Consider the following 57,329-nt stretch of genomic DNA (forward strand, 5'->3'; position numbering starts at 1 on the left):
GTTTGGACAGGAATGCAGAACGGGTCTGTACCCATAAATGAACATTTACAATGGGACGGACAACTTTCGCCAGCCATCCAACGAATGATTCTCCATTGCGTCCGATTCTTTGGAGCACGGTCCGTGGAGGATCGGACGTGCTCCCCACAGGTAAATCCAATTGAAAGCGCCTGATAATAGAATTGAAACAACCCACAGCATAAGGCCCCCAATTCCGAAACCATTCACGCCAGCGCCCCAATGTCGATTCATCAGCCGGTACATCTATCAATTGATCATCCAGAACCTGTTCGATGCTTTCTGTCCCATAACGCTTGTAGGGGACTAGAAGATCTGGTAGTTCGTGATGAATTTTATGACAGCGTTCACAAAAAAGACGACGTATAATAAGTTTCGCTTTATCTCCGGAATGTCTATACCATACTCTTCGCCGACTACCTGCCACTATTAGAGGACCTTCACAACAAGGACAGTGATTGATTTCCGCACTCCTAACAAAAAACGCCAGGCTCATTCTTCTTCTCAACCAACGTATAATCTGATATACTTACCATATATTGTTTTTTTGGTGGGCGTCTCCAGTGAAATTGTTCCCGCAGTTTCACGTTAATGGGGGACGTCCTTTTCCTTTCTTCAGGTTTTTTCCTCGGTCACTCTATTAGTCTACTTCTGGTCGGACATAACCGTCAACTTCCGGTCTTTTTCGCCTAGCTAAAACATCATGGGTATAAAACAGTAATACCAGCTAATAGTTGTCAATATTTTAAGGTAAAAAAGTACAAAAAAAGATGTTACACTTAAATTGGACATACCAAATAACCTTACCGTATATTCAATAAGGTATCGGAATATTGTGAAATCAAAATGATTCTATGATTGATCTACAAAAACTTCCTGACGTTGGATCCAGTGAACGAGTTTATTAGCACTGGTAATCACTGCGACTTTGTGCGGTTTGCCCTCGTTTCTTTTACGATCATAAAAGGCTATAATTTTCTTGTTTCGGTTTTTGGTACGACCACATTGCACCGCTGTATAAAGGGCCTGACGCAATCTTGATGACCCTCTTTTGGTGATGCGGTTGATTGATGCTTTATATTTTCCAGACTCAAAAACACTTGGATCTAATCCTGCATAGGCAGCCAGTTGTTTAGGGCGTTCAAATTGGTCTGTTCCCCCTATTTCGGAGATGATTGTGGCAGCAATCTTTCTTCCGATTCCGGGAACCGATCGGACCAATTTATATTCGTTAAAAGTCTCAGCCAAGGCATCTATTATCCGTTGTAAAAAAGCTTGGACCTGGCTTTCCCCTTTCGCTACATCCAGGCCAATGACAGGGTCCATATGTAATCACTACTCCTTTGTTAGATTCGCCGGTACGCCCCTGTATCACTTGTAGTTTCATAGCTTCGCTTTTTATACGGGATCGCGTCCCAACCAGCCTCAAACATGTTTCTACAAGGAGGGGGTGGACAGTATTACGGACGGGATCAGTGTCCCACGGGCCAGATCGTCCTACCCCGGCTACCTTAAGCATAAAACCTATTAAAAATAGGTCAACCAGAAATGACTGGTTAACCATATAATACGATTGGGCATGGGGATCATTTCGGCTGCACTTGGGCTCAGCCTTATCGGGGGGAGGAACGTACGTGTATTTTAGCGATTCAGAAAAAACCAACAATACCATTCGCGGCAGGAACTATGGAATTAACGTTCAACCAACCTGCCGGAAATGATGAAAATGTTATTTTTAATCTGGATAACATAAAGCCGGGAGACACACAGGAACAGTCATTTAGTATTCAGAATACCGGGACACTTAATTTCTCAAAAGTAATGTTGGATACAGACTATAAAGTGAATGATGCCAAAGGTGATAATACGTTGAACTTTGGGAAGCACATTCGGGTAGAGTTATTCTATAATACAAGCAAAGGGAAGAAACTCATCACAAAAACGACTCTAAATCAACTAAAAAGGGATGGTCCCATTGATGTGATTGGTGGGGATGGTCTTCCCGCGGATCAAAATGGCCACTATGAAAATTTTTATGTTGATATCTCATTTGTGGATAATGGCGAGGATCAGAATCAATTCCAGGGTGACTCCCTGAAACTTAACTGGACGTTTACTGCGGAACAAGAAGATGGGGAAGAAATTTAACGACATTTGACTTTTATATGAACAATAGATGGGAAATTTATGTTGATTTGCATCTTTTTTCAAAAACCCACTTGATTTATCAGACTAATAGGAATATAATGTACTGCAACAATAAAATATCTTATCAAGAGAAGCTGAGGGATCTGGCCCTGTGAAGCTTCAGCAACCTCTGACACTGTCAGGATGGTGCTAAATCCAGCAAGATTAATTTCTTGGGAGATAAGAGCGGAATCGAATAACCGTCAGCAACCCTCTTTTCTTATCCAAGGAAAGGGGGTTTTTTAACAGAATTTGGCAAAACCATTAAAATGAATTTTATGAGGAAAGGATGATCATTATGGGTGAAATTGTTGTATTGTCGGGCAGTCCTTCTGCCGCTTCAAGATCGGATAGTGTACTAAGGTATATGGGTGATTTGCTAATCCAAAAACATTTTACGGTATCACATCTCTCTGTCAGAGATTTACCATATGAAGATCTTTTTACGGGAAACTGGGAAAGCCCGGCTATCCGGGATATCGCATTGATGATTCGGAATGCCAGTGGTGTTATCGTTGGATCGCCTGTGTACAAAGGAGCCTATTCAGGCGTGCTGAAGGCATTATTGGATGTTTTGCCGCGGGATGTGCTGCAGCATACACCTGTTCTTCCTGTAATGACCGGTGGGAGTGCTTCACATTTGCTGGCAATTGAATACACATTAAAACCCGTGCTTGCGACATTAAAAGGGCATAATCTGAAAGGTCTTTATTTATTAGATGATCAAATTGACAAACATAGGAACAATCCGATTATTGAAGATGCAATTTTGGAACGGACGGAGAAACAGTTATACTATTTTGCGGATTTAGTAAAAGGAACAGTTGTTTGGAATTAAGCTATCTAAAACAGAAAGGGGTAACTGTATGACGAAGAAACGAATTTTTTTAAATGCATTTGATATGAATTGTGCGGGGCATCAATCCCCGGGATTATGGACACATCCTGATGATGAGTCACATCGTTATAAGGACAGCAGTTATTGGATTGAACTTGCCAAGCTGTTAGAGAAGGGAAGGTTTGATGCGGTGTTTATCGCGGATGTTCTTGGCACATATGATGTTTATCGAGGTTCCAGGGATGCAGCTGTCCGGCAAGGGGCCCAGGCGCCGGTGAATGATCCGCTGCTGGTTGTTCCGTTAATGGCCGCCGTTACGAATCATCTTGGATTTGGGGTTACATCTTCGGTTACACATGAGCATCCTTATCTGTTTGCCCGCCGGATGACAACGTTAGACCATTTAACAAATGGACGTGTCGGCTGGAATATAGTTACATCTTATTTGAAAAGTGCAGCGGTCAACATGGGCAGGGCCGGTCAGATTAAACATGATGAACGGTACGATATTGCAGAAGAATATGTGGATGTTTGTTACAAACTGTGGGAGGCGAGCTGGGAAGCGGATGCGGTTCAGCTGGATAAAGGAAATGGCATCTATACGGATCCGGATAAGGTTCATGATATCAGGCATGAAGGAAAATATTATAAAGTCCCGGGTGCCCATTTATCTGAACCATCCAAACAGAGAACACCGGTGTTGTATCAGGCTGGTGCGTCACCAAAGGGAAGAGCATTTGCCTCAAAGCATGCTGAATTGGTGTTTATTGGTCCGCCAACTAAAAATGCTGCTAAAGAGACAGTTAGGCGTCTGCGGGAGGATATTGCAAAAACGAACCGATCGCAGGATGAGGTGAAAATTTTAACGATGCTGACACCAATTGTCGGAAAAACAGAAGCGGAAGCACAGCAAAAACTGGCTGACTATAAACAGTATGTCAGTCATGAAGGTGCGGCGGCTTTGTTCGGTGGATGGACGGGAATTGACCTTTCCGACTATGATGAGACACAGGTTATTGAATATATTGAAAATGATTCGATTCGTTCAGCTCTGGAAAGTTTTACAAGTATCGATCCGACGAAACAATGGACGGTTGGGGAGATAAAAGATTTTGTTGGGATTGGCGGGATGAGCGGATTTATCACCGGCTCACCAGAACAAATTGCTGATCAGCTTGAGGAATGGATAGATGAAACAGGAGTAGATGGATTTAATATTGCATACGCAATCACACCAGGGACCTTTAAAGATTTTGTTGAACTGGTGATTCCGATTTTACAGGATAGAGGATTGGTAAAACGTGATTACAACGGAACCTCACTCCGGGATAATTTGTTTGGAGCAGGTGATTCACTTCCCGAACACCATCCTGGCAAACAAACTACGAGCGTGTTGGTAAAATAGATACGTGTAAAAGCGATTAGATTCTACAGGGATTTAGTCGCTTTTTGTTGTTTCATAAAATGTTGGAAATGTGTAAACTTGAAAGGAAAGGGGGGTACCACATGAATTTACTCTTTATTCTGGCTGTCATCGTGACCATAATGGAATTGTTTGTAGCTTTTTTCTTAATAAAAAGGCAAAAGATGGCGATATGGCAATCATTGTATGTATCACTTCCGGTTATCGTTATTGTATGGGTGGTAGCAATTATGTATTCTTAGTAAACAAACACCCTCTTGCTATTTGGGTGTTTGTTTACCGTGGGTGAAGAAATGATATATTTTATATTGAATGAAAAATACAATTAGAGCCAACAGGCAAAGGGTGAAGTAGTAGATAAAACCGCTGCCCAATAAATCCAATGGCGTACTGGCTGTCGGTGTGTGTGACAGGTAAAGATAATTGGAGTCCAGTAATGGATTTACGATATAGCCGATTAAACAGGCATAAAGCAATATATATCCGTAGCTTTCCAGCATTGATTTGAATGTTATTTCCGTATAATTGGCAACGACTAAAAATAAGCCGATCCAGGAAATAAAAATATGATGGATGAAGAATTTCCAATAACGAAAGTGCGGGAAATCAAAAGGTAATTCAGGTGTAACAATTGCAAGGAAAGCGGGTATCAGTCCGAAGAAAAATGTGATACGAATTAACTTCTTATTATGATTCCAAAGGGCAATGGCCCCTGTAATCCCTGTTATTCCGCACAGATGCAGCGGCAGATGTTCCCTGGGATTCCACAAGCCATTAACCGCTGCCCAAATTTGATAGGTAATTTCGGAAAAGATAAGTATTCCAAACAGCGTCCAACGCAGAATATTATAGATGGTACGACTTTCCCGGATTTTAGTAAATGAGATGAAAAAAAGAATAAGTCCCAAAAAATAGATGATCAGCATCACAAGATGACTTGGTCCAAATGCAACAAATGGTTTTCCGTCCACCCCCACAAACCAATCAATCATTAAATCCCCCCCTACCACTTTATTATATGATGAAAGTTGCCGTGGAGAAACAGAAATTAAAAAAGAACCCAATTCCGGCAAAATATCGCAGAAAGGGTCTAAATAGATGTCATTTCAACCAGGCAATAATAAAAAAATAAAAAACCCCTTTACAAATATCATTTATCTGTATATAATGTAATTCGTCAGTTTCTGACACAATTTGAACTTATATGCTATACATGATTGCTAGGCCCGTTGGTCAAGTGGTTAAGACACCGCCCTTTCACGGCGGTAACACGGGTTCGAATCCCGTACGGGTCACCATTATTTTTTGCATTAAGGATTCCGGAGGATTAGCTCAGCTGGGAGAGCACCTGCCTTACAAGCAGGGGGTCGCAGGTTCGAGCCCTGCATCCTCCACCATTTTCCTGTAAGATACATGGATACATTGGTTATATGTCTCACTCCATAAAATGCCGGTCTAGCTCAATTGGCAGAGCAACTGACTTGTAATCAGTAGGTTGGGGGTTCGATTCCTCTGGCCGGCACCATTTTTTTGCATAATTACCGTTGTTGCAGGTTAGAATACATTGGGAGGGGTAGCGAAGTGGCTAAACGCGGCGGACTGTAAATCCGCTCCCTCAGGGTTCGGGAGTTCGAATCTCTCCCCCTCCACCATATTTATAGTAATTGATGGGCTGTAGCCAAGCGGTAAGGCATCGGGTTTTGATCCCGTGTATCCTAGGTTCGAATCCTAGCAGCCCAGCCTTTTTAATGTTTGTATAAAAAACTTTTTATTTAAAGTCGTCGTAACCCACTTAAAAATGCGGATATAACGAATTAATTTAATGAGTGAGCCGCTAGCTGACTGCAAACATCCTTGAAAAGCTGACATTCATAACATGAGCCATTAGCTCAGCCGGCAGAGCATCTGACTTTTAATCAGAGGGTCGGAGGTTCGAATCCTCCATGGCTCACTATTCAAACCGGGCTTTTACATGCTGAATAATTTGGCGGAAATACATAACACATATGATATAGTAGATAAACAAGGTCGTTATGATTACCAACAACCTTGTTTATTTGCATTTTTAGCTGTTTTTTTACATAATAGATACAGTAAATTATTACTATACAATAACTGCATGAACATATATAAATTTAAGATAATCTAAAGGATGAGATGGTATGAAGACTTCCCGGATTCCTGGCTTTTACAATAAGACAGTTGAGGAACGCAGGGAATTGCTTACTGCAATGGAAGGTTTCTCGGAAAAAGAGCAGGATATTTTATTTTCCAAAGAGCCGCTGCCAACTGAAACTGCGGATAAAATGATAGAAAATGTGATTGGAACCTTTCCGCTTCCGTTAGGGTTAGGACTGAATTTTCTAATTAATGATAAGGAATATACAATCCCGATGGCGGTAGAGGAACCATCTATCCTCGCTTCAGCAAGTCATATTGCCAAGATTGTCAGAGAAGCGGGCGGATTCATCGCTGAATCAACCGAACGGGTTATGATTGGTCAGATTCAGGTGGTTGGCTGCCCTGATTTTTCTGCTGCCAAAGAAGCGGTTTTGAGTGAAAAAGATGCTTTGATCGATGCGGCAAACGCTTCATACCCCAGTCTCATGGCCAGAGGCGGTGGAGCGGAAGATTTGGAAGTCAGGATATTAAACGAGGAATCCGATTCAGCGTACGGAAAAATGCTTGTCCTGCATATTTATGTAAACACATGTGATGCTATGGGTGCGAATATTATTAATACGATGGTGGAGTCACTGGCTCCAACTATTGAAAAAATAACCGATGGCAAAGTTTATTTGCGGATTCTGTCCAACTATCCGGACAGGTGTCTGGCAAAAGCACGTTGCGTTATTCCGCCTGAATTACTTGCAACAGGTGATTTTTCCGGTGAGGCAGTGCGGGACGGTGTAATCCATGCGTACGAATTTGCTGCATCTGATCCATTTAGAGCGGTAACACATAATAAAGGGATCATGAATGGTATTGATCCGGTTGTAATCGCGACAGGCAATGATTGGCGTGCCGTTGAAGCAGGGGCACATGCCCATGCTGCCAGATATGGAAAATATGGATCAATGACGGTTTGGTCCAAAGATGAAATGGGCAACCTTGTTGGTGAACTGGAATTGCCGATGTCAGTTGGTACAGTTGGAGGTTCCATAAGGGTGCATCCCATGGCCAAAATAGCATTGAAAATTTTAGGTGTGGAATCTGCCCGGGAACTTGCACAGGTTATTGTCACTGTTGGACTTGCTCAGAATCTTGGAGCGCTTAAGGCCTTGGCGACAGATGGGATTCAAAAAGGCCATATGGCTTTACATTCTCGTTCTGTTGCAATCGCGGCAGGAGCTACAGGGGAGATGATTGATATCATTGCTGAACGATTGGTTAATGAAAAGGAAATCCGTGTCGGAAAAGCTAAAGAATTGGTGGACGAGTATACAAAATGAGTGCAGAAAAGGCAACAACTTCAGAACAAACAGCTATTGGTATAGCTCATAGTAAATTGATCTTAATCGGTGAACATGCAGTTGTACACGGGCAACCCGCAATTGCCATCCCATTCCCATTGGTCGGTGTGGAATCAATTGTTGATTATGTTCCGGGTTCAGTTCAATTGAACAGTTCTTTTTATACTGGTCCAATTGAATCTGCCCCCGAAATGCTGGAAGGGCTTGTGACGTGTATTAAAGAAACGTTGAAACATCTGCATTTGCCGTGCCAGGATTTTATGATCCGGATTAAATCATCGATTCCACCTGGTAAAGGACTGGGTTCAAGTGCTTCAGTCGCAATTGCAGTTGTTAAATCGCTATTTCACTTCTTCGGTGAGCGGTATTCAGAGGAAGATTTGCTTAATCTGTCAAACATATCGGAAACATATGCCCATGGTGTTCCAAGTGGAATTGATACGTTAACTATAACTTCCGGGTCACCGGTTTGGTATGAAAAAGATGAGCCGATTAATTTTATTGATCCAAAAGGTGATTTTCACTTTATCGTAGCGGATTCCGGACGAGTTGGCGATACGCGTTCAGCTGTTGAATCCGTGGCAAGTCTGTTAAGGTCTGCACCGAAGCGTATTCAGAACAAGTTGGATCGTATCGGGGAAATTACACACCGGGCCAGAAATGCACTGGAGACTGCCAGCAAACATCTGCTCGGACAGATGCTAAACGAAGCACAACGGGAACTGGAAGCACTTGGTGTTAGTGACGCCGGTCTTAACCGTTTAATATATTTTGCACGACAGGAAGGTGCATTGGGCGCAAAATTAACCGGTGGCGGAAATGGCGGCTGCATTATTGCGTTAGCACGTAATGAAGTGCATTCCAGACAATTGGCTGAAAAACTGAAAAAGTTTGGTGCCCATGCTGTATGGCCATTTGTTTTACGAAATAATTAAAAGAAGTCAGGTGTGAGGGGATACGCATGAAAGCAACAGCTAAGGCACATACAAATATTGCTTTGATCAAGTATTGGGGAAAACGGGACGAATCATTGATTCTCCCTATGAATAGCAGCCTTTCCTTAACGCTGGATGGATTTTATACAACTACCTCCGTTGAATTCAGGACAGAATTGACGAAAGATCAATTCTATTTGAATGGTGAGGCGGTTGTTGATGGACAATTTGATCGTGTAACGGGCTTTCTGAATCTTATTCGAAGCTTCGCCGGAAAAGATAATTTTTTTGCAACAGTGAATTCGACCAACCATGTACCAACTGCCGCCGGATTTGCATCATCTGCATCCGGATTTGCTGCACTTGCAGCAGCTGCTGTGAAGGCATTGGGATTACCGGTTGACGAAACAGTGCTTTCCCGTCTAACAAGACAAGGTTCCGGTTCAGCATGCCGCTCTATTTATGGTGGTTTTGTTGAATGGGAAAAGGGTTCCAAAGCTGATGGTACCGATTCATACGCTGTCCCGATTGCTCCGGCTGACCATTGGGACATTCGTGTAGCGGCGGTAGTTCTGTCTTCAAAAGCGAAAAAAGTACTTAGCCGTGAAGGAATGAAGCGCACGGTCGACACATCAGCGTTTTATTCAAGCTGGATTGACGGTATTCCACATGATATGGATCAGATCAAAGATGGTATCCGAACGAAGGATTTTGAAAAAGTTGGTAAAATTGCTGAAGCAAACTGTTTGAAGATGCATGCAACTACTTTGGGAGCAAATCCTCCTTTTTCTTATTGGCATGATACGACAATGGCTGTTATGCATGCAGTGCGGGAACTAAGAGAAAATGGAATTCCCGCATATTTCACAATTGATGCGGGTCCGAATGTGAAAGTCCTTTATTTGCCGGAGAATGAGCAGATATTAAAGCAATCTCTCCGTGACATCCCTGGTGTTCATGATGTGATTTCCAGTAAAGCGGGCCAGGGAATATCCTATCTTTAGGGGTTGAAACATCTTGTCTAAATCAATAACTATCAAAACACCCGGGAAATTAATGATTGCAGGAGAATTTGCCGTTCTTGAAAAATATCAGAAGCTCGTGGTCATGGCGGTTGACCGTTTTGTTTATGCCACCTTGGAACAAAGCGGAGATAACCGTCTTTCTTTACATAATTTTGATCTGACAGATATTGAATGGGCCTGGACAGATAAACATGTTGTGATACGCACGGATGATGATCGGGTACGCTTTGTCGAAAATGCAATGACAGTAGTTTATTCTTATTTAGCTGAAAATAATATTCTGGTGGAGCCGTTCCATCTGAAAGTCCGGAGTGAATTGGATGATACCGGCGGCCAAAAATATGGCTTGGGATCAAGTGCAGCAGTGGTAACTGCCGTCATTGCAGCTGTTTTGAAAAAGTTTTTGCCGCAAAAGGCATCCCAACAACTTATCTTTAAGCTTGCATCGATTTCCCATGTCATTACGCAGGGAAATGGTTCCGGCGCTGATGTTGCTGCATCATCTCACGGGGGGATGCTGCAATATTCTTCTTTTCAAGCAGATTGGCTTCTGGATGCGTATGATAAAGCCGGCACGATAACGGAACTTGCAGGTTCTGATTGGCCATATTTCTCGTTGAGTCCCACCCGTTTGCCGGAAAACCTGCATATATGCATAGGCTGGACTGGTTCTCCTGCATCGACCTCATCACTTATCCAAAAGATCAGAAGACTGAAAGATACGAATGAATTATTGTACGAACAATTCCTTTCCGACAGTGGGAAGGCAGTCGGAAGTTTTCTGGATGGTGTTCAACATGATTACGCGACAAAGGTCATTGAAGGGGTCAGGCTGAATCGCCAAGCACTTTCAGTAGTTGGCAAAAACGCCGGAGTGGACATTGAAACATCGGCATTGACTGTGTTGTGTGATTTGGCGGAGAAGCATGGTGGTGCTGGAAAACCATCCGGAGCAGGTGGCGGTGATTGCGGTATTGCTTTTATGCCCTCCGAAGAGCAGGCTAACGAATTGATGAAAGCATGGAAAAAAGCAGGAATAAAACCGCTCGATCTTACACTTTGTTCCGACGGCGCGGTAATGATTTAATAAAGGACGTCCTGAGTTGGACGTTTTTTTTAGTTGTATCGGGAAAGGCAATCAGCCCAGGAATGAATATATATACATATTTTTGTTGAGTTGAGTCATGTTGCAATTGTTCGATAAAATGTAAAGCAGAGGAGGCGTTTACATTGAAAAAAGACTTATCGATAATTGGAGTACCGATGGATCTGGGCCAAAGCCGCCGCGGGGTTGATATGGGTCCCAGTGCTATTCGCTATGCCGGTGTTGTGGAAACACTGGAAAACCTGAAATATAATATTAACGATCTTGGTGACGTGCCAATTTCACGTCCTGACAGTAAATACGAAAAACAGGAAGGTAATCTGCGCAATCTAAAGCAGGTTGCTGAAGGAAATCAAAAACTGGCGGAGATGGTTGATCAGGAAATTGACAATAGCCGTTTCCCGCTTGTACTTGGTGGAGACCACAGCATCGCTATCGGAAGTTTGGCGGGAATATCCAAGCATTATGAGAATCTTGGTGTGATTTGGTATGACGCACATGGGGATTTGAATTCTGGCGAGACATCACCATCAGGCAATATTCATGGAATGCCACTCGCCGTGAGTCTGGGTATCGGCCACGAAAAGCTGACAGACATTCTGGACTATCAGCCTAAAATAAAGCCGGAAAATATTGTGATTATTGGAGCACGCTCGCTTGATCCGGGAGAAAAGGAACTAATACAAGAACGGGGCATAATTGTTTATTCGATGCACGAAATTGATCGTATGGGTATGACGAAAGTGATGACAGAGACGATTGACTACTTGGGAGAACGGACGGATGGTGTTCATCTAAGCCTTGACCTTGATGGACTGGATCCGGAAGAAGCGCCTGGTGTGGGCACACCTGTAATTGGCGGGTTATCCTATAGGGAAAGCCATCTTGCAATGGAAATGCTGGAAGAATCCAATCTGATTACGTCAGCAGAATTTGTGGAAGTGAACCCGATTCTTGATGATAAAAATAAAACCGCAACAATGGCGGTCGGATTGATTGGTTCATTATTTGGTGAGAAATTGAAATAAAACTCCACCATACAAAATAAGCCCGTACCGTAATTAAATGGGTACGGGTTTGTTTTACGGTTTAAAATTCCATGAAAAAAGACATTCCCTATAAATGAAATGTCCAATGCATGAGGTATATTTTTTATTCAGTATTGATACGTATTTAGAAGGTCATCCAGTTTTTTGCTGGATTCTATGACAATTTCAGAGGTTAACCCATGGTCGTTGCTTAAAATAATCATTTCATCACGATACTGTTCAATCTTTTCCAATATTAATGAGTTATTATCCACAAAACCACCCCTCAATCTAGTATAATTATAGTAACAAGCTACCCAAATTCTTGCATATTTAAACAACTTCAAAGCAGAAAAAAGTTTTTGAAACCTTTAGCAGGGTTTATTCGTATGCGTATTACCGCATATCTGGCGGAGGTACAGATAAATGGAATCATTAATTAAAGAGAAAATTAAAAAGGTTAAAAAGGGAGATCAGGCTGCTTTTGAAGGTATAGTCTCGTTTTATCAGCACAAAATATTTCAGCATTGCTACCGTATGCTGGGGAATCGTCACGAGGCTGAAGATATAGCACAGGAAGCATTTATCAGAGCATTTGTAAACATTCATTCGTTTGACGTGAATCGGAAGTTTTCAACCTGGCTGTATCGAATTGCTACCAATTTGACGATTGACCGGATACGAAAACGAAAACCTGACTATTATCTGGATGCGGAGATAACCGGAACAGAAGGGCTGAATATGTATTCACAGCTTGCCGCGGACAATCGTTTGCCCGATGAAGAAGCTGAAAGTATGGAATTGCAACAATATATTCACCGTGAGATAGCATCTCTTCCGACTAAATATCGCGGCATCATCATTTTGCGTTACCTGGAAGATTTCTCACTGAAAGAGATCAGTGAGATTATGGACATTCCTCTTGGTACCGTAAAAACCCGAATTCATCGGGGGCGCGAGGCATTACGCAAAAAGCTTCGCCATGTGTAAAGGAGTGTGATCAACTTGAATTGCAGCAATGAAGCAATAGAGCTAATGCATAAATACTTGGATAATGATATATTACAAGAGGAAGAAGACAAGTTACGGCACCATCTGGAGAATTGTGAACAGTGCCAAAAGCATTTTCATGAATTGAAGCGCGCGATTACACTTGTCCAAAGCACAGAACGGATTACAGCACCTTCTGATTTCACAGAAGGGGTCATGGAAAATTTGCCTGTTGAACGAAAGCGTGTACGCTATAAGCGCTGGTTTAAGACTCATCCAATTCTGACATCGGCAGCGATCTTTTTCATTTTTATGTTTAGTGGTATTTTTTCTGCCTGGAATCAGGATAGTGCACTGGTTGTATCCAAACAGGAAAATCTGGTCGTTCAGGGTGATACGGTAATTGTACCTGAAGGGGTTACGGTTTCGGGTGACTTGCTTGTTAAAAACGGCGATCTCCGGATTGAGGGGACGGTTGATGGTAATGTCACAATCATCAATGGAGAACTGATTGATAAGCAAATAGAGGGGACCGGTCTGATGGCATCTGTTGGCGAGGTAAATGGTGAACTAAAGCAGGTGGATCAGATTTTTGAATGGATATGGTATCACACGAAGGATATGGTTGAAAGTGTATTTTCAATGGATGAGTAAATCATTTTGAATAGACGATAAAAGTCTGGCAAATGCCGGGCTTTTTTTCATTTCAATACTGGTTAAGTAATATGATATAATAAAGAGTGGTTATTAAAAATCGATGGGAAGAAGACTAATGTACAAAAGGAAGTGTGAACATGCTTGATGGGGGATTTACTTTTTTAAACCTGTTGCGAATCGGCGTAGATATAGCTCTCGTCTGGTATGTTTTATATAAATTAATCATGTTGATCAGGGGCACTAAAGCGATACAGCTTTTAAAAGGTATTATTGTGGTACTTGTTGTATGGGTGCTTAGCAGGGTGTTTGAACTGCAAACGGTGCAATACATAACCAATCAGGCAATAACGTGGGGATTTGTATTCATTGTGATCCTGTTTCAGCCTGAATTGCGACGTGCACTGGAACAGCTGGGCAGGGGAAACATTTTCTCAAGAGGCTCCAGATCTGAGGAAGAAATATTAGAACAAAAAATTGAGGCGATTATCCAGTCGTGTACATATATGGCAAAGCGTAGGATTGGTGCGCTGATTTCATTGGAACGTGAGACGGGCATTGGTGATTATGCTGAGACAGGCATTCCAATCAACGGGAAACTTACGCATCAGCTTCTCACTAATATTTTCACACCAAACACCCCGCTTCATGACGGGGCGGTCATTATTAAAGATGAGGAGATTATGGCAGCTGCCTGTTATTTGCCTTTATCGGAGAGTCCTTTTATTTCCAAAGAACTGGGTACAAGGCATAGGGCTGCCATGGGAATCAGTGAAGTAACAGATGCCCTGACAATCGTCGTGTCGGAGGAAACCGGCAATATCTCTTGTACCAAAAACGGTGAATTGATGCGGGAATTGGACCAGGAAGCATTACGTGAATTTCTGCGCGGAAATCTGTCACCTTCACTTAAAACCCCTGAATCCAAGTCACGAAATCGGAGGGGGAAGAAGAATGGATAATTGGTTTAAAAGCCGTTGGTTCGTTCGTGGTGTGTCACTCGTTTTTGCTGTTTTGTTATATGTCTTCGTTCAAGTGGAGATTGATAAATACGATAGCAATGAATCGCGCATTTTTCCAAGTGGCAATGAGGAAGTGGCAACGATTGAAAATATGCCTGTTAATATCCGGATCGATCAGGAGAAATATGTTGTCGGCGGTGTGCCTCAAACAGTATCTGTAACGCTGGAAGGTTCAGAAAGTACGCTGAAGGCAACGGCCAGACAGAAAAACTTCGATATCTATGTCAATCTGGAAGGACTGGATGAAGGTACACATACAGTTGAATTAAAACATGCAAATGTGCCGAGGGAATTAAAAGTCTATATTGAACCGAAAACGGTTGAGGTTACGATTGAAGAGCGTGCATCCAAACAGTTTACGGTTACAACTGACTTTATCAATACCGATAAGCTGCCGCAAGGGTATGAACTTGGTCAAAGCACTGTTGAACCAAGCACAGTGACCATTACCAGCTCCAAGGAAATCATCGATCAAATTGCTATTGTGAAAGTATTTGTCGATGTTGCGGGATTGAAGGAGCCAATTGACAACAGGGAGGTCCCCGTTAATGTCTATGATGCACGGGGCAATGAACTAAATGTCCAAATGGAGCCGGAGAGTGTGGCGGTTTCAGTAGATGTACACAACCCGAGTAAGTCTGTGCCGGTCTCGGTGTCAACAACCGGTGAGCTTCCGGAAGGCTATACAATGTCCTCTGTATCTGCTAATGTGGACAAGGTAAAATTATATGGGACAAGTGATGTATTAAAAGGAATTGAAGAGGTCCCAACGGAAGATATTGATCTATCTGATTTAAATGAATCCGGGACAGTGGAAGTTGGATTGGCTCTTCCGGACGGGGTGCATGTAAAAAACAGCAAAAAAGTTGAAGTGAAGGTTGAATTGGAACAGAAGAAGACATTGGAGGACGTTCCGATTGAAGTGGAGAACCTTCAGGATGGACAGGAAGTATCATTTGTACAGCCGGAATCCCAGTCAATGGAAGTTACCGTTAGCGGAAAACAAAAAGATGTTAGTGCAACTTCTGCAGAGGATATAGCCGCCACTGTTGATGCAAGCGGACTGGAAGAAGGTGAGCATGTGCTTCCGGTGTCGTTGGAAGGGCCGGAAAACGTAGATTTGACCGGAGAATATAAACAGGTAACAATTGAAATTACCTGATACGTGAACAGGAAGGTATCATAAGCGCGAGAGATGCGTTTTACCCACATGAAGAGGGTAAATGGAAAAAGGAGAGAAACAGCATGGGAAATTATTTTGGAACAGACGGTGTCAGAGGAGTTGCCAATACTGAATTGACACCTGAATTAGCATATAAGTTAGGTCGTTTTGGCGGTTATTCATTGACAAAAGGTGTTTCAAAGCCAAAAATCTTAATCGGACGTGACACCCGGGTTTCCGGTCATATGCTGGAAGGTGCATTGGTAGCGGGGCTGCTTTCTATTGGTGCTGAAGTGATGCGTCTTGGTGTCATTTCAACACCTGGCGTAGCTTATTTAACGAAAGCGACCAGTGCAGAAGCTGGAATCATGATTTCTGCCTCCCACAACCCTGTTGAAGATAATGGGATTAAATTTTTTGGACCGGATGGCTTTAAACTGACAGATGCGCAGGAAGACGAAATTGAACAGCTGATGGATGGCGAAGATGACCTGCCACGTCCAACAGGTGCAGATATTGGGGTTATCAATGATTATTTTGAAGGTGGTCAAAAGTATCTCTCATTCCTGAAAGAAACGGTTGATAATGATTTTGAAGATATGGTAATTGCCTTGGATTGCGCACACGGTGCAACATCGAGTCTTGCCACACACCTGTTTGCTGATTTGGAAGCCGATATCCACTCTATCGGGTCATCGCCGGATGGTCTGAATATTAATGACGGATATGGTTCAACACATCCTGAGTCACTGCAGGCTTTCGTTGTTGAAAAAGGTGCTGAGGTTGGACTTGCTTTTGATGGAGATGGCGACCGTCTGATTGCTGTTGATGAAAAAGGAAACCTTGTCGATGGTGATAAGATCATGTACATCTGCGGCAAGTTTATGAATGAAAAAGGTGTGCTTCGCCATGATACAGTCGTTTCAACGGTCATGAGCAATATCGGATTTTACAAAGCGCTTGAAGAACACGGGATGCGAAGTGACAAGACAAAAGTCGGTGACCGCTACGTCCTGGAGGAAATGCTGAACGGCGGCTATAACCTTGGCGGCGAACAGTCCGGGCATATAATTTTTCTTGATCATACAACAACCGGCGACGGTATGCTGACAGCAATTCAGCTTGTGAATGTTATGAAGGAAACCGGAAAGACACTTTCTGAACTGGCCAATGAGATGGAGATCTATCCGCAGGTTCTGAAAAACGTAAAAGTAACCGATAAGAAAAATGCCATGTCGAACCCTAAGATTCAGGAAGAAATTGATGCAGTTGAAGCGGAGATGAACGGTGAAGGCCGTGTCCTTGTACGGCCATCCGGCACGGAGCCGCTTGTGCGGGTAATGGTGGAAGCACCAACGAAAGAGGCCTGTGAAAAATACACGAATCAAGTTGCAGCGGTTATTGAAAACCTGCTAGGCATGAAAGAATAACGGCCTTTAAAATTGCTCTCGGTTTCGAGAGCGATTTTTTGAATAATAAGGCCGAAATCCTGAGGGTTTGTTCAGTCAATCGTGCGAAGTGCCGTTCAAACGTGCGAACCAATGCCCACCTACAAGCTGCGTTTATCAGCCGGTTAGAATCTGTGCACTTTCATTCCTGTACAGGCTTTTATGTGCATTTAACAAGGTACCCGTGTAAAAGGAGGAATTGAGGCTATGTTTTCGATCTTAATTGCAGATGATGATCCGCATATCCGGGAACTGCTTCGCTTTTATTTGCAAAAGGAAGGGTATGAAGCACTTGAGGCAATAGATGGACAGGAGGCACTGGATGTACTGGAAACAAAAAATGTACACCTGGCAATTGTTGATATTATGATGCCGAATGTCGATGGCTATGAATTGTGTGCAGAAATCCGCAGTACATATGATATTCCGGTCATTATGCTGACCGCAAAAGGGGAACTTACAGATAAGGAAAAAGGATACACGGCCGGAACGGATGATTACGTCGTAAAACCGTTTGAACCAAAAGAAGTGCTGTTTCGGATTAAAGCACTGCTTAGACGCTTTCAAATGGCGAATGAGGCGGAAATCAGGCTCGGGAATACTGTCATCAATCGGAACAATTATGAAGTCAATTCGAATGGCAGGCTGATTATACTACCCTTAAAAGAGTTTGAATTGTTGGCACAGCTGGCAAGTTATCCAAGGCGTATCTTTACGAGGGAACAGCTTATTGAACATGTTTGGGGAAATGATTTTATTGGTATTGACCGCACTGTTGATGTTCATGTGAAGCGGCTCAGGGAGCGGTTTGCAGACAGCAAGGAAGACTTTACCATTGAAACGGTCCGCGGAAAAGGATATAAATTGGAAATACCCGGAAACAATGGGGGAAACAGCTGATGCGGACATTATATGTGCGAATTATTGTCATTACTATGGTAATCATGATTGCCAGTGCGATCATTGCATTTGCTGTTACCAATCTGTATTATCAACAGTTTCTGAAACCTAAAAATGATGAAAAGATAACCCGGATTGCACATGACATCGTCTCCATATACAGCCATAACAATGGGCAGCCGTTAGATCGTTTTCTGACAGACATAACGGACCTCGGTTATAAATTTTATTTGGTGCATAAAGATGGCCAAACAGAGACTTTTGGAGATTCATTTGATTCGACTGAATTGCCGGAATCAGTCATTCAGCAAGTGTTTGATGGTCACATCTATCACGGAATTGCCAATTATCCGTGGAAACCTTTTGTGACCGGTTTTTTTGACAATAAGCTGAAAAATACCATTGGCATACCGATTAATGCGAATGGATCCGAGTATGCGTTATTTGTAAGACCTTATACAACGCAACAGTTCGGGGAAATGCGAATGTTTCTTGCGGTGCTGCTTGTGCTTGTTCTTTTGTTTAGTTTCTTGCTTATTTTAATCAGCACAAGGTTTATTGTTAAACCGGTGGAACGGTTGACAGATGCCACAAGGAAAATCGCAGCAGGGAACTACCATGTGAAATTGAATGTAAATCGTCGCGATGAAATTGGCAGGCTGGCCAGCGATTTTACGAAAATGAGTGATAACCTGCAGCAGACGGAAGAAAAAAGGCAGGAATTTGTATCAAATGTTTCCCATGAAATTCAGTCGCCCCTTTCGTCCATTCAAGGTTTTTCCCAGTTGTTAAGAGAAGAGGAGATGACGGAGGAAGAGCGTAAACATTATTTAACAATCATTGAAAATGAAAGCAGACGATTGTCGCAGCTTGGTAAGCAGCTGTTGACCCTATCGTTTCTGGACAATGAAATGGATGAACGGGAAACGACATCCATCCAGCTGGGGGAACAATTGAAAGAAGTGGTATCCGCTGCCCAATGGCTTTGGGTTGAAAGAGGAATCACCGTTGAATTGGAAGACGCCCCATATTGGATACATGGCAATTCAAAATTGCTGCATCAGGTGTGGATGAATTTACTGACCAATGCAATCCGATATACAGCATCCGGTGGAACAGTAAGGATATACGCTGAAGAGCGCCAGGAGGCAATTGATGTAATGGTGGATGACAATGGGATTGGCATTGCTAAAAAAGACATCCCCCATCTTTTTGATCGTTTTTATAAGGTTGATAAAGCGAGAACAAGGACCGAAAATAGTACAGGACTTGGCCTATCCATTGTGAAAAAAATAATCGAACTGCATAACGGCACTATTATGGTTGAAAGTGAACCTGACCATGGTACCACTTTTGTTGTAACACTTCCGAAAGCGTAATGAATCGTTCATTCTCTGTTCATATTCAACATCTATACTAAAGATGTTGTTATGAAAGGAGTGGACGATTTTTATGTTTTTAGCAATACGGGAATTAATGCATGCTAAATTTCGTTATATACTGATTGGGGTGATAATGATTTTGGTTGCTGGGCTGATTTTTATTATATCCGGTCTTGCCAAAGGACTTTCATATGATAATGCCTCTGCAATTATTACGATGGATACGGATTATCTGGTTATCGAAGAAGGCGTAGAGAACCAGCTGACACAATCATCACTTTCAAAATCAATTACAGATGACATTTCATCGGCTGAAGGTGTCCAAAAGACAGAATCACTGGCCATAAAAATGGGAGCCATAACAGAAAAAGGCAGCGATAAAACCACTGATGCAACTTTGTTTATGACCAATCTGGATGGCGGTATTGTTCCAACTGTAACAGAGGGACAAATGCCGAGTGATTCGAATGAAGTGCTGGCAGATGATCAGCTGAAAAATGAAGGGATTTCCATTGGAGATCAAATCACCTTTAATGGAATGAAACATGAATATACTGTTTCCGGGTTTGTGTCAAATCAGCGGTACAGTCACACATCGGTTATTTACATGGAAAATAAGTCGGATCATATTAATGCAGTCGCGATACAAGGAAACGCAAATGCGGATCAGCAATTGGAACAGAAATATGATGTTCTGACAAAGGATGAAGTATTAGCAGGCTTGCCAAGTTATTCGCAGGAGCAGGCGTCCTTGAACATGATGATCATCTTCCTGTATGTTATTGCAGCATTTGTTCTGGCAGTGTTTTTCTATGTGATTACATTGCAGAAAAAGGCCCAGTTTGGTGTATTGAAAGCATTGGGGGCAAAAACGTCTTATTTAATGCGAAGTCTGCTGGGGCAGGTGGTCATTCTTTCTGTTGTGTGTATCGGGGCAGCAGCTGCTATGACGGTTGGTGTTGGAGCATTATTGCCTGAAGACATGCCATTTGTACTGAGTTCAGACCGAATCCTGCAGTCGGCTGTTTTGCTGCTGGCGGTTTCTGTAATAGGTTCACTGATTTCACTGTCACAGGTGGTTAAAATAGATCCAAAAGAAGCGATTGAGGGGGGAGCACAATGACATTGAAGATGACAAATGTTTCAAAGGTATATCGTGATGGCCCAAATGAATTCAGTGCATTGGATAGTGTCTCACTTGAAGTAAAAGAAGGGGAATTTGTCGCAGTCATCGGCCCGTCCGGATCAGGGAAAAGCACGTTTTTATCTACAGCAGGCGCGCTGTTAACGCCAACAAGCGGCACTGTTCTGATTGACGGGGAAACAATCGAAAATCTGTCAGCAAAAAAGAAAACAAGGATCCGGCTTGAGAAAATTGGATTCGTATTTCAGTCGGCAAACCTGATTCCGTATTTAAATGTTACCGATCAACTCCGGGTCGTTAATATACTCGCTAAAAATAAAAAGCGTTACGAGAAAGAAGAAGATTTACTGGCCCACTTCGGATTGGGGCATCGTGTGCGGAACTTTCCGAATGAATTATCCGGCGGGGAGCGGCAGCGTGTCGCGATTGCCCGATCGTTGATCAATGATCCGAAACTGATATTAGCGGACGAACCAACTGCAAGTCTTGATTCGCAGCGTGGCCGGGAAGTAGTGGAAATGCTCGCGGAAGAAGTTCATGAGCGTGGTAAAGCCGGAATCATGGTTACACACGATGAACGTGTACTTGATTTATGTGACCGCGTATTATTAATCAAAGACGGAAAACTGCTTGAGCAGGAGCACAGCCTGGTGTAGATGCTGGGGCACACTTAGAATATAGGAAGGAAAGCTCGCTTCTGAAATAAGAAGTGGGCTTTTTTTGCAAGCAGTGATAAAAAACTTACCGGGTTAGGCATGGTCATTGAAGGTTTTGATGCCGGCATTTCGCCAAAAACTCCCAGTCCTCCGTAAATTTTGCCCATAGGTTGGGACGTCTTCTGACGGCAAGCGGATGATAGGCCACTGTTGTTGGATATCCCCGCACATGGTGTAATTGCTGACGCAACGTTTTTACTTCAGCATCAGTGTCCTGGAAAAAAGAATGTACGGCAACATTTCCCAAACAAAGAACATGACCAGGTTGTGTTATACCAAATTGTTCATCCAAATGACGCATGCAAATTTTACGCACGTTTTCTTTATCATATGCACGTGTCGGCTTTCGTTTTAAAATATAAGTCACATAAATGTCCTCACTTCCAAGCCCTACATGGTGTGCAGCCTGCTGCAATGCCTGCCTTGTTCCGCACACAAATGGATTCCCTTCCTTGTCTTCACGCAGTCCGGGATTATCGAGAATAACCATAATCCGGGCATCAGGATTTCCCTCCCCCCAAACCATTCGCGAACCATGCTCATATAGTCCGCATTCCTGACAATCAATTTGTTTACATGGGGTTGGAATTTCCGGCCATCTGACCGGACAGAAATCATTTGTCATGGTAATACCTCCGATAAAATGAGTGTACTGTTATTATCTGCAATTGATCCTAAAACTTTCAGTATTTTTCATAAGCACGACCTGCCAGAAGGCTTCATACACATAATAGTGACCCTTCCTAAAAAAAGATTGACCTTAATAACTTTGTCGGTTAAAATGTGGTGTACGCTTTTTTGCATGAGCGTACAATTATTCAAACAGAGAAAGGTGGGACTTTTCGTTACAGAACAAAAGCGCCTGAACTATTCCTGACCGGAAAAATGGAATAGTTGACGAGGAGGAGGACATTCGAGTTATTCGGCGGGTACCTCCCGATTGCACATCCCAATCGAAATGCTTACATTTCTAAAACAGCGAGGCGACTTGTTGTACAACGGAATGGAGCAGGATCAAACACAGATAATACAATCACGGGAAAGGGGCAGCAATACGCCCCATACAAACAGAATGGAAGGTCGATTGTTGCCCCTTTGACAAGGAGGAACAACGATATGTGTGGAATTGTAGGATATATCGGACAAAATGATACTAGAGAAATACTTTTGAATGGACTTGAAAAATTGGAATACCGCGGTTATGACTCTGCCGGAATTGCAATGCTAAATGACAACGGAATGAATTTATTTAAAGTAAATGGCCGAATTGCAGCGTTGCGGGATAAAGTGGATCAGAATGTCTCGTCCACAATGGGGATCGGGCATACACGTTGGGCGACCCACGGAGCACCCAGTGCTGAAAATGCGCACCCGCACCAAAGCACATCAGGCAGGTTTACGCTTGTCCATAATGGTGTTATTGAAAACTATCAGGATTTGAAGAAAGAATTTTTGGGAGAAACCGTTTTTGCCAGCGAAACCGATACAGAAGTCATTGTACAGCTGGTGGAAAAAAATTATGAGAAATACCAGGATACAGCTGAAGCATTCCGTAAAACGGTCAGCCTTTTAAAAGGATCTTATGCGATTGGTCTTATCGACAGTGAATACTGTGAAACCATTTATGTTGCAAAGAATAAAAGTCCGCTGCTGATTGGCCTTGGCAAAGGATTTAATGTTATTGCAAGTGATGCAATGGCAACATTAAGGGAAACAGATCAGTACTTGGAGATTTTTGACCAGGAGGTTGTTCTGGTAAATCGTAATTTTGTTGAGGTTCAGAAGCTTGATGGTGTAGTCGTTGAACGTAAGCCATTTACTGCACAAATCGATGTAAGTGATACAGAAAAAGGTACGTATCCACACTTTATGCTGAAGGAAATAGATGAGCAGCCGTTTGTAATGCGTAGAATCATTCAGGAATATCAGGATGAGTACAATAATCTTAAGCTTGATGAACATGTACGCAAAGCGATGAAGGCGTGTGACCGCATCTATATCATTGCTGCAGGTACCAGCTACCATGCAGGATTAGTCGGAAAACAGTTCATTGAAAAAATGGCTGAAATTCCGGTTGAAGTCCATGTCGCAAGCGAATTTTCATATAATATGCCGCTGCTGTCTGAGAAACCATTGTTTATTTTCATTTCACAAAGTGGAGAAACCGCAGACAGCCGTGCCGTCTTAGTAAAAATAAAGGAATTGGGACATCCGGCACTGACGATTACCAATGTGCCGGGTTCCACCCTTTCTCGTGAAGCAAATTACACCTTAAACTTGTATGCAGGGCCGGAAATCGCCGTTGCATCAACAAAGGCATATACAGCGCAAATTGCTGTTTTAGCAATTTTGGCAGTGGATTCAGCAAGAGCGAAAGGAATCGAACTTGATTTTGATCCATTGCAGGAACTTGCAATTGTTGCAAATGCTATGGAAGTACTAACCGATCAGAAAGAAACAATTGAGGAGCTGGCACGTAATTACTTGTCTGTTTCCCGCAATGCATTCTTTATCGGCAGAAGTGCAGATTACTTTGTTTGCCTGGAAGGTGCTTTGAAACTGAAGGAAATCTCTTATATTCAAGCTGAAGGTTTTGCCGGCGGTGAATTAAAACACGGTACCATTGCATTAATTGAGGACGGTACACCGGTTATTGCGCTGGCAACCCAGTCAAATGTGAATTATGGAATCCGCAGCAATGTGCAGGAAGTGGAAGCACGCGGCGCGAATGCGATGGTCATCAGCATGCGCGGCATCGAACTGGATACTGATGCATTCGTCGTGCCACACGTACATGATCTGCTGACGCCGCTTGTAAGTGTTGTACCAATGCAGCTGCTTGCATATTATGCAGCCTTACACCGTGACTGCGACGTTGATAAGCCAAGAAATCTGGCAAAAAGTGTTACCGTTGAATAAAGAGGTTATTTCTGCGGATTTTAATGTGGATTTTAAATAAAGCTCTAACCGTTTTGAAAAAGTTCGATCGTTTATAAAAAAGTTTTACCCCTTTGGATGTAATTTGTCCAAAGGGGTTTCTTATGTTAAGTGTAATATAGAATATACCGCAATAGGGACAATTTGTTGAGGAACTAAGCTTCTTTAAAAGGAGGAAAAAGGATGACTGTCAGATTGGAAAAAATGAACACAGTTGAATTCCAGCAATATTTAAGTTATGCAATTAAAAATTTTGCAGAAGAACAAATTAAGGCTGGTAATTGGAAGCAACAAGGGGCAATTAATAAAGCAACAGAGGAATATAATAAGTTATTACCTGATGGAGAAAAAACTGAAAACAACCATTTATTTATAATTCGTGACGGGGAACAAGAGGTTGGTATGATTTGGCTTGCACACAAAACAAGTGAAAAAGGGTTTATTTATGATCTTAACATTTGGGAAGGCAACCAAAGTAAAGGTTATGGAACACTTGCGATGAAGGAAGTTGAATTTATAGCAGAAAATTTAGGATTAAAAAAGATAGGGCTTCACGTATTTGGCCACAATAAAGTGGCAAAAGGGCTATATGAGAAATTAGGGTATATGGAAACAAATATAAAAATGGAAAAAACATTATAAGTTATATTCTTATTCCAGAAAGACTTTTTTCTTAATAAGGCTTAGTGGTTGCGGTAAATAGTGTTGATGGAGTATGGGTTAAGCCAAGATTGGAAACAGACTCACACCTAAAAAGAAATCACCTTTACAAGGGTAAAGGTGATCAAAATTAAAGGGGGTCAATTAGTTACACGGGAACATACATTCCCTGTGAAGTTGTTTTTATTATAACTATTTTTTTGAGTAGAGTCAATAAAAAATAGAACATTTGTTTCTTTTTCGGCGAACAATGATCTCTAAGTTATATCTATCTGTCTTAGCTTCCGAAGTAAAAGAAAATCTTCCGCAATCGGTTCATTTTGGTGCATAATCGTCTTAACAAATATCCTATATTGGATTTTGTAAAGGGTGATATTTGCGGGGATTTTAATGAATTTGGGCTTGTGGGAAGCGTAAACTTAATTGATGAATGTACATAATAATGATATAAATTAAGGCATAATAATGAAATGAGGGGATGATATTATGCCTGAAATCCGCCCAATAAAAGATTTGAAGAATACCACGGAAATCTCCGAACTGTGTCACCAATTAAAGGAACCATTATTCATCACGAAAAATGGATGGGGATATGGTTGTCATGAGCATGGAAGCCTACGAGAATTTTATAGCTAAGCTGGAGCTGTATGAAAAATTAGCTCAAGCGGAGGCCCAAATTAAAAGCGGGGATGAACTTTTAGATGGAGAAAAGGTCTTTAAGGATCTAAAGAAAAAATATGACAGAGGATAAATACAATTAAGATTGCACCAAAAGCATTTGAAGATTTGGATGAGGTTTATAGCTACATCACTGATGAAATTTATAATGAAGGTGCAGCAGATAACCTTCTGAATAAGATAGAAAAGCGTGTCATGAGAATAAAAGAATTCCCTTTTTCCTGTAGTTTTGTAACGGATGAAATTTTAAAGGGTAAAGGTTACCGAAAGCTCGTCATTGAGAATTATATCGCGTTTTATTTAGTTGGAGAAGAAGAAAAGCGAGTTGTTGTCATGCGTGTCCTGTTTGGAGAACAAAAATTTCAAGATCTTATTTAGTTAAGTGATTGCTAGCTCATCTACTCTATGAACCATTATTTTTACACATAGTGTATCTATGATGTAGTACAGTAATCGACCGAATTAATAAATCCTTGCACAATAAGTATCATATTTGGGGGGCATAATCACTTAGTTGATGATGCAAACTAAGACTTCACTGTTTTTTAGAAGGAGTCTTTTTTCATGAAGCGCTACGCATCTTTTTTTGCTGCTTTGATCCTTATCCAATTTGCCTTACCTGGAGTGATAGAAGCTAAAGTTGCTGATTATCCTTTGCAGACCAAGTATCCCAACATTATGCTATATCAGGGTGAAGTTCCGAAAAAGGTCATCGCCCTAACCTTTGACGATGGTCCGGATGCGCGATATACACCAAAGGTACTGGATGTTTTAAAAAAATATCATGTTAAAGCAACCTTTTTCTTGTTGGGATCCCGTGTAAAGAAATACCCTGATGTCGCGAAACGTATTGTAGAAGAAGGCCATGCGATTGGAAATCACACATATTGGCATCCGCAATTGACAAAGACCGGTATAGATAATATGAAATGGGAAATTAAAAGAACGACGAAAGAAATCGAACGCGCGACTGGACATCACACATCTTTATTTAGGGCACCCTATGGCGCTTTAAATGACAAACTCGTCAAAAAAATTGGAGATATGGGTTATAAAGGTATTGGGTGGTCAATTGATACAAATGATTGGAAAGAGCTTCCTACTAAAAAAATTATCAATAATGTCATGAACTATGCCCATCCAGGGGCGATTACGCTTATGCACAGTGCGGGTAATTGGACGCTGGACTTATCCGGCACAGTGCAGGCGTTGGAGAAAATTATTCCGCGGTTGAGAAAAGAAGGGTATGAATTCGTAACGATTCCCGAAATGTGGAAAATAAGCCACCCGTAACCTTATAAATAAATTATAGATATCTCGTTCTTTATTTAAAGCAACACAAATTAAAGCACAATCGTTCACCCTCTTTGGATTTTTTGTCTAAAGGGGGTTTTCATGGTGAACTCGTTAAAAACGGATTCGTCAAATCCTTTAAAATCAGATAAAATAAATCCATGTATCTATTTAAAAGGAGCTATTAAAATATGAAAGGTATCTTAACAAGAACATTTCAGAATTACTGGAACCCATATGTTGCGCTTATACTGGCAGGTGCCTTGAGCGCATTGTATTTCGGCCTTACAGGAGCGGTATGGGCTGTAACAGGCGAGTTTACGCGACTGGGGGGTGAGTTTCTGCAGCTTTTTGGAGTGGATATTTCCGGGTGGACTTATTTTGAAATGATTCATATGGACGGAAATACATTAACACGTCCAGGCGGATGGATGATTTGGGGCATGTTCATCGGTGCATTGATTATGATCCTGTTGAGCAACAATTTTAAATTTCGTATTCCGCGTCAAAAACGCCGTTACATACAGGGACTTGCCGGTGGTGTTTTAGCTGGCTTTGGGGCACGCCTGGCTCTAGGCTGTAATCTTGCTGCTTTTTTTACCGGGGTACCACAGTTTTCGTTACATTCATGGATTTTTGTCATCGCTACCGGTGTTGGCACTTTTGTCGGATCCAAGATTGTGCAAACCCGCTGGTGGAAAGGCAAACCAGCCCTGATTAAAGGCGGCGGTAAACCAAGTGTGCAGAAAACGAAACAAAAGCAGGCCTATGTTGGTGGTATTATTGCTGTCCTGTATGCGGCTGTTATTGTGCTATTATTTGCGAAGGGGCAGACGTTACTTGGGTTTGGCGCCTTGTTTGGAGCATTCTTTGGTATCTTAATTGAACGGGGGCAAATTTGTTTCACCTCTGCATTTCGTGATTTATGGATTATGGCAAGGGGTGTCATGGCTAAAGCAATTATCATCGGAATGGCGCTCAGTTCTGTGATGACAATTATAGTGATTGCCATCTACGGTATGCCGCCTATTACACAAATTGCTGCGCCGAGCACATTTGTAGGTGGTGTACTCTTCGGACTGGGAATTGTATTGGCTTCCAGCTGTGAAACAGGCATGATGTATCGTTTAATGGAGGGGCAAGTTTTATATGTAACAGTCTTTGCAGGTAATATCATCGGTGCAACGTTTCTTGCGTTTGCGTGGGACCATCTTGGCATTTATAAAGTGCTTGTTGCCAGCGGTTCGGAAATTAATCTTATATCTGCCATCGGTCCTGTCGGTGCTATTACAGCAACCTTGATCATGCTTGCAGTCGCTTATATGATTGTGGTTCTGCGGGAAAACAATTATCATAAGAAATACGAATATAAAATTGGAGGGGAAGCGCATGTCAATAGAGGTACAGGCGGATTACACACTGGATCTAAGGGGTGAATCCTGTCCCTATCCGGTTATCTATACACTGGATACGCTGAAAGAAATGAAAAAAGGACAGCTATTGCAAATTATTACAGATTGTCCGTCATCCTTCCGAAACATTCCTGAAGAAGCAGTTAAGCACGGATATCAGTTTGCTAAAGAGCCATTTAAAAACGGACAGGAATTTTTGTTTCACATTTATGCTTGATTATCCAAGGATAACCGTTCTGAGGGAAAATAATTTTTCCCATGAGTACATTAAAACACAAGGTATTCATGGGAATTTTTTTTCAGCGATAGAAACCGGCTGAATATGAGATATATAAATAAATCCGATAGTCGAATCCAAGCGGACCTTGTGTACGAACAGAAGGATTATTCGGTTATCATTAGGTTTTCCAAATAATCCTTCTGTTTATCTAGTTAAGGCTTCCAGGATTTCTCCAAAAGACATCCCTTTCATTTCTTCAACCATTTGGTCAGCCCGGGTTTTCCTTCGCAAGGATCCAGTCAGTTCAACGAAGACAGTCTGTTCTTTGTCAACTGTTACGGAGTTTGTTTGCAGAACATCTGTCATCAGGGCAGCAATGATAGCGATTTTCTGTGGACTTAGATTAAGATCGTCTAAATTTAATGAAGTATTATTGTTGCTGTTGCTGCTGTTGTTGAGCTTCTTCTTCCCCACTTTGTCCGCCCCCTTGATTCTGTGTTTGTGCCGTACCAATACCTAAAGCCAATACAATGAAAAGGATGGTAGCTACTATTAAAAGTAAATCGTGAGAAACACTATCATTCATTAATTCTCACCCCAAAACATCAAGCTTTGTTCATTACCTTATTTTATGCCGAAATAACAATTATGTATGGACAATTGCCCACTTCCTTGAAAAAAGGCAATCCTTTGCACTTTATACCTGTTATGGTTAAATAAGATTAATGGTTACAGAAGGGGGATCCTAATGCTATAACTTTATGAAGTTATGTAACATAAGGGAGTGATTGCCGAATGGATAAACATTTATTTTTATTCGGAAGCGGACCGCCTTTTACACCGGCAATGGCAAAAAGGTTTACGGAAGTTTCCCCGGATGGTCCGATTTCGATTTTATTCATCGAACGGGAAGGGATGGACTGGAAAGACTATATGCCAGTGTTTACACAGGCTCTGATGGATGCTGGGGCAGACGAATTTAAATATTTGCCGCTCTTTTCCACATCATCTGCGGAAATTTGTAAATCTGTAGAACGAAGCGCAGGGATTGTCATAGGCGGCGGTGATACCAATTTATATGCTGATTATATTGTGGATACGAGAATTGCCTGGGCAATTAGAAACTGTTATGAAAAAAGTGTTCCGGTTGCAGGTTTTTCTGCGGGTGCTTTGATTAGCTCAAATCCGTGCATTATTTCACCGAATGATAATCCGGATGGAAAACTCCAACATAGACCGGGACTCGGCTTGATTTCGGATGTTATTTTGTCGGTTCATTTCAGTCAATGGAAGGATGGGTCTCATTTAAAGGAGGCTGTGCGCTACTTTCCAAGTCGGATAAATTTGGGGATTGATGAGAGGACAGGTGTGTATTTCCGGAATAATGAGTATGTTGATGCAGAAGGTGATGGTGTTTACACCATAATAAACAATAACTTGAATCGAATTTATTAGGATGTGGGGATATGTTTGAAATTAGTATATTTGATGGAAACGATCAGATGGAAGAAATGGTAAAGCTTAACTGTTCCGTGTTTATAGGTCCGGACTATACCACTGATGATTATAATCAGGTCATGGAAACTATCCAAAAACACGTGACTTATCCGGGGTTTTACGGTGTTAAAGCATTGGATAAAGCGGGGAAATTGGTTGGTTTTTCCTATGGATATGAAAGTACGCCGGGTCAATTTTACCGGAGGAAACTCGAAGGGCAGCTAAGTAAAGAACAAACAGAGGAATGGCTGGCAGATTGCTTCGAGTTTGTTGAACTGGCTGTGGCTCCAGCAGCAAGAAGAAACGGTATCGGTGGCAAGCTTCATGATAAATTGATGGAAGATTTGCCGAATAGCACTACAGTTCTAACAACCGGCATGAAGAATGCACCTGCCATCAGCCTTTATGAGAAGAAAGGCTGGAAAGTTATAAAACGGGATGCACCTGTACTCTTCGAAACTAATTTACAGCTGATTATGGGCAAAAAAATAAAATAATCTGTTTAGAAGGGGTATACCCTGCCTCCACATTGGAAAAGAATGGTATGGAGGAGGGTAAAGTATGGGCTACGAAGGCTATAAACGATCCAAACAACCTGTTTTTGATGATTTTCAGGATAACATTGATTACATGAAAAAAGAGCTCGGTATTGGTGAAAGTTTTGATGCGATTCACCTTGATTTGCACTATGCCGGCAAAGATATGGGTATGTTTTTGATTGATGGATTTGCCAAAGATAAAATCCTCCATTTTCTTATGAAGCTGCTGGCGGATTTGGAGCCGGAACAGTTGGAACCGGAACCGCTGATAAAATTAATGAAAACATATCTTCCATACATAGAGATTTCCAAGGAAGATGATTTGGATAAAACAGTTTTTTGGGTGTTAAGCGGGGCTACAGCACTTGTTGTTGATGGACTCGATGAGGTTATCATTATTGATGCGCGTACATATCCCGTCAGGAGCCCATCCGAACCTGATTTGGAGCGGGTAACACGGGGACCGCGCGATGGATTTGTGGAAACGATTGTCTTTAATACCGCATTAACGAGAAGACGTGTCCGTGATCCATCGCTAAGAATGGAGTATATGTCTATTGGACGGCGTTCCCAAACCGATATTTGTATTTCTTACATTAAGGATATTGCTGATCCGGAAACAGTAAAACAAATAAAAACTTCTCTTGAGGACATCGATACAGACGGGCTCCCGATGGCAGATAAAACATTGGAGGAATTCCTTGTTGGAAGAGGCTGGAACCCGTACCCGACAGTAAGATTTACTGAGCGACCGGATACGGCAGCTGTTCATCTGTATGAAGGGCATGTGCTTGTCATGGTCGATGGATCGCCAAGCGTGATGATTACACCTGCAACTTTTTGGCATCATCTTCAGCATGCTGAGGAATATCGACAGCGGCCGGTTGTAGGGGCCTATTTCAGGTTTGTCCGGTTTTTTGCTGTATTAATGTCCATCTTTTTAACGCCACTTTGGTTTTTCTTTGCACAGCATCAGGAATTTTTGCCGGCTGCGCTGTCGTTTATTGGACCAAAGGAATCAATTGTGGTTCCACTCATTCTGCAGCTCATTCTCGTTGAACTCGGGATGGATATGCTGCGAATGGCCACCATTCATACACCGACTGCGATGGCAACGGCAATTGGTCTGGTATCAGCAGTCATTATTGGACAGATTGCGGTTGCCGTCGGGATATTTACGAATGAGGTTATTTTATATATTTCTCTGGTGGCAATTGGAACATTTGCGACACCATCGTATGAATTTGCGCTGGCAAATCGATTGTACCGGCTGTTTTTGCTCATTGTAACAGCAATTTTCGGTATGTACGGATTTGTAATTGGCATTGTGCTTTGGGTTGTGGCACTGAGTCGTCTGAATTCACTTAATGTCCCATATTTGTGGCCGTTTATTCCATTTTCATTCCGCTCCATGCGTGATGTTGTGCTGCGGTCACCGATGCCGTTAAAGAACAGGCGGCCGACTGCATTGCATCCGGAAGACCCGGACCGCAAGTAACAAAAACACGTTCGAGGCTCTCAACAGCTTCGGGCGTGTTTTTTCATGTTTTAATTCAACCAAATATTCAAATACAGATTTATTGACATCATAGAAATTTAGCGGTATTATTTATTTTGAATTCAAGATAAAAATAAGGAAACACTTTAATAAATGGAGGGAACAATATGAACGGGATAAAAGGAATGCATCATGTAACTGCCATCACCAGCAGTGCAGAGAAAAATTATGAGTTTTTCACGTACGTACTGGGGATGCGGCTCGTTAAGAAAACCGTGAACCAGGATGATATTAAAACGTACCACCTGTTTTTTGCAGACGATAAGGGAAATGCGGGAACGGATATGACGTTCTTTGATTTTCCGGGTATACCAAAAGGCAGTCACGGAACCAATGAGATTTTCAAAACATCATTCCGCGTGCCATCTGATGAAGCACTTGAGTACTGGGTAAAGCGGTTTGACCGTTTGGAAGTAAAGCATAAGGGAATCAAAGAACAATTCGGCAAAAAGACACTTTCCTTTACAGATTTTGATGACCAGAATTATCAGCTTATTTCTGATGAAAATAATGAAGGAGTTGCTGCAGGCACACCTTGGCAAGAAGGGCCGATTCCACTGGAATACGCCATTACCGGTCTTGGCCCAATATATGTCCGGGTTGCCAATTTCGATTATTTTAAAGAAATGATGGAAAAAGTGCTGCTGTTTAAAGAAATTAATCAGGAAGGATCCTTCCATTTATTTGAAGTTGGGGAAGGCGGTAATGGTGCACAGGTTGTAGTTGAATACAACCCAGTTCTTCCTATGGCACGACAAGGTTATGGAACTGTACACCACTCAGCATTCCGTGTGGAAGATCGGGATGTACTGGAAGAGTGGATTGAGCGGATGGACAGCTTCGGCTTCAGAACATCCGGATATGTCAATCGTCATTTCTTTGAGTCATTGTATGTCAATGTGGCACCGCAGATTCTGTTCGAATTTGCAACAGACGGCCCGGGCTTTATGGGGGATGAACCCTATGAAACACTTGGCGAAAAACTATCATTGCCGCCAATGCTTGAACCGAAACGTGAGCAAATTGAACAAATGGTTCGTCCGATTAACACAGTAAGAAGCACAATTGAATTCAAAAAAGAATACAATTAATTACTTTTAGTAAGTAAATTATATAAAATCAATTTACTTACTTGTTATAAGTAAAGGGTTGTGCTATGATTATCTATGTTGAATTCAAACTAAATTTTTTAACAGAACTTAATTATGGGAGGAACCAACATGTTAAATATAGGGATTATTCTTGGAAGTGTACGTCAGGGACGCAACGGGGAGGCAGTTGCCCATTGGATGAACGATTTTGCCGCTGCCCGCAATGATGATGGGGTAACATACGAACTTGTGGATTTGGCTGACTACAATCTGCCAATGCTTGGTGCAGAGGTACCGGAATCACAGCAGCAGGAAGCAGAGTCTACTATTCAGGCATGGTCTGAAAAAATGGCGTCATTCGACGGCTACATTTTCGTTGTGCCGGAATATAATCATGCAGTAGGTGGTGCTTTAAAAAATGCACTTGATTATTTGAAACCTGAAGTAGCCAATAAAGCTGCCGGCTTGGTTGGATATGGCAGCCTTGGCGGAACACGTGCACATGAAAACCTTCGTCTTATTTTCGGTGAATTGCAGGTTGCAGACGTACAGACTGCAGTCACTTTCTCGCTTATGACGGATTTTGAAAACTTCAGTTTGTTTAAACCGGCTGCGTATCATGAAAACAATGCCAATGGAATGCTCGATCAGGTAATTGCTTGGAGTGGCGCTTTAAAAACTGTAAGAGAAAAAACAGCTGTAAATGCGTAACCTTTTTATTAAACGGATGTCTATCACATAGATGTCCGTTTTTTAGATTGGTTAAAATTACCTGAATCAACTACAATGAAAATATACGAATTCATTAAAGGAGGCTGAAATTATGACTGCATTAAAAGAGCTTCAGGCGACAGACGAACTGGAACAGATATGGCAGGAGTCTATGGAAAACCCTGTATTATTATTCAAACATAGTACAACTTGTCCAATCAGTGCGGGTGCATTCAAGGAATATCAATCGTTTCTGGAATCCGCCTCAGGTGATTTGTATGGCTATATGGTGAAAGTAATTGAAAGCCGGAATGTCTCTAATAAAATTGCTGATGAAACAAACATCAAACATGAATCCCCGCAAATTTTTCTGATTAAAAATAAAAAGGTGCTGTGGAATACCTCACATTCGAAGATAACAGCAGGCTCTATAAGGGAAGCGTTAGAACAGGTATAAACATAAACGGAAGAGATTTGCACAATTACTCGGATCATTCCCTTGTAACGGCAACCCTTATGTTATAAAATCCCCCGCAGTATTTCGCCGCGGGGGATTAACAGATTATTCTTTTTTCCAATTGTTAAGAAGCTCATTTGCACTGCTGTTCAGTGCATCTTTTGCCTCGGCAGTAATAAATTTAGCCATTGCTTTATTGTTTAAGTGTTTCAGGAACCCTTCCACTTTTTTCACAGCCTGCTTTTGATGTCCCTTATCCAGCTGATGTGCCGCTTGTTTTAGCTTATTTTGGAGCTGAACTGCTAACGGATGTTCAACGGAACCGTCCGCAACGAATGCTGCAACATCTTCCTGAAGTCCTGATAGGGTTACAGGTTCCTCTGTTTCTTCAGCGGAAAGATCAATAGCAAATTTGGCAAATCCATTTGTGCCTTCACCAACATAGGAAACATTTCCATCCTGTTGAATGAATTGTTGTGCATCAGGGGATGACTGGAAGGTCAGTTCCGGATCGCCTTCCATTGCTGCAAATGACCAGTTTCCATCCGCTGATGGGTCAATAGTGCCATTATCCTGAATGTATTCAATGATTGCCTGTCTGTTCTGAATTTGTGGTGACAGAACAATTTGGCTGCCATCCAGATTTGGGAAGTTTCCACCGCCGCTGGCACGATAATTGTTTGTTGCTACAAGAAATTCCTGACTGTCCTCAACCGGCTCACCATTATATTGCAGGTTCACAATACGCTGTGCATCCGGATTTACCAGTTCGCCATCGTTACTATAGCGGGATGGTTCAGTCACATCGATTTCATACGTGAGACCGTCAATTACATCAAAGTTGTATGTTGAAAAGTCTGTATCCACCAAAGCCTGGGCCTCAGAAGCATTTGGATCAATGTGATTGAACTGTCCAGCAGACATTTCCAGCCATTGACGGACTTGTTTTCCATTCAATTTAACTACCTTTAATGTATTTGGATACACGTAAAGATCCGCTACATTTTTAATGGCAATTGGGCCTTCGGGAATATACGTGTAATAACCCGGACCACTTCGACCGCCTGCCTTGAACGGTGCTGCTGCCGACAATATCGGCAAGTCTTCATATGACGTTCCGGCTACAGCTTTTTTGGTGTACCATTTTTGTGCATTGGAAACGATTTGCACAGATGGATCATCTTTTACAAGTGCAAAATAGCTGTAAATTGGTGCAGTTGTTTCACCGACTTTGGAACGGATATATTCCAATGTTGCCTGATGATCTTCAGAAATCGCATCAAGGATTTCCTGATCCGGTTCAACCAGCGCTTCTCCAGTTTCTTCATTATAGATCGAGCGCACCTCAGCACCGGAATCTACTATATTCCAGTCTTCACCATTCTTTTCAAGCTTCAGGTCAATTATGCCTAAATGGTTGCCCCAGTATCCCGCTTCAACTGCAGGGACCCCATTGATTGTACCGTTTTCCAAATTCACACCTGGAATACCAGCAAATGAATCACCTGGAAATACCTCATGGGCATGTCCAAACATAATCGCATCGATACCTTCCACTTCTGTTAGATTATAGGTCGCGTTTTCTTCGCGTTCCTGTAATTCCACCGATCCCAATCCGGAGTGAGGAATCGCTACAATAATGTCGGCTCCTGCTTCTTTCATCATTGGAACGTACTTTTGTGCAGATTCATAAATACCTTTTGTAATTACTTTTCCTTCCAGATTGGCGCGATCCCACTGCATGATTTGCGGCGGAACAAAACCAATCACCCCTACATCAACAGTTTGCGTGTTGCCATTTGTATCGGTGACCTCTTTATGTAAGATTCTGTAGGGTTCAAAAAATGGCTTGTCATTTGTTGGGTCATTGTCCCCGTCATCATAATAAACGTTCGCATTGACATATGGGAAATTAGCATCATCAATTGCTTCTTTCAAATAATCAATACCATAGTTGAATTCATGGTTTCCGATGTTTGCCATGTCATAATTTAATAGATTCATAGCCTTGTAGACAGGATGTACTTCCCCTTCTTCCAGTCCGTTTCGCGCTACATAATCACCAAGCGGATTTCCTTGGATCAGGTCGCCATTATCAAACAGCATACTGTTTTCAACTTCGCCGCGGGCCTCTTTGATGCGCGTTGCTGTCATGGCCAGACCGAATTCATTTGTCGATTCGTCCTGATAATAGTTATAGTTTGCCAAGTGCACATGGATATCTGTTGTCTCCATCAGCCGCAAATTGACAATACTGCTGTCTGCTGTTGACGCTGCGTTGGAAGTATATCCACCCAGCGGGGTAAAAAGCAGTAATATTGCCATGAATGTGAAGATAACTTTCCACATTTTAGGTCGATTCATAGTGTAACCCCTTTCAAAAAATTGTCACATTTAGATTAAAGGAAAACTAGGAAAAAATAAATAGGTTAATAGACCTGGGTATATGGAACTAACATAAAAATGATATGTTATGATAGGGAAAGTTACCGAAAAAGGAGTTCGATTTTACATGTCCATACCAATTTTATATGAAGATAACCATTTGCTCGTTGTGGAAAAGCCGGTTAATGTTCCAGTTCAGGGGGATCAAAGTGGTGATGAAGATATGCACACGTTATTAAAAAAGGACCTGAAAATACGCTATCAGAAGCCGGGAAACGTTTATCTTGGACTTGTTCATCGGCTGGACCGTCCAGTCGGTGGTGTAATGGTTTTTGCCAAGACATCAAAAGCGGCATCCCGTTTGTCAGATGCCGTTCGGCGAAACGCATTCACTAAAACGTATATGGCAGTGGTGCGCGGTATTCTATCTGAGAAAAATAAACGTCTGGAGCATTTTCTTTATAAAGATCGCCGGGAAAACAAAGTATATGCCGTCAGTTCCAATCATAAACAGGCGAAAAAAGCATTGCTGGAGTATGAAGTAATCGGGGAAAAAGATTCGTTGTGCCAGCTTAGGATTAACCTGATAACAGGTCGCCCGCATCAGATTCGTGTGCAGCTTGCCGAATCAGGGCATCCATTATATGGTGACCAGAAATACGGGCAGCATGTTAACAAAAAAGGCCAGCAGATTGCATTATGGTCACATAAGCTGGCATTTGAACATCCAACAAAAAAAGAAATGATGGAATTCACATCGAATCCGCCTGAAGCTTCTCCCTGGGATATGTTCCAATAAAAAATCCCCGGCGGTCTTAACTTCCCGGGGATGTTGTCAGTTTATTTTTTGAATTGATTGTATGCTCCATGCATAACCGGACCGACATATTCATTCATCTTCCAGCCGTGTGCAATTGCTGCAGTGACAAATTCTTTTGCCTTTTCGACCGATTCTTTGACTGCCAGTCCGTTCGCAAGATTGGCTGTCGTTGCGGCAGCGAATGTGCAACCGGCACCATGGTTGTATGTTGTGTCAATTTTCTCCGTTTCCAGCACCGTAAAGTCTTTTCCATCATAGAAAAGATCAATTGCTTTTTCATGATCAAACGCTTTTCCGCCTTTAATGACGACGTTTTTAGCACCAAGCTCATGAATTTTTACAGCTGCTTCTTTCATGCCGTCCGTTGTTTTAATTGGACCATTTTGTGCAAGCTGTCCAGCTTCGAACAGGTTTGGTGTAGTCAGTGTTGCCCGCGGCAGAAGTACTTCACGCATGGCATCGGTGTTCTCCGGCTGCAGTACTTCGTCTTCCCCTTTACAAACCATAACAGGATCCAGCACAAACTTGTCCAGTTTATATTCATCAATTTTCCGGGCGCCAAGTTCAATAATCTCAACAGATCCGAGCATACCTGTTTTCATGGCATCAACACCAACTGACAGGATTGTGTCCAGTTGTTTTCCTACGATATTTACATCAATTGGATATACACCATGGCTCCAATTGTCAGCAGGATCCATGGTTACGATTGATGTCAGAGCGGTCATGCCATAAACTCCATGCTCCTGAAATGTTTTCAGATCTGCCTGTATACCTGCACCGCCGCTTGAATCAGACCCGGCAAGTGTTAATGTTTTCTTCATAGACATATGCATACCTCCGAAACTTCAATTTGGAATTTTATATCTAATAATAGATTATAACAGATGTGGCGGGAAAAAAAGTATGAAGGGTTTTGAGGGAAAAACGTTCACAGGTGCATGTAGCAAATAATGGCTGCAATACAGATGCAAATTTTTCGTATCAACCGCATTTGGCACCTCCATGTTGATGATTCTATCACCATAAATGATACAATAGGATGATGAATTCATTGTTTCATTACAGTAAAAATTTCGTAAAGTTCGGTGGGGAATGTATGCAGGATTTCGATTGGATGTATAGAAGCTTATATGAATATTACGGTCCACAACACTGGTGGCCAGCGGAAACGGTCTTTGAAATGCTGATTGGGGCCATACTTGTCCAAAACACAAGCTGGCGCAATGTGGAAAAGGCAATTATTAAAGTGAAGCCATATATGGAACCGGAATTGATGTATCATTTGCAGGAATGGAAGCTTGCAGAATTGATCCAGTCAAGTGGTTTTTTCAATATAAAAGCAAAACGGATTAAAGCATTTCTGGAATGGTTTAAGCGGTATGATTTCGATGTCAGGCAAATCAGGGAATTGGACGGGATTCGTATACGGGAAGAATTACTCGATATTAAAGGGATCGGACGTGAAACGGCAGATGTAATGCTGGTATATGCATTTGAAAAACCGGTATTTGTAGCAGATGGGTATGCAAGACGAATATTTGATCGTTACGGATTTGATATGCCGGCAGCATATGACGATTTTCGAAGGCAAGTTGAAGCACGAATGACGTATGAATTGCATGTGTTCAAGGAATTTCATGCGCTGCTTGTAGAACATGCAAAGTCATACTGTAAAAAACGTCCCATCTGCGGGACATGTCCATTGCAACACAATTGTATGCAGCGGATAACGTGAGTTACGGAGGAGTGCTCCGTCTGAAGTCGCATTTGACCTGCATTATCAGCACGATAATTATTATGTAAAATTTCAACCAAAAAGCCGACAACAGAAAGCGTTTGGCGCAGTAACATATAAAGTGTGTTCATTGAGATCCGGAAAAGGAGGATGAAAGATGATGTACTTTAACCCTGCTGTTTACAGGTATGTTGCTGAAGCCCGCATAAAAAGATTACAAAAAAATACATGGCGGAACCTTTTTAAAAAGAACAGAAATAAACACAAAGGCTTCTAAATAGAAGTCTTTTTTATTGTCTTTATGACATTGACCGGGGTGGTCTAAGATGTTATATTATAATCGACCGTATTGGTCTAGTGACTGGCACCACCCGGATTTTGTCGAATAATATTAGATGTAAAGGGGTGAAATGTCATTTCAGATAAATTCGAATCAGTTGATGAAGCAAAACAACAGCGGATCATTAATGCTGCGCTGGAGGAATTTGCGGAGAATGGATATGAGCGTGCATCAACAAATCAAATAATTAAAAATGCCGGGATTGGAAAAGGAATGCTTTTCTATTATTTCGGCAGTAAAAAAGAATTGTATCATTATCTGGTATCGTATGCGCTGGATGTGACGGAACATGAGTATTTATCATTAATCGATATGAATGAAACAGATTTTATCAAGCGCCTTAAGCATGCCACACATATTAAGATGAAATGCTTTGTGGAGAATCCCAGTGTATTTAATTTTCTTGGAACATTTTTACTTCATCATGATACCGATTTACCGGAAAACTTGGAAAAACGATATGAACAATTAATGGAACAGGGACAGGATATTATGTATGCAAACATCGACAAATCACTATTCAGGGAAGATGTTGATGTGAAGAAAGCATTCAAATTGATCCAGTGGGCATTGGATGGCTATCAGAATGAAATTATTGCACGATTGAAGGGGGAGAAAATGACGGACGTCGATTTCACTCCATACTGGGAAGAGTTTTACGGGTATCTTGATGTATTAAAGAAATGCTTTTACCAATAAGAGGAGGGTTCTGATTGACGGTATTGCGGACAGCTGGTTTAACAAAGAAGTTTGGTAAATTTGTTGCTTTGGATGGGGTTAACATGGAAGTGAATAAGGGAGAAGTGTACGGGTTTATTGGACCGAACGGGGCTGGAAAGTCCACTACAATCCGTATACTGCTGGGAATATTAAAGGCAACTTCAGGGGAAGCACAGATATTCGGTAAGGATGTTTGGAAGGAAGCAGTTGATATTCACAAGCGGATTGCTTATGTCCCAGGTGATGTAAATCTGTGGCCGAACTTGACCGGCGGGGAAGTAATTGACCTTTTCGTTAAACTGCGCGGGTCCAATCATAAAAGCAGGCGCGAAGAACTGATAAAGCAGTTTGATCTTGATCCAACGAAAAAGTGCCGGACATATTCGAAAGGCAACAGACAAAAAGTCGCATTGATTGCTGCTTTTTCGTCGGATGCTGATTTATATATATTGGATGAACCGACCTCAGGACTTGATCCGTTGATGGAACGAGTTTTTCAGGAATGTGTAATGGACGCAAAACAGGCTGGAAAAAGTATTCTTCTTTCCAGTCATATTTTGTCAGAGGTGGAGAAGCTTTGTGACACTGTCGGCATCATACGACAGGGGAAAATAATAGAAAGCGGTTCTTTGAGTGATTTGCGTCATCTGACAAGAACGAATTTACTTGTTGAGACAAAGGAACCGCTGCATTCGCTGGAAACCATGCACGGTGTTCATGATGTGGAAGCAAAAGAACATGCTCTTTCCTTTCAGGTGGATACAGAAAAACTTGATAAGGTGATGAAGCATATTAGTCAGTTTGGGGTGGTGAAACTGGAGAGTGCACCACCGACCCTTGAGGATCTGTTTATGCGGCATTATGAAGGAAAAGAGACGTCTGTAAGCCATCATCATGGAGGTGTCTCCTAATGATAAAAGGACTTACCAAAAATACTGGAAAGTTTTCCGGACTTATTTTTCGCCGGGAGTGGCTGCGAACGCTAATATGGTTGGCAGCTCTCGCTATTTTGACTTTTTCAGTTGCTGTTTCATTCACCGAAATGTTCCCGGATAAAGCGGATCGGCTTGCCATGTTGCAGACGATGAAAAATCCGGCTATGGAGGCAATGGTGGGTCCGCTGTTTTCAGAAAACAGCTATACATTCGGTGCAATGATGGCCAATCAGATGCTTCTTTTTACAGCACTTGCATTTGCAATTATGAGTATACTTTTCGTGGCCAGATATACACGAGCGGATGAAGAAGCAGGTCGAATTGAAATGATTCGCTCATTACCGGTTGGCAGATTGTTCAATTTGAACGGAACATTGATAGCAGTATCAGTAATAAATGTGTTGTTTGCTCTGGTTATTGGATTTGGGTTGTACATCATGAACATTGAAAGTATGGATTTGGAAGGATCCCTTCTGTATGGATCTGCTCTAGGTGCGACCGGAATATTCTTTGCAGGCGTGGCTGCATTGTTTGCCCAGCTTTCCGAAAATGCAAGAGGTACAATTGGGTTTTCAATAACTATTTTAGGAATAGCATATATCCTCAGGGCAATTGGCGATACAGGCGATGGTACACTTAGCTGGGTTTCACCGTTAGGCTGGATTTTGGAGTCGCAGTCCTATGTGAATAATTATTGGTGGCCGGTGTTGTTGACGGTTTTTACTGCGGTTATTCTTATGCTGCTTGCACTGTATCTGAATGCAATCCGTGATTTGGGGGCAGGCTTTTTGCCCTCACGACCGGGGAAAAATTATGCAACACGTTTTTTGCAAAGTCCAATAGGGCTTGCATTGAGAATACAGCGGACGTCGATTATATCATGGGCAGTCGGCATGTTTGTCATAGGTGCTTCATATGGGTCTGTTTTTGGTGATTTGGAAACATTTTTTTCGGAAATGGATATAGCAGAAAACCTGATTAACCGGGAGTCCGGGTATTCATTGACGGAGCAGTTTGCAACAATTTTGATGGCAGTAATGGCAATGATCGGCACAGTTCCGGCACTCATGGCAGTGTTGAAGCTGAAGGGCGAAGAGAAAAAGGGTCGGGTTGAACATTTCCTCAGTCGTGCAGTATCACGGACAAAACTGCTTGGCTGTTATGTTGCGGTTGGCATCATCGTCAGTTTTCTGATGCAGTCGCTCGCTGTGATTGGGCTTTGGGCAGCAGCAGCTTCTGTAATGGAAAACGGATTGGCTTTTGGAATGCTGTATCAATCGGCGGCTGTCTATTTTCCGGCTATGTGGGTGATAGTTGGGGCGGCTGTATTCCTAATTGGATATAAGGAACGTTTGACCGGCATAACTTGGCTGTATTTGACGTATTCATTTGTGGCTGTCTATCTAGGGGAGATGCTCAATTTTCCTGAATGGATGGGGAAAGTATCACCATTTGGTCATGTCCCGCAAATTCCTGTTGAAGACATGAGTGTGACTAGTATTGGTTTATTAACGGTTATAGCAGTTGCACTGATCTTTGCAGGTTATTTCAGCTACAATAAACGGGATATTCACGGATAAAGAATTTAATGATATTTTTCGGATATTGTGAGAGGGTTTGTCGATATTTCCCGGGAAATATCGACAAATATCCCAACCATATTTATTTTGAAGAAAAAGAGTTATGTTTAAAAGATGGTATATCAACCTTCTAAAGCTGATATCAACCAACAGACACGCAAAATCAACCAACATTGTATAGAAATCAACCTTCAAGACGAAGGAATCAACCTCCACCGGGCGAAAATCAACCGTCAAGGCGAAGGAATCAACCACCCCGCCCGAATGGTTCGTCTTTTATGATGAAGCTCCATCGTTGGCCTGTTTTTGTTCACCGGTTTTTCCGGATACAAACCAGCCAATGACTGCAATACCAAGTAGAATTGTCCAGAATGTGATGGTCCAGATGGTGCTGTGTGCAAATCCTTCAGGCAAGATGCTTACATCTTCATGCGAAAGTGTAATGACCGCAAGTTTCACACCAACCCAGCCAACAATTAAATAGGCAGTTGTTTCCAGCCCAGGTCGTTTATCCAGCAGTTTTACAAACCAATTGGCAGCAAATTTAATCAAAACAAGTCCTGCAATACTTGCCAGAACAATTACGGTAAAACGACCGCCGTCCATTCCACCAAATTTTGGCAATGGTGTTTCCGGTAATGTTACGGCAAGTGCCACCGCTGCAAGAATTGAATCGATTGCGAATGCAACATCAGCAATACCAATTTTTGCTACAGTTGGCCAGAATCCCATCCCGGCCTTATCAGCATCATCTTTATCATCAGCATCTTTTGAACTGAACACGTTTTGATATACGTGTTTTCCGCCAAGATAGATTAAATATGCGGCACCGATTGCCTGAACTTCCCAGACGTTTGCCAGAAACGAGATAAGAAAAATCGCAATGAACCGAAAAACAAATGCCATATAGATACCAAGGTCGATCGCACGCTTTTTTTGATCATTCGGCAGATGTTTTGCAATTACTGCCAGTACTAATGCGTTGTCAGCAGATAATATACCTTCCAGTCCAATTAGAATTAATAGTGTCCATCCATATTCCAAAAGTAATGACTCCATCGGTTTTTCTCCTTTCATAAAGCAAAAATAGAGACTTTACCCAATCTGAATGGTAAAAGTCTCTATTTATAAATATAGACCTTTACCACCATTGGCAAAGGTCTTGCTAACAACGCCGTAAGTTGCCGGTAAAGCCGAGAGTTTTAAACTCTGTAATGACGACTTTACTGTAAAAGCTACTCCCCTTTGAAAATCTATTTTCATTTAATCATTATCTATATGATATGTCAACTGATTTTATAGGTGATACAAATTTATATTGGACTTCGCTTTGTTTTTTATACATTTTTTCCAGTTAGTAAAACGTCATAGGTTTTTGGAATTGTTCCCTGATAACTATTGAGCAAACCTTGTTCGGCAATAGTACCTTTCGCAATACATTTATATTTTATTGTGATCATAAATGGTTTCGCGAACGGAAATGGATTGATTTTAATGGTGTTGTTATCTGTCCAATTTGCCTGGACAGTTTCCTTTCCGAACAGTTTTTGCAAATATGCAATGGGTATCCCTTCTTGAAAAAATGGATGTTCGTTTGCTTTAGTAATTCCCGGTTCATTCAAGCATACATAAAGCGAAAGACTGTCACAAAATTGCAGGTATCCGTAATGTAAATCGTATAGTTCTGTCTCAAAAAATGAGAGAGACTTCTTAATATCCCGTTGCCGATTTTGCTCATCTCTAACAAATTGCCGAGCTTCCTGAGAATCATCACCCAACAGAAAGTTTGTATAATGCCGGCTGCACAAAAGCCCGGCATAAAGATCCATCTTAATGACCTCCTCAATTCCGTGTTTATAGAAGACCGTTTTCGGCAATAACGGGAAATCAACAAACGTATATGGCGCAAGTTTTGCATCATTCCAAAACGGCTGTTTGTCAAGCATTTTCCAACCAAGATCATGATGATGGACAGCTTTTTCAACTGATTCCCTCATTTGTTTTCCGTTAAATAAATTGTCTTTCCAATTCTGAAGAAATTTACCGGATAGATGGGCATGGTCATCCTGTTCAATCATAATAAATTCGTTTGTGTGTTCTCTGATAATCAATTGCCTTCACCTGCCAAATGTGAATTGATGTGTTAAGCGTACCATATTTTCTGCAGAGTCAAAAAACTTGTTACTGTCGTTTTTACATAATCCCTTGCAGTGATGGAATAATAAGCAAAAACAGCAGCATAGAGGTGATATTTTGGTGAAGGCTACAGATTTATTTGTCCGGTGTCTCGAAAATGAAGGTGTGGAGTATATTTTTGGAATACCGGGAGAGGAAAATACAGATTTGATGGATTCCTTGATTGATTCAGATATTCAGTTTATCGATGTGTTTCATGAGCAGGCAGCAGCGTTTATGGCTGATGTTTATGGACGGCTGACAGGTAAAACGGGTGTGTGCCTGGCAACACTTGGACCGGGTGCGACCAATCTGATGACAGGTATAGGCGATGCTTACCTTGATTATTCGCCGGTTGTTGCCATTACTGGGCAGGCTGGTTTGGAACGGGTTCATAAAGAATCACATCAGCATGTCAACATTGTTGGAATGTTCGAGGAAATTACCAAGTGGAGCCAGCAGATTAAGGTGGCCCATACGATTCCGGAAATTATCCGGAAGGCGTTTAAAACTGCACAGCTGGATAAACCAGGTGCTGTGCATGTGGAACTTCCGGAAGACATTGCAATGACGGATACGGGGGGAGAACCGCTTCCGGTATCTTCCATTCCCATTTCACAGCCGGATGAAAGTGAGGTAAAGCGAGCGGTTGAATTGATTAAACGTGCAGAACGCCCAATTATACTTGCCGGAAATGGAGTTATACGGGACAATGCAGCTACTGAATTAAAGAAATTCGCTGAGAAAGTCAATATTCCGGTCGCCAACACATTTATGGCCAAAGGGGTCCTCCCGTCAGATCATCCATTGACATTATATACAGTTGGGATGCAGGAACAGGATTATGTGCTTTGTGGATTTGATACAGCAGATCTTATTATTACGGTCGGGTATGACTTTGTCGAGTATCTGCCCAAATACTGGAATGATGAAGCAATGCACAAAATAGTCCATTTGGATACATTGCCGGCTGAAGTTGATGCATATTATCCGACGGAAGCGGAGTTGGTCGGTGATGTAAAGGAATCACTCAATGAACTGTCGGAACGTATACAGCAAAAGGAATTATGGCCCAAAGTGAAAGAATTAAAAACCCAGCTTGAGGAAAAGCTGCACGCTTCAGATGAAGAGTCCGGCAGCCCGGTCAAGCCCCAGCGTATTCTTGCAGATTTAAAGAAAGCGGAAAAAGGGGAAGCAATCGTAATTTCAGATGTTGGTGCACATAAATTATGGGTTGCCCGTATGTATCAGCCGGATAAACCGAACCATACCATTATATCGAATGGCTGGGCATCTATGGGGATTGCGATTCCCGGGGCGGTTGCTGCTAAACTTTCCAATCCCGAAAAACCGGTTGTTGCAGTCACAGGGGATGGCGGATTCATGATGAATGCAGCAGAACTAGTCACAGCAAAGCGTCTCGGACTTGCATTTGTAGTAATTATTTTTCATGATTCCAAGTTTGGATTGATTGAGTGGAAACAGCTGAAGGAATTTGACCGGACGAATGGAATCGAATTCACCGATCCGGATTTTATGGAATTTGCTAAAAGTGTTGGGGCAAAAGGAATAAAGGTGGAACATTCGGATGAACTGCTTCCTGCTTTGGATGAGGCATTAGCAAGTGAAGAAATCGTTCTTGTAGATGTGGATGTTGATTATTCGGAAAACATGAAACTAACCGAACAACTTGGGGATTATATTTGTAAGCTGTAGGAGGTAAAACAGATGTCAAAGAAATGGAAATTATGGATTGGCGGAAAGTGGCGTGAACCAAAAGACTATGAAACATTGACAAATCCGCATACTGAAGAGGAATTGGCACAGATTGGGCAGGCTGAGCCATCAGATGCAGTGGAAGCCATCGTTGAGGCGCAAACAGCATTTAATAAGTTCAGGGAATATCCTGCACATGCCAGAGCAAAAATTTTAGCTAAGGCCGCAACCATTATTGAAGAACGCGGGGATGAATGTGCCAAAATTATTGCGAAAGAAGGTGCCAAGTCAATCCGCAATGCCCAGGAGGAAATCAGCCGGACCGTTCAGACTTATCGTTTTTCTGCCGAAGAGGCAAAGCGCAATTATGGCGAACGGATACCGATGGATGCGGCCGAGGGGGGAGAGAATCGTTTCGGGTATACCAAGCGGACTCCACTTGGTGTTGTCACGGCCATTACGCCGTTCAACTTTCCATTTAATTTGGTTGCTCATAAGGTAGGCCCGGCAATTGCAGCAGGAAATTCCATTGTACTGAAGCCCGCTGAACAGACACCGTTAAGTTCGCTGTTTTTAGCTGAAGTTTTTAAAGAAGCTGGGCTTCCTGCCGGGGTATTGAATATCATTACGGGTAAAGGTGATGTCCTGAGTGAGGCACTAACAACACACCCATATGTGAAGAAAGTGACGTTTACAGGTAGTGTTGAGGTTGGGCATGTTATTCAGCAGCAGGCTGGTTTTCGAAAACTGACCTTGGAACTTGGCTCCAATTCCCCGTTTATCATTGATGAGGGAGTGAATATTGACGAGGTAATCGAGCGCAGTGTTCAGGGGGCGTTTTCCTATAATGGGCAGGTATGTATTTCCATTCAGCGCATTTATGTTCATCAATCCCTTTACGATGAATTTTTGGAGCGTTTTGTTACCCGTACAAAACAGCTTGTTATCGGCTCACCGTTTGACGAAAAAACCAATATCACCGCAGTCATATCCAAGAAGTCACTGGAACGTCTCCAAAACTGGCTGGATGAGGCAGTACAGGAAGGAGCGGAAGTGGAATGCGGGGGTGGTGTGAAAGGAAATGTGATGATGCCGACTGTATTGACGAATGTGAATCGTGATTCAAAGGTATTTCGTAATGAAATTTTTGGTCCAATGGTTTGTATTTTCCCGTTTGATACGCTTGAAGAGGCTATTGATGATGCCAATGACTCGCGCTATGGTCTGAATTCAGGGGTCATGACACCAAGCCTGGAGCGTGCGTTTTACGCTGCGGAACGACTTGAAACTGGCGGGGTTATTGTTAATGATATCCCGACATACCGAATTGACAACATGCCATACGGTGGCTGGAAAGACAGCGGCGTCGGCAGAGAAGGTGTCAAATACGCAATGCGCGAGATGATGGAACAGAAATTTATCAGTATTAAAAAAGGAGATAAATAATTAAAACAACCCGGTGAAGTTTAAGCGCCGGGTTGTTTTAATTACCAAATGAGCCACGTCCGGCGTGTTTGTACGTTGTTAAACGGGAGCCTGTGCTTTTGTTCTGTTCACGTTGACAAAATCGAGTGTACTTTGTATAATTACTTACATAAAGTAACCAAATTATAATAAATAATTAAAAATAGAGGAGTCTATCTTAATGGAGCAAAAATTTTTTGTGAAACCGGCAACTTATGTTGGCGAGGTAAACATAAATGTAACCGATTTGGAAAGGTCAATTGAATTTTACCAGTCTGTCATTGGATTTGATGTACTGGAAAAAACGGAAAACAAAGCAGTGTTAACTGCTGACCATAATACTGCCCTTTTGACATTGGAACAGCCTGACGATGCTATGCGAAAGGAGATACGGACGACAGGTTTGTACCATTTTGCAATTCTATTGCCGTCAAGGGCTGACCTTTCCGCATTTCTAAGGCATATTGCGCGTGCTGGGATACAGATTGGAGCGGCGGACCATTATGTGAGTGAAGCGCTCTATTTGTCCGATCCGGATGGCAATGGAATTGAGGTTTATCGGGACCGCTCTTCTTCGGAATGGACATGGACCGAAAATGAAGTGTCGATGGGAACGGATCCGCTTGATGGGGAAAGTTTACTGGCGGAAAGCAAAGATGAATGGCACGGTCTGCCGGATGATACTGTGATGGGGCATATTCATTTGCATGTTGCTGATCTGGAGGCAGTGAAACCATTTTATATGGATGCGCTGGGTTTTCAAATTGTAACGACGTATCCGGGAGCACTTTTCATATCAACCGGTGATTACCATCATCATATCGGCTTGAATATCTGGAATGGACAAGGTGCACCGGCTCCATCTGAAAACAGTGCTGGACTTAATTGGTTTACACTTGTATATCCGGACAGGGAGACAAGGGAAGAGGTTGTCAAATGTTTGGAAAACATTGGCGCAGATGTGAAGAAAGATGATAATGATTACATTACGAAAGATCCTTCAGGCAATAGGATTCGTCTGGTGGCCGCTGAATAATCATTTAAAAGTGGCTGGGACTGGGACAAAAGTGTTTTATCCAAAGAAAAAACAGCTCCGGAAATATACTACGCTAAATTCCCTATTGTTCGTCTTTTGGATTACACCTTTTGATATGTCCCAGCCTTTTTGACTGTTAGCTCCTGTACCATTGTGCAGCAGCTTGAACTTCACTTGGGGTTAATTGGTGTCCCCTGTTCTCCCAGTGTAGTTCAACATTGGCGTCTGCATTTTCAAGCAATGTTTTCAAATCCTCTGATTCTTGTGGTGAACAGATTGGATCGTTTGTTCCTGCTCCGATAAAGATACGCTTTCCTGACAGGTCAGGAAGCTCAATGCCGCGGCGTGGAACCATTGGATGATGCAAAATGGCGCCTTTTAAGGCATCCTCATAATGAAACAGCAGACTTCCGGCAATATTGGCACCATTGGAATAGCCGATTGCTACTATATTGTTCCTGTCGAAATCATATTGCTCTGCAGCTTCATTCAGAAATTCATATAATTCCTTCGTTCTCTTGATGAGATCTTCTTCATCAAAGATCCCTTCCGCTAGTCTCTTAAAAAACCGCGGCATGCCATTTTCCGAAACGCTTCCGCGAACACTTAGCACACTTGCGTCTTTGTCGATAGCTTCAGCCAGCGGGAGCAAGTCCTGTTCAGTCCCTCCTGTGCCATGAAGCAGGAGAAATGTTGGTTTCGTTGCATCATTGCCTTGTTGAAAAATATGTTTCATGATTGATTACGCTCCTTTTTATTGCTCTTTTTGCTGTAAGCCGACTTGTTTTAAAATCCTGATCATCGATTCCTTTTCCTTGGTATTAATTACATCAAAAATCTGTTCGATTACTTCCTGGTGTTTCGGGAATATTTCGTCCATCAGTTTTTCGCCTTTACTTGTCAGGTACACATGAATTACTCTGCGGTCTTTATGGTCGGGTTTCCGATCAAGCAAACCTCTTTCATATAGTTTATTAACGACATATGTCATGGATCCGCTCTTGATTAAAACTGCATCACAAATTTGGTTAACAGTGAGTTTTCCTTTATGGTAAAGTGCTTCCAAAATGGAGAATTCCGTAGTGCTGATCCCATGGCTTTTAATATCCTTCTTAATCTGTTCTTCAACCGTTTTTGAAGCTTTCATCAGCACAACAAAAGCTTTCAACGATAAATTTTCACGCATAGCACCATCCCCTGGCAATGTTTATTTTGAATTCAAGATAATGATAATAGAACTCACCAAAATAGTCAAGCTATTCGACAGGTGACAGGCACCACATGGATTTTTTTGGAAAATCTTGCGTGCGATGGCTTTCAAGAAAAAAAGTTAGTGGGTGGTGTTTTGTATATGCCTGTTCACTTTGTTTGGATGCGTATGGAAATCACTAAGTTTTCCACGATAAACCAATTGAAACCCTGCTACTTGCGGCAAGTCATGTGGTGTAACAAGGGAAGGCGGTTTCGGAAATGTTGTGACCCCGCATTCTGCCAAAACGGTAGCGATGAATTGAGAACAGAAAAAGGCGTTCTCTCTATTGAAACGGATACGTAAGATAATCGCAAATAATCCAAGCAGGTTATATCGATATTGATCTTGTTGTTCCTTGATTTTCTGGATATAGTTTATCATCTTTTCACACTGTTCTGCAGGAATGGACCGGCTGTAAATGGCACAGTCAGCCTCCCGCATCAGGTTGTCATGTATATTTTCTTTTACAAAGCCGCCAATGAAAGGGTTATGGATATTCTTTCTTCCAAAACTGTATAATTCTGTCAATGTGCCGTCAAATGCAATTGACGCATGATTGAATGGATTTTTCGTGTAGAGTTTTATTGTTTTTGTAAAAAGTGTCCCCGTATCAGTCAGCAGCAAATAGATTTCCTTTTTTTCCATCAGGAATCTCCCTCACCATTTTTAGTAGTATATTCATCGTAAACGCAATGTGCGAGGGATGTAAGCAACCACAGCTATATTTTTGTCTAGGGCCTGAGGCGTATTCAGCAGGGGTAAAGGTACACCTGAAATCTGTCAAAAATATGCAGCAAAAAAAAACCCGGATTCCTCTTTATAGGAAATCGAGTTTTATCTTTTCACAATGGGTTCTTATGATGAATAGGATAAAAAAAATAAACTTTTATCCTAACCTGACAATAGACAGCTAATTACGAATTCAATGATATATTATTTCACAAAATTTTGGAGAGGTAAGGAGTCTCCCACAGTGTTTCCCGTTGTCACCTTTGAGGAGCCCCTACCTCTTTTTTACACCAACCTAAATATTACAGGACACCAATTCTAACAACCAATGCAATTAATACTTGCAGTGCAATTTGAGCATTTACTGCAACATCTGTATCACTAGTGGATACATTTACACCGCGTGAATTTTGGATATAAGTTTGTTGTCTATTCACCTGGCTGGTTTTTAATTTGGAAGTTAGTTCCTGCGTTATTGTCTCTACTTTATCACTATCTGCAATTGATACGCTAATAACCAAAGCAATTGCGGCTTGAATGGCAACCTGAATATTTACTGCTGCCTGAGTATCAGTTGTATCTACTTCAACATCACATGAGTCTTTAATAACAATTGAATCAAAGGATTGTTGAACATTATTTAAAGTTGCATCTGGTTGCTGCGTAATATCTGCGTTATTATCAAAAGGATGACACATGGTTGGGTCCAGAGCATTCCACTCCTTTGGACACGAATCTTGCTGATGGCACGAACATGATTCTGGCTGTTGACAATTACACGTTTCCGGCATTGCACAGTGATGTGATTTTGATTGAGCCTTCCGCTTTTCTATCACATATGATCTGCTGCGGTTATCATAACCTGATTTTGACATTCTGTGTCTCACCTCCTTGTGGTATATCATATGCTGGAAGATTCAAGTAGTAAGGGTGATTGCCTTAGCATGTACACCTATTTTTATATTGGTCATATGTCAGAGGCTCCCCCTTATAGTGAGGTAAATAGTGATCTTGTTCGGTGATCATCGCGAAAGTTTATTTTTTATTTGCAGGAATCTTCTTTAGCATGTTCCAGAATGTTAAGCCAAATGTTTAAAAGAGAAGTCCATAAAGGTGCGACTGCTCTTATATTTGGATTGATATTATTCTTTTTTAGTCTTATCATTTTTTTTATCTTCACTTTTTTCCGTTTTCTTCTTCTTGGATATTGCCTCAACGCTTTCCCGCAGATTTTCGACCATTTTTTTAATTTCTTCTTTTTCTTTTGGGTCAATCTCTTTTTTACCCAGTTCTACTCCGTGTTTCTTTAATGTTGTACCAACCAGCATATCGATAATTTGATTCGAGATCTTACTAAGATCTTCGCCTTTACTCACGATATACACCTCCTTTTCTCTAATAATGTATGTCTGAAATAGAATGAGCGTGTTATAGATAATAGTCTATTTTTCCCTTCTATTACGAAACAACGTCAGAAAAACTGCCGGTCTGGTAGACAAGTGCCTTTTTTATGAAAAACCGGACAAATACCGACATTCTTTCATGGATTATTCATAGAATACATGTAAAGGGGGACGTATAAGCCAGCGTCCTCTATCTAAAATTCATAGAAAATCAGGGTTTATAAAATATACATCTGTAAGGGATAAAAACTTATAAATGGGGCCGAATAACATGAAGTATTGGAAAGTTATATGCCATTATGGTCACGTGGGGAGAAGAAAGGAAATAAGTGTTTCAAGATACTTAGAAACCGATAGCAGTTGTAATGTGATAGATGTATTAAAAATTGTCTCGGAAATGCCCGGTGTTAAAAAGGGGAAAAATATTATACATTCTATGAAGAAAGCCGAACTCATTAACAAAGAACAATATGAACATGGAAAAAAAGAGGAGGAAAAAAATTTGTTTCTGCAAAGATTGAGGAATTTCCATTGAAAAAAATAACATTTATAAAATAACTCCAGCGGTAATATACCGCTGGAGTTATTTGGTTGAGTAACTTTAGGATCTTTCAGAAAGCCATTCCTCTAAAACATCCGGCATTTTTCCTTTTATAGCTAAAGAAACATGGCCGCCTTTCAGATATTCGTATTGCTTATCTTTACTGGTTACTTTATCCATGACCGGTTTGGACATTTCCTCTGGGATTAAACGGTCTTCACTTGTGGTAATTACTAATAAATTGGCTGAAATATTTTTAAGGTCTACATTTTTTTCTTTTATTTGCAAACCGCCATTGATTAATTTATTGTCTGCAACGATATCGACAAAGTCGCAGAGTGTTTCCCCGGGAAACGGAATATGGTCATTCGTCCATTGATTAAATTGTTTCCATCTTGCAACATATTGATCATTATAGGATCGTTGGAGCAGTGAAAGATAGTGGGTAAAATAAATTGGAACCGTTACTAAACGGACACCGGCTTTTATAAAGGGAGCAGGCATCAGCCCCCATGCACGAATTAACGGGTTGAAATCAAAATCACCTTTCTGAACAGCTTGAACCCATTTTTCAACAACAGGTGGATGACTCATATCAATTGGTGTCGTCATTAACATTAAATTTTTAATTGGCTCATCAGCAATAGCAGCATATATTGCCGCTAGCGTTCCACCCATACAATAACCAATCATTGAAACTTCAGATGCACCTGAATGACGCAGACTGCGTTGAACGGCTTTTTGAAGATAGTCCAAAATATAATGTTCAAGTTTTAAATCTTTATCTTCATATCTGGGTTCTCCCCAGTCCAGAACATACACGTCATAGCCATTATTGACAAATCCTTCAATTAAACTTGATCCGGGTGCTAAATCCAAAATATATGCTTGATTTATAAGGGAATAAACATGAAAAACGGGAACGTCATGTTTCTTACAGGGTGAAGGATAATACCATAATACGCTTTTATTTTTTTTCCATATTGGTATTCTCTTTGTTACTTCCTGATTTGGGTCCACACTGGATATATTCACGATATTTTTCCAGCGTGCTTTTTCTTTGTCCTGATTTGTCAAGGTGTCAGCTTTCTTCATTCATTTCACCCCTTTATATCCCAGCTGATTTCCGAGATGATATCGTTGATCAGGCGCTCTTTTTCAAGTTTTTCCATTCGAGCTGTCCATTCACTGGTTTGAGATAACATATCCAATAATTTTTTATTCAGGTCGATTAATTGCCAGTTTTGCTCCTCCAACGCATCCATTTTTTCCTGTGTTTCAATTACCAATTTAGTGGTGCTTGCCAAATCATCTTTGGTGGGGATATTCATCAAACTGGAGAATACCTCTGAATTCTCTTTTAATTTCGTAATAAGTTGGGTGAGGAATGGAGTAACAAGGGATGAAAGTTCGATTAATTTATTGTTTGAAATAGACTCCTGAATAGTTTCATTGACTTGCGTTTCGATTTCCACGCCTTTATCTTTTAAAGACTTATACAGATCATCCAGATCCAATTCTTTCAGTAGATCTTCATTTAGTTCAATGTTAAACTCAGAGGGTTTCATTTAGACCACCATCCACAACCAGGGTATGACCTGTCACATAATTGGAGGCATCAGCACTTAGGAATACCGCAGTTCCTTTCAGGTCTTCCTCGGAACCGAATCTGCCTGAAGGAATCCTCTCAAGTAAAGGCTCCCTGACATGACTTAACCCTTCTGTTAACTTTGTTAGAAATAATCCGGGAGCGATGGCATTTACTTGTACATTATATGGTGCAAGTTTTGCCGCTAAATCTTTTGTCATGGCAATTACAGCTCCTTTGCTTGTTGAGTAAGCCCATGCATTCATAAAAGAAGCTGGCTGCCCCTTCATTCCTGCTACGGAAGCAATGTTGATAATTTTTCCGGATTTTTGTTTGGTCATTAATTTACCGACTTCCTTCGAAAATAAAAAGGTTCCCTTCACATTGACCCCCATGACCTTATCCCATTTATCAGCTGGTGTATCAAACAATGGGGCCATCCATGAGGTTCCGCTGTTGTTAATTAAAATATCGATGTTTCCAAACTGTTTCTGTGTTTTATCGATGACATTTTGAATATCTTCCATTTTTGTTATATCACAAGTTAACGCAAGCGAGTCTGTGCCCATTTCTTTGATTTGATCACTTGTCTTCTGGCACATTTCAATTTTTCGGGAACATACGATGACATTTGCGCCTGCTTCCGCCAGAGCAATAGCCATTTGTTTACCCAAACCGGATCCGCCACCGGTAACGATGGCTGTCTTGTTGGTTAGATCGAATAAATTTGACATCATTTTCTCCTTTCAAACGTGTTTTATATTAATTTCAAAGTAATGGAAAAGTAGTTTGTGTCTCATTGGATTCTCTGACATTTGGATGTTTGCATTCCACACCGGATCAGTATCTTTACCCTTGGATTACTACACTTCCCAACACTTTTTAAATACTTTCTCTCACATTTTATTAATTGACAGTGTATTGATGTAGTTCAAAGACATAGATTGCAAGAATATATACTATTAACCTGGTCTACCGTAACAGATTGTTGAAAAATCAACCGTTGCCCTTTGTATTTGCCCTTACAATCTATTGATTAGTACATACTGTGTAACATAAGGTTTTTTATAAATAGACCGGATTATCATAGAGATAAATGCTGGTTTTGCTGAAAAAGCCTTAAATATGACCAGGGGGGGTGTAATTCATATGTGTACAGCATCAAATGTAGGTGCCATGCAAACGCCAGAAGAATTTTGCGGTACGGATCCGTTAATTTGTTTATATGTTCCGCCTGTCACACTCAATATTCTGGGGGTAACCCTAAAAGTTCAATTGCCTGGCTTCAGTGTGTCCGCAGATCTCGGATCAGGGGTTATCAGTGAAATACTGGAACTTCTTATCTCACTGCTTCAGGCTATTCTGGATGCGATTAGCGGTGCGCTGACTGGTTCAAGCTCTGCTAAAACACAAGACTAGTAAAAACGTCATTCCACTTGTGAACGATACTAGTCTTTTAAAATGCTTCCAATACGTTCACGTCGAATATTGGGATACACCGTCCCTTTATGTAACGGAGTTCCAACAAAGTTGTCACATCATTTTAGTTCCGCCTTAATTTTGCACCAACGAATTAGAAAAGCCACACAAACTTGTGTGGCTTTCTTTCGTTCATTATTGTTTCTTTGCGGCTTGGGTCATCTGGTGCCAGATGGAACCTTTTGCTTCTTTGCCCCCCTCGATACGGGCTAGTGCCATTTTCACCTGCATGCGTACTTCGAATTCCGGATCTTCCAGTGCTTTATGAAGTGCCGGAATCGCTGTTTCATCGCCGACTTCATACAAATACATCGCCGCCCGCCAGCGGACAAGCCGGTTTTTATCTGTAAGTGCTTCGATCATTTCCGGTATTGCTTCGGTAAAGCCGAGGTCTGACAAGCAGTCTCCGGCAGTACGTCTGACATTCACCGCTTTATCCTTTAATGCTTTATACAAAAAAGGAAGCACTTCTTTCTCTTCAATCATTCCCAAATAAGCAGTTGCCAGCCTGCGAACAGACCCCTTAGGATCATCGAGTGCTTTGTCCAGGACAGGGAAATCTTCCATGCTTGGATCCATTCTGTCCAATGCTGCATATCGGTCTTTCCAGTCGGGGGCATCGAGCATTTCTAATGTAACTTTCTTCCATGGGGAGTGTGCTTGTTCTTCCGGTGCAGCATTGCTCTTGGCAAGTTCCACCAGTTCGGCAACCCGATTCGAATCATAACTTGCATCGATTTCATTGACCACATCCTGGCCAATTTCCTCTAGATCTCCATATCGTGGTCCCTGTTCCACCCATTTTCGTTCCATTAACATATTATCGGATACAACAGATGCTTCCATCACCGCATCCATAAACCTGTCAGGCAGACCAAAGCGGTGTTCTTTGTCACCATCTTCCAGTTTTACCTGCATCGGGATA

At 41.7% G+C, this 57,329-nt stretch carries 61 protein-coding genes, 6 tRNA genes, 1 pseudogene and 1 riboswitch (1 of these 69 running past the window's edge); of the genes and pseudogenes, 48 read left to right on the forward strand and 20 right to left on the reverse strand.

Annotated elements, in window-relative coordinates; genetic code table 11:
• Both B1K71_RS00860 and B1K71_RS00865 read right to left on the reverse strand, forming a co-directional pair.
• On the reverse strand, window positions 1-445 hold a 445-nt coding region (locus B1K71_RS00860), incomplete at its 3' end, for a DUF6431 domain-containing protein (RefSeq protein WP_175631789.1).
• Between the two features lie 425 nt (window positions 446-870).
• A pseudogene (locus B1K71_RS00865) lies at window positions 871-1,275 on the reverse strand (transposase); the annotation flags it as partial.
• A 344-nt stretch (window positions 1,276-1,619) separates the two neighbouring features.
• On the opposite strand from B1K71_RS00865, the gene B1K71_RS20320 reads away from it, so the two are divergent.
• The 5 genes from B1K71_RS20320 (at window position 1,620) to B1K71_RS19735 (ending at window position 4,708) form a co-directional block, all read left to right on the forward strand.
• Window positions 1,620-1,739, forward strand: coding sequence for a TasA family protein (locus B1K71_RS20320; protein ID WP_342742099.1), 120 nt, complete (start codon window positions 1,620-1,622; stop codon window positions 1,737-1,739).
• Window positions 1,705-2,166 carry a TasA family protein gene (locus B1K71_RS00870; RefSeq protein WP_342742100.1) on the forward strand — a complete coding sequence of 154 codons (462 nt, stop codon included), beginning with the start codon at window positions 1,705-1,707 and terminating at the stop codon, window positions 2,164-2,166. The genes B1K71_RS20320 and B1K71_RS00870 overlap by 35 nt, the downstream gene beginning before the upstream one ends.
• Window positions 2,167-2,284: 118 nt before the next feature.
• Window positions 2,285-2,392: riboswitch (SAM riboswitch) on the forward strand.
• Window positions 2,393-2,503: 111 nt separating this feature from the next.
• Entirely contained in the window at window positions 2,504-3,043 is a 540-nt protein-coding gene (ssuE, locus tag B1K71_RS00875) for an NADPH-dependent FMN reductase (RefSeq protein ID WP_077324146.1), read from the forward strand.
• Window positions 3,044-3,071: 28 nt separating this feature from the next.
• Window positions 3,072-4,448, forward strand: a complete 1,377-nt coding sequence (locus B1K71_RS00880) for an LLM class flavin-dependent oxidoreductase (protein WP_077324147.1) — start codon at window positions 3,072-3,074, stop codon at window positions 4,446-4,448.
• A gap of 101 nt (window positions 4,449-4,549) precedes the next feature.
• The gene (locus B1K71_RS19735) at window positions 4,550-4,708 is read left to right on the forward strand and encodes a hypothetical protein (protein WP_175631790.1); all 159 of its coding nucleotides are present in this window, start codon (window positions 4,550-4,552) and stop codon (window positions 4,706-4,708) included.
• Between the two features lie 18 nt (window positions 4,709-4,726).
• Here B1K71_RS19735 and B1K71_RS00885 read toward each other — a convergent pair whose 3' ends face one another.
• Window positions 4,727-5,458: a YwaF family protein gene (locus B1K71_RS00885; protein WP_077324148.1), complete on the reverse strand. Its 732-nt coding sequence runs from the start codon at window positions 5,456-5,458 to the stop codon at window positions 4,727-4,729.
• Between the two features lie 231 nt (window positions 5,459-5,689).
• Here B1K71_RS00885 and B1K71_RS00890 point away from each other — a divergent pair.
• From B1K71_RS00890 to rocF, 11 genes are all read left to right on the forward strand, one after another.
• Window positions 5,690-5,764: transfer RNA gene (locus tag B1K71_RS00890), tRNA-Glu, on the forward strand.
• A 23-nt stretch (window positions 5,765-5,787) separates the two neighbouring features.
• A tRNA-Val gene (locus B1K71_RS00895) sits at window positions 5,788-5,863 on the forward strand.
• Between the two features lie 52 nt (window positions 5,864-5,915).
• Window positions 5,916-5,991, forward strand: a tRNA-Thr gene (locus tag B1K71_RS00900).
• A 42-nt stretch (window positions 5,992-6,033) separates the two neighbouring features.
• Window positions 6,034-6,118, forward strand: a tRNA-Tyr gene (locus B1K71_RS00905).
• A 16-nt stretch (window positions 6,119-6,134) separates the two neighbouring features.
• Window positions 6,135-6,206 (forward strand) — tRNA-Gln (locus tag B1K71_RS00910).
• Between the two features lie 138 nt (window positions 6,207-6,344).
• Window positions 6,345-6,417 (forward strand) — tRNA-Lys (locus B1K71_RS00915).
• Window positions 6,418-6,628: 211 nt separating this feature from the next.
• Entirely contained in the window at window positions 6,629-7,918 is a 1,290-nt protein-coding gene (locus tag B1K71_RS00920; protein ID WP_077324149.1) for a hydroxymethylglutaryl-CoA reductase, degradative, read from the forward strand.
• Window positions 7,915-8,874, forward strand: coding sequence for a mevalonate kinase (gene mvk / locus B1K71_RS00925; protein WP_077324150.1), 960 nt, complete (start codon window positions 7,915-7,917; stop codon window positions 8,872-8,874). The genes B1K71_RS00920 and mvk overlap by 4 nt, the downstream gene beginning before the upstream one ends.
• A 26-nt stretch (window positions 8,875-8,900) precedes the next feature.
• Window positions 8,901-9,878, forward strand: a complete 978-nt coding sequence (mvaD, locus tag B1K71_RS00930; protein WP_077324151.1) for a diphosphomevalonate decarboxylase — start codon at window positions 8,901-8,903, stop codon at window positions 9,876-9,878.
• Window positions 9,879-9,891: 13 nt separating this feature from the next.
• On the forward strand, window positions 9,892-10,986 hold the full coding sequence (locus tag B1K71_RS00935) for a phosphomevalonate kinase (protein WP_245799115.1): 1,095 nt from the start codon (window positions 9,892-9,894) through the stop codon (window positions 10,984-10,986).
• A gap of 143 nt (window positions 10,987-11,129) precedes the next feature.
• Window positions 11,130-12,032 carry an arginase gene (rocF, locus tag B1K71_RS00940; protein WP_077324153.1) on the forward strand — a complete coding sequence of 301 codons (903 nt, stop codon included), beginning with the start codon at window positions 11,130-11,132 and terminating at the stop codon, window positions 12,030-12,032.
• Between the two features lie 128 nt (window positions 12,033-12,160).
• On the opposite strand, the gene B1K71_RS00945 is transcribed toward rocF, so the two are convergent.
• Complete coding sequence (locus B1K71_RS00945; RefSeq protein ID WP_245799116.1) at window positions 12,161-12,307, reverse strand: aspartyl-phosphate phosphatase Spo0E family protein; 147 nt, start codon at window positions 12,305-12,307, stop codon at window positions 12,161-12,163.
• Between the two features lie 151 nt (window positions 12,308-12,458).
• On the opposite strand from B1K71_RS00945, the gene sigW reads away from it, so the two are divergent.
• The 9 genes from sigW (at window position 12,459) to B1K71_RS00990 (ending at window position 21,390) form a co-directional block, all read left to right on the forward strand.
• Window positions 12,459-13,022, forward strand: coding sequence for an RNA polymerase sigma factor SigW (sigW, locus tag B1K71_RS00950; protein ID WP_077324154.1), 564 nt, complete (start codon window positions 12,459-12,461; stop codon window positions 13,020-13,022).
• Between the two features lie 15 nt (window positions 13,023-13,037).
• Window positions 13,038-13,676, forward strand: a complete 639-nt coding sequence (locus B1K71_RS00955; RefSeq protein WP_077324155.1) for a zf-HC2 domain-containing protein — start codon at window positions 13,038-13,040, stop codon at window positions 13,674-13,676.
• 140 nt (window positions 13,677-13,816) lie between these two features.
• Complete coding sequence (cdaA, locus tag B1K71_RS00960; RefSeq protein ID WP_077324156.1) at window positions 13,817-14,638, forward strand: diadenylate cyclase CdaA; 822 nt, start codon at window positions 13,817-13,819, stop codon at window positions 14,636-14,638.
• Complete coding sequence (locus B1K71_RS00965; protein WP_077324157.1) at window positions 14,631-15,860, forward strand: CdaR family protein; 1,230 nt, start codon at window positions 14,631-14,633, stop codon at window positions 15,858-15,860. Before cdaA ends, B1K71_RS00965 begins: the two co-directional genes overlap by 8 nt.
• An 83-nt stretch (window positions 15,861-15,943) precedes the next feature.
• Complete coding sequence (glmM, locus tag B1K71_RS00970) at window positions 15,944-17,290, forward strand: phosphoglucosamine mutase (RefSeq protein ID WP_077324158.1); 1,347 nt, start codon at window positions 15,944-15,946, stop codon at window positions 17,288-17,290.
• A 225-nt stretch (window positions 17,291-17,515) separates the two neighbouring features.
• Window positions 17,516-18,208 (forward strand): response regulator transcription factor, encoded by a 693-nt coding sequence (locus tag B1K71_RS00975; protein WP_077324159.1) that lies wholly within the window; start codon window positions 17,516-17,518, stop codon window positions 18,206-18,208.
• Window positions 18,208-19,587, forward strand: a complete 1,380-nt coding sequence (locus B1K71_RS00980) for a sensor histidine kinase (protein ID WP_077324160.1) — start codon at window positions 18,208-18,210, stop codon at window positions 19,585-19,587. The genes B1K71_RS00975 and B1K71_RS00980 overlap by 1 nt, the downstream gene beginning before the upstream one ends.
• A 73-nt stretch (window positions 19,588-19,660) precedes the next feature.
• Window positions 19,661-20,713: an ABC transporter permease gene (locus tag B1K71_RS00985; protein WP_077324161.1), complete on the forward strand. Its 1,053-nt coding sequence runs from the start codon at window positions 19,661-19,663 to the stop codon at window positions 20,711-20,713.
• Window positions 20,710-21,390: an ABC transporter ATP-binding protein gene (locus B1K71_RS00990; RefSeq protein ID WP_077324162.1), complete on the forward strand. Its 681-nt coding sequence runs from the start codon at window positions 20,710-20,712 to the stop codon at window positions 21,388-21,390. The genes B1K71_RS00985 and B1K71_RS00990 overlap by 4 nt, the downstream gene beginning before the upstream one ends.
• Window positions 21,391-21,493: 103 nt before the next feature.
• On the opposite strand, the gene B1K71_RS00995 is transcribed toward B1K71_RS00990, so the two are convergent.
• Window positions 21,494-22,075 carry a uracil-DNA glycosylase gene (locus B1K71_RS00995; RefSeq protein WP_077324163.1) on the reverse strand — a complete coding sequence of 194 codons (582 nt, stop codon included), beginning with the start codon at window positions 22,073-22,075 and terminating at the stop codon, window positions 21,494-21,496.
• A 491-nt stretch (window positions 22,076-22,566) separates the two neighbouring features.
• Between B1K71_RS00995 and glmS the strand changes: the two genes are divergently transcribed.
• The 7 genes from glmS to yedF all read left to right on the forward strand — a co-directional run bounded on the left by glmS (window position 22,567) and on the right by yedF (window position 28,647).
• Window positions 22,567-24,369, forward strand: coding sequence for a glutamine--fructose-6-phosphate transaminase (isomerizing) (gene glmS / locus B1K71_RS01000; RefSeq protein WP_077324164.1), 1,803 nt, complete (start codon window positions 22,567-22,569; stop codon window positions 24,367-24,369).
• A 201-nt stretch (window positions 24,370-24,570) separates the two neighbouring features.
• Complete coding sequence (locus B1K71_RS01005) at window positions 24,571-25,029, forward strand: GNAT family N-acetyltransferase (RefSeq protein WP_077324165.1); 459 nt, start codon at window positions 24,571-24,573, stop codon at window positions 25,027-25,029.
• 619 nt (window positions 25,030-25,648) lie between these two features.
• Complete coding sequence (locus B1K71_RS20080) at window positions 25,649-25,798, forward strand: hypothetical protein (RefSeq protein ID WP_245799117.1); 150 nt, start codon at window positions 25,649-25,651, stop codon at window positions 25,796-25,798.
• Window positions 25,799-25,809: 11 nt separating this feature from the next.
• Window positions 25,810-26,103, forward strand: coding sequence for a type II toxin-antitoxin system RelE/ParE family toxin (locus B1K71_RS01015; RefSeq protein WP_281250310.1), 294 nt, complete (start codon window positions 25,810-25,812; stop codon window positions 26,101-26,103).
• A gap of 186 nt (window positions 26,104-26,289) precedes the next feature.
• Window positions 26,290-27,018 (forward strand): polysaccharide deacetylase family protein, encoded by a 729-nt coding sequence (locus B1K71_RS01020; protein WP_077324167.1) that lies wholly within the window; start codon window positions 26,290-26,292, stop codon window positions 27,016-27,018.
• A gap of 191 nt (window positions 27,019-27,209) precedes the next feature.
• Window positions 27,210-28,454 carry a selenium metabolism membrane protein YedE/FdhT gene (gene yedE / locus B1K71_RS01025; RefSeq protein WP_077324168.1) on the forward strand — a complete coding sequence of 415 codons (1,245 nt, stop codon included), beginning with the start codon at window positions 27,210-27,212 and terminating at the stop codon, window positions 28,452-28,454.
• Window positions 28,408-28,647, forward strand: coding sequence for a sulfurtransferase-like selenium metabolism protein YedF (gene yedF / locus B1K71_RS01030; protein ID WP_077324169.1), 240 nt, complete (start codon window positions 28,408-28,410; stop codon window positions 28,645-28,647). Before yedE ends, yedF begins: the two co-directional genes overlap by 47 nt.
• Window positions 28,648-28,854: 207 nt before the next feature.
• On the opposite strand, the gene B1K71_RS01035 is transcribed toward yedF, so the two are convergent.
• The gene (locus B1K71_RS01035) at window positions 28,855-29,124 is read right to left on the reverse strand and encodes a hypothetical protein (protein WP_077324170.1); all 270 of its coding nucleotides are present in this window, start codon (window positions 29,122-29,124) and stop codon (window positions 28,855-28,857) included.
• Window positions 29,081-29,236, reverse strand: coding sequence for a hypothetical protein (locus tag B1K71_RS19740; protein WP_175631791.1), 156 nt, complete (start codon window positions 29,234-29,236; stop codon window positions 29,081-29,083). The genes B1K71_RS01035 and B1K71_RS19740 overlap by 44 nt, the downstream gene beginning before the upstream one ends.
• 209 nt (window positions 29,237-29,445) lie before the next feature.
• Here B1K71_RS19740 and B1K71_RS01040 point away from each other — a divergent pair, with 209 nt between their 5' ends.
• The 6 genes from B1K71_RS01040 (at window position 29,446) to ytxJ (ending at window position 34,503) form a co-directional block, all read left to right on the forward strand.
• Window positions 29,446-30,105 (forward strand): Type 1 glutamine amidotransferase-like domain-containing protein, encoded by a 660-nt coding sequence (locus B1K71_RS01040; protein ID WP_077324171.1) that lies wholly within the window; start codon window positions 29,446-29,448, stop codon window positions 30,103-30,105.
• 11 nt (window positions 30,106-30,116) lie between these two features.
• Window positions 30,117-30,644: a GNAT family N-acetyltransferase gene (locus tag B1K71_RS01045; protein WP_077324172.1), complete on the forward strand. Its 528-nt coding sequence runs from the start codon at window positions 30,117-30,119 to the stop codon at window positions 30,642-30,644.
• A gap of 64 nt (window positions 30,645-30,708) precedes the next feature.
• Window positions 30,709-32,184, forward strand: a complete 1,476-nt coding sequence (locus B1K71_RS01050; protein ID WP_077324173.1) for a spore germination protein — start codon at window positions 30,709-30,711, stop codon at window positions 32,182-32,184.
• A 167-nt stretch (window positions 32,185-32,351) separates the two neighbouring features.
• Window positions 32,352-33,335 (forward strand): ring-cleaving dioxygenase, encoded by a 984-nt coding sequence (locus B1K71_RS01055; protein ID WP_077324174.1) that lies wholly within the window; start codon window positions 32,352-32,354, stop codon window positions 33,333-33,335.
• Window positions 33,336-33,464: 129 nt separating this feature from the next.
• Window positions 33,465-34,046 (forward strand): NADPH-dependent FMN reductase, encoded by a 582-nt coding sequence (locus tag B1K71_RS01060; protein ID WP_077324175.1) that lies wholly within the window; start codon window positions 33,465-33,467, stop codon window positions 34,044-34,046.
• A 112-nt stretch (window positions 34,047-34,158) separates the two neighbouring features.
• Window positions 34,159-34,503, forward strand: coding sequence for a bacillithiol system redox-active protein YtxJ (gene ytxJ / locus B1K71_RS01065; RefSeq protein ID WP_077324176.1), 345 nt, complete (start codon window positions 34,159-34,161; stop codon window positions 34,501-34,503).
• A 105-nt stretch (window positions 34,504-34,608) separates the two neighbouring features.
• Here ytxJ and B1K71_RS01070 read toward each other — a convergent pair whose 3' ends face one another.
• Entirely contained in the window at window positions 34,609-36,867 is a 2,259-nt protein-coding gene (locus B1K71_RS01070; protein WP_077324177.1) for a bifunctional 2',3'-cyclic-nucleotide 2'-phosphodiesterase/3'-nucleotidase, read from the reverse strand.
• A gap of 148 nt (window positions 36,868-37,015) precedes the next feature.
• On the opposite strand from B1K71_RS01070, the gene B1K71_RS01075 reads away from it, so the two are divergent.
• Entirely contained in the window at window positions 37,016-37,687 is a 672-nt protein-coding gene (locus tag B1K71_RS01075) for an RluA family pseudouridine synthase (RefSeq protein WP_077324178.1), read from the forward strand.
• Window positions 37,688-37,728: 41 nt separating this feature from the next.
• Here B1K71_RS01075 and pdxK read toward each other — a convergent pair whose 3' ends face one another.
• Window positions 37,729-38,538: a pyridoxine/pyridoxal/pyridoxamine kinase gene (pdxK, locus tag B1K71_RS01080; RefSeq protein ID WP_077324179.1), complete on the reverse strand. Its 810-nt coding sequence runs from the start codon at window positions 38,536-38,538 to the stop codon at window positions 37,729-37,731.
• A 269-nt stretch (window positions 38,539-38,807) separates the two neighbouring features.
• Here pdxK and B1K71_RS01085 point away from each other — a divergent pair, with 269 nt between their 5' ends.
• The 4 genes from B1K71_RS01085 to B1K71_RS01100 all read left to right on the forward strand — a co-directional run bounded on the left by B1K71_RS01085 (window position 38,808) and on the right by B1K71_RS01100 (window position 43,021).
• Window positions 38,808-39,446, forward strand: a complete 639-nt coding sequence (locus B1K71_RS01085) for an endonuclease III domain-containing protein (protein WP_077324588.1) — start codon at window positions 38,808-38,810, stop codon at window positions 39,444-39,446.
• Between the two features lie 463 nt (window positions 39,447-39,909).
• The gene (locus B1K71_RS01090; protein WP_342742105.1) at window positions 39,910-40,485 is read left to right on the forward strand and encodes a TetR/AcrR family transcriptional regulator; all 576 of its coding nucleotides are present in this window, start codon (window positions 39,910-39,912) and stop codon (window positions 40,483-40,485) included.
• A gap of 14 nt (window positions 40,486-40,499) precedes the next feature.
• Window positions 40,500-41,417: an ABC transporter ATP-binding protein gene (locus B1K71_RS01095; protein ID WP_077324181.1), complete on the forward strand. Its 918-nt coding sequence runs from the start codon at window positions 40,500-40,502 to the stop codon at window positions 41,415-41,417.
• A complete protein-coding gene (locus B1K71_RS01100; protein ID WP_077324182.1) occupies window positions 41,417-43,021 on the forward strand; it encodes an ABC transporter permease in 1,605 nt (534 codons plus the stop codon). The genes B1K71_RS01095 and B1K71_RS01100 overlap by 1 nt, the downstream gene beginning before the upstream one ends.
• A 276-nt stretch (window positions 43,022-43,297) precedes the next feature.
• On the opposite strand, the gene B1K71_RS01105 is transcribed toward B1K71_RS01100, so the two are convergent.
• On the reverse strand, window positions 43,298-44,080 hold the full coding sequence (locus B1K71_RS01105; protein WP_077324183.1) for a TerC family protein: 783 nt from the start codon (window positions 44,078-44,080) through the stop codon (window positions 43,298-43,300).
• A 278-nt stretch (window positions 44,081-44,358) separates the two neighbouring features.
• The gene (locus tag B1K71_RS01110) at window positions 44,359-45,132 is read right to left on the reverse strand and encodes a DUF3891 family protein (protein WP_077324184.1); all 774 of its coding nucleotides are present in this window, start codon (window positions 45,130-45,132) and stop codon (window positions 44,359-44,361) included.
• A gap of 145 nt (window positions 45,133-45,277) precedes the next feature.
• On the opposite strand from B1K71_RS01110, the gene B1K71_RS01115 reads away from it, so the two are divergent.
• The 3 genes from B1K71_RS01115 to B1K71_RS01125 all read left to right on the forward strand — a co-directional run bounded on the left by B1K71_RS01115 (window position 45,278) and on the right by B1K71_RS01125 (window position 49,412).
• Window positions 45,278-46,912 (forward strand): acetolactate synthase large subunit, encoded by a 1,635-nt coding sequence (locus tag B1K71_RS01115; protein WP_077324589.1) that lies wholly within the window; start codon window positions 45,278-45,280, stop codon window positions 46,910-46,912.
• A gap of 12 nt (window positions 46,913-46,924) precedes the next feature.
• Entirely contained in the window at window positions 46,925-48,358 is a 1,434-nt protein-coding gene (locus B1K71_RS01120; RefSeq protein ID WP_077324185.1) for an aldehyde dehydrogenase family protein, read from the forward strand.
• A gap of 199 nt (window positions 48,359-48,557) precedes the next feature.
• Complete coding sequence (locus B1K71_RS01125) at window positions 48,558-49,412, forward strand: VOC family protein (protein WP_077324186.1); 855 nt, start codon at window positions 48,558-48,560, stop codon at window positions 49,410-49,412.
• A gap of 136 nt (window positions 49,413-49,548) precedes the next feature.
• On the opposite strand, the gene B1K71_RS01130 is transcribed toward B1K71_RS01125, so the two are convergent.
• The 5 genes from B1K71_RS01130 to B1K71_RS01150 all read right to left on the reverse strand — a co-directional run bounded on the left by B1K71_RS01130 (window position 49,549) and on the right by B1K71_RS01150 (window position 52,769).
• Window positions 49,549-50,148 (reverse strand): alpha/beta hydrolase, encoded by a 600-nt coding sequence (locus tag B1K71_RS01130; protein ID WP_077324187.1) that lies wholly within the window; start codon window positions 50,146-50,148, stop codon window positions 49,549-49,551.
• 18 nt (window positions 50,149-50,166) lie between these two features.
• On the reverse strand, window positions 50,167-50,598 hold the full coding sequence (locus tag B1K71_RS01135) for a MarR family winged helix-turn-helix transcriptional regulator (RefSeq protein WP_077324188.1): 432 nt from the start codon (window positions 50,596-50,598) through the stop codon (window positions 50,167-50,169).
• A gap of 144 nt (window positions 50,599-50,742) precedes the next feature.
• Window positions 50,743-51,309, reverse strand: coding sequence for a hypothetical protein (locus B1K71_RS01140; protein WP_077324189.1), 567 nt, complete (start codon window positions 51,307-51,309; stop codon window positions 50,743-50,745).
• A gap of 386 nt (window positions 51,310-51,695) precedes the next feature.
• Entirely contained in the window at window positions 51,696-52,268 is a 573-nt protein-coding gene (locus tag B1K71_RS01145) for a spore coat protein (protein ID WP_245799119.1), read from the reverse strand.
• A 267-nt stretch (window positions 52,269-52,535) separates the two neighbouring features.
• A complete protein-coding gene (locus B1K71_RS01150) occupies window positions 52,536-52,769 on the reverse strand; it encodes a hypothetical protein (RefSeq protein ID WP_077324190.1) in 234 nt (77 codons plus the stop codon).
• Window positions 52,770-53,067: 298 nt separating this feature from the next.
• On the opposite strand from B1K71_RS01150, the gene B1K71_RS01155 reads away from it, so the two are divergent.
• Window positions 53,068-53,331 (forward strand): hypothetical protein, encoded by a 264-nt coding sequence (locus tag B1K71_RS01155; protein ID WP_077324191.1) that lies wholly within the window; start codon window positions 53,068-53,070, stop codon window positions 53,329-53,331.
• Window positions 53,332-53,397: 66 nt separating this feature from the next.
• Here the strand turns inward: B1K71_RS01155 and B1K71_RS01160 are convergent, their stop codons facing one another.
• From B1K71_RS01160 to B1K71_RS01170, 3 genes are read right to left on the reverse strand one after another with little or no spacing between them, the layout of a single operon-like run.
• Complete coding sequence (locus tag B1K71_RS01160) at window positions 53,398-54,432, reverse strand: alpha/beta fold hydrolase (RefSeq protein WP_077324192.1); 1,035 nt, start codon at window positions 54,430-54,432, stop codon at window positions 53,398-53,400.
• Between the two features lie 5 nt (window positions 54,433-54,437).
• Window positions 54,438-54,905: a hypothetical protein gene (locus tag B1K71_RS01165; RefSeq protein ID WP_077324193.1), complete on the reverse strand. Its 468-nt coding sequence runs from the start codon at window positions 54,903-54,905 to the stop codon at window positions 54,438-54,440.
• Window positions 54,892-55,659: a glucose 1-dehydrogenase gene (locus tag B1K71_RS01170; RefSeq protein WP_245799120.1), complete on the reverse strand. Its 768-nt coding sequence runs from the start codon at window positions 55,657-55,659 to the stop codon at window positions 54,892-54,894. Before B1K71_RS01170 ends, B1K71_RS01165 begins: the two co-directional genes overlap by 14 nt.
• A gap of 415 nt (window positions 55,660-56,074) precedes the next feature.
• On the opposite strand from B1K71_RS01170, the gene B1K71_RS01175 reads away from it, so the two are divergent.
• Window positions 56,075-56,344 (forward strand): hypothetical protein, encoded by a 270-nt coding sequence (locus tag B1K71_RS01175; RefSeq protein WP_077324195.1) that lies wholly within the window; start codon window positions 56,075-56,077, stop codon window positions 56,342-56,344.
• 195 nt (window positions 56,345-56,539) lie between these two features.
• Here the strand turns inward: B1K71_RS01175 and B1K71_RS01180 are convergent, their stop codons facing one another.
• Window positions 56,540-57,329: the 3' portion of a conserved virulence factor C family protein gene (locus tag B1K71_RS01180; RefSeq protein ID WP_077324196.1), read on the reverse strand. 350 nt of this gene lie beyond the right edge of the window; only the last 790 of its 1,140 coding nucleotides appear in the window; the start codon falls outside the window, past its right edge — the gene reads right to left on this strand; its stop codon occupies window positions 56,540-56,542.

Origin of the sequence: Virgibacillus siamensis (assembly GCF_900162695.1) — a bacterium.
Taxonomy (GTDB): Bacteria; Bacillota; Bacilli; order Bacillales; family Amphibacillaceae; genus Lentibacillus; species Lentibacillus siamensis_A.

Excerpts from the sequence above, each read along its gene's own strand:
- B1K71_RS00870 (WP_342742100.1), top strand. The coding sequence starts at position 1,705 with ATGGAATTAACGTTCAACCAACCTGCCGGAAATGATGAAAATGTTATT.
- ssuE (WP_077324146.1), top strand. The coding sequence starts at position 2,504 with ATGGGTGAAATTGTTGTATTGTCGGGCAGTCCTTCTGCCGCTTCAAGA.
- B1K71_RS00880 (WP_077324147.1), top strand. The coding sequence starts at position 3,072 with ATGACGAAGAAACGAATTTTTTTAAATGCATTTGATATGAATTGTGCG.
- B1K71_RS19735 (WP_175631790.1), top strand. The coding sequence starts at position 4,550 with ATGAATTTACTCTTTATTCTGGCTGTCATCGTGACCATAATGGAATTG.
- B1K71_RS00885 (WP_077324148.1), bottom strand. The coding sequence starts at position 5,458 with ATGATTGATTGGTTTGTGGGGGTGGACGGAAAACCATTTGTTGCATTT.
- B1K71_RS00920 (WP_077324149.1), top strand. The coding sequence starts at position 6,629 with ATGAAGACTTCCCGGATTCCTGGCTTTTACAATAAGACAGTTGAGGAA.
- mvk (WP_077324150.1), top strand. The coding sequence starts at position 7,915 with ATGAGTGCAGAAAAGGCAACAACTTCAGAACAAACAGCTATTGGTATA.
- mvaD (WP_077324151.1), top strand. The coding sequence starts at position 8,901 with ATGAAAGCAACAGCTAAGGCACATACAAATATTGCTTTGATCAAGTAT.
- sigW (WP_077324154.1), top strand. The coding sequence starts at position 12,459 with ATGGAATCATTAATTAAAGAGAAAATTAAAAAGGTTAAAAAGGGAGAT.
- cdaA (WP_077324156.1), top strand. The coding sequence starts at position 13,817 with ATGCTTGATGGGGGATTTACTTTTTTAAACCTGTTGCGAATCGGCGTA.
- B1K71_RS00965 (WP_077324157.1), top strand. The coding sequence starts at position 14,631 with ATGGATAATTGGTTTAAAAGCCGTTGGTTCGTTCGTGGTGTGTCACTC.
- glmM (WP_077324158.1), top strand. The coding sequence starts at position 15,944 with ATGGGAAATTATTTTGGAACAGACGGTGTCAGAGGAGTTGCCAATACT.
- B1K71_RS00975 (WP_077324159.1), top strand. The coding sequence starts at position 17,516 with ATGTTTTCGATCTTAATTGCAGATGATGATCCGCATATCCGGGAACTG.
- B1K71_RS00980 (WP_077324160.1), top strand. The coding sequence starts at position 18,208 with ATGCGGACATTATATGTGCGAATTATTGTCATTACTATGGTAATCATG.
- B1K71_RS00985 (WP_077324161.1), top strand. The coding sequence starts at position 19,661 with ATGTTTTTAGCAATACGGGAATTAATGCATGCTAAATTTCGTTATATA.
- B1K71_RS00990 (WP_077324162.1), top strand. The coding sequence starts at position 20,710 with ATGACATTGAAGATGACAAATGTTTCAAAGGTATATCGTGATGGCCCA.
- B1K71_RS00995 (WP_077324163.1), bottom strand. The coding sequence starts at position 22,075 with ATGACAAATGATTTCTGTCCGGTCAGATGGCCGGAAATTCCAACCCCA.
- glmS (WP_077324164.1), top strand. The coding sequence starts at position 22,567 with ATGTGTGGAATTGTAGGATATATCGGACAAAATGATACTAGAGAAATA.
- B1K71_RS01005 (WP_077324165.1), top strand. The coding sequence starts at position 24,571 with ATGACTGTCAGATTGGAAAAAATGAACACAGTTGAATTCCAGCAATAT.
- B1K71_RS20080 (WP_245799117.1), top strand. The coding sequence starts at position 25,649 with ATGAGCATGGAAGCCTACGAGAATTTTATAGCTAAGCTGGAGCTGTAT.
- B1K71_RS01020 (WP_077324167.1), top strand. The coding sequence starts at position 26,290 with ATGAAGCGCTACGCATCTTTTTTTGCTGCTTTGATCCTTATCCAATTT.
- yedE (WP_077324168.1), top strand. The coding sequence starts at position 27,210 with ATGAAAGGTATCTTAACAAGAACATTTCAGAATTACTGGAACCCATAT.
- yedF (WP_077324169.1), top strand. The coding sequence starts at position 28,408 with ATGTCAATAGAGGTACAGGCGGATTACACACTGGATCTAAGGGGTGAA.
- B1K71_RS19740 (WP_175631791.1), bottom strand. The coding sequence starts at position 29,236 with ATGAATGATAGTGTTTCTCACGATTTACTTTTAATAGTAGCTACCATC.
- B1K71_RS01040 (WP_077324171.1), top strand. The coding sequence starts at position 29,446 with ATGGATAAACATTTATTTTTATTCGGAAGCGGACCGCCTTTTACACCG.
- B1K71_RS01045 (WP_077324172.1), top strand. The coding sequence starts at position 30,117 with ATGTTTGAAATTAGTATATTTGATGGAAACGATCAGATGGAAGAAATG.
- B1K71_RS01050 (WP_077324173.1), top strand. The coding sequence starts at position 30,709 with ATGGGCTACGAAGGCTATAAACGATCCAAACAACCTGTTTTTGATGAT.
- B1K71_RS01055 (WP_077324174.1), top strand. The coding sequence starts at position 32,352 with ATGAACGGGATAAAAGGAATGCATCATGTAACTGCCATCACCAGCAGT.
- B1K71_RS01060 (WP_077324175.1), top strand. The coding sequence starts at position 33,465 with ATGTTAAATATAGGGATTATTCTTGGAAGTGTACGTCAGGGACGCAAC.
- ytxJ (WP_077324176.1), top strand. The coding sequence starts at position 34,159 with ATGACTGCATTAAAAGAGCTTCAGGCGACAGACGAACTGGAACAGATA.
- B1K71_RS01070 (WP_077324177.1), bottom strand. The coding sequence starts at position 36,867 with ATGAATCGACCTAAAATGTGGAAAGTTATCTTCACATTCATGGCAATA.
- B1K71_RS01075 (WP_077324178.1), top strand. The coding sequence starts at position 37,016 with ATGTCCATACCAATTTTATATGAAGATAACCATTTGCTCGTTGTGGAA.
- pdxK (WP_077324179.1), bottom strand. The coding sequence starts at position 38,538 with ATGTCTATGAAGAAAACATTAACACTTGCCGGGTCTGATTCAAGCGGC.
- B1K71_RS01085 (WP_077324588.1), top strand. The coding sequence starts at position 38,808 with ATGCAGGATTTCGATTGGATGTATAGAAGCTTATATGAATATTACGGT.
- B1K71_RS01100 (WP_077324182.1), top strand. The coding sequence starts at position 41,417 with ATGATAAAAGGACTTACCAAAAATACTGGAAAGTTTTCCGGACTTATT.
- B1K71_RS01105 (WP_077324183.1), bottom strand. The coding sequence starts at position 44,080 with ATGGAGTCATTACTTTTGGAATATGGATGGACACTATTAATTCTAATT.
- B1K71_RS01120 (WP_077324185.1), top strand. The coding sequence starts at position 46,925 with ATGTCAAAGAAATGGAAATTATGGATTGGCGGAAAGTGGCGTGAACCA.
- B1K71_RS01125 (WP_077324186.1), top strand. The coding sequence starts at position 48,558 with ATGGAGCAAAAATTTTTTGTGAAACCGGCAACTTATGTTGGCGAGGTA.
- B1K71_RS01130 (WP_077324187.1), bottom strand. The coding sequence starts at position 50,148 with ATGAAACATATTTTTCAACAAGGCAATGATGCAACGAAACCAACATTT.
- B1K71_RS01135 (WP_077324188.1), bottom strand. The coding sequence starts at position 50,598 with ATGCGTGAAAATTTATCGTTGAAAGCTTTTGTTGTGCTGATGAAAGCT.
- B1K71_RS01140 (WP_077324189.1), bottom strand. The coding sequence starts at position 51,309 with ATGGAAAAAAAGGAAATCTATTTGCTGCTGACTGATACGGGGACACTT.
- B1K71_RS01145 (WP_245799119.1), bottom strand. The coding sequence starts at position 52,268 with ATGTCAAAATCAGGTTATGATAACCGCAGCAGATCATATGTGATAGAA.
- B1K71_RS01155 (WP_077324191.1), top strand. The coding sequence starts at position 53,068 with ATGAAGTATTGGAAAGTTATATGCCATTATGGTCACGTGGGGAGAAGA.
- B1K71_RS01160 (WP_077324192.1), bottom strand. The coding sequence starts at position 54,432 with ATGAAGAAAGCTGACACCTTGACAAATCAGGACAAAGAAAAAGCACGC.
- B1K71_RS01165 (WP_077324193.1), bottom strand. The coding sequence starts at position 54,905 with ATGAAACCCTCTGAGTTTAACATTGAACTAAATGAAGATCTACTGAAA.
- B1K71_RS01170 (WP_245799120.1), bottom strand. The coding sequence starts at position 55,659 with ATGTCAAATTTATTCGATCTAACCAACAAGACAGCCATCGTTACCGGT.
- B1K71_RS01175 (WP_077324195.1), top strand. The coding sequence starts at position 56,075 with ATGTGTACAGCATCAAATGTAGGTGCCATGCAAACGCCAGAAGAATTT.